Below are 56,086 nucleotides of genomic sequence, written 5' to 3' on the forward strand. Positions count from 1 at the left end.
TCAAAACCCGGGGGCCCGGCCCCCGGGGGGGGGGGGCCCAGGGCGGCGGGCTGGGGCGGGGGGCACGAGCACGCGCCGGACGGTGGTGAGGTCAGACGGTGGTGAAGGCCACGGCGACGTCGTGGCCGCCGAAGCCGAAGGAGTTGTTGATCGCGGCGATCTGGCCGCCGGGCAGGTCGCGGGGCTCGCCGCGCACGATGTCGACCTCGACGCCGTCGTCCAGGTCGTCCAGGTTGATCGTCCCGGGCGCGCGCCGCTCGTGCAGCGCCAGGACGGTGAAGACGGACTCGATGCCGCCGGCGCCGCCCAACAGGTGCCCGGTCATCGACTTGGTGCCGCTGACCAGCGGGTGGTCGCCGATGACCTCCTTGATCGCGATCGTCTCCACCACGTCGCCGGCGGGCGTGGAGGTGGCGTGCGCGTTCACGTGCTTGATGTCGGCGCCGGTGAGACCGGAGTTCTCCAGGACGCGGCGCATGGCCAGCATGACCCCGGCTCCGCTCGGCTCGGGCTGGGCGATGTGGTGGGCGTCGGCGGAGTACCCCACTCCGGCGGCGACCGCGTAGATCGTGGCGCCGCGGGCGCGGGCGTGCTCCTCGGACTCCAGCACGACGATGCCGGCGCCCTCGCCCAGGACGAAGCCGTCACGGCCCTTGTCCCACGGCCGCGAGGCGCGCTCGGGCTCGTCGTTGCGGGTGGACATGGCGCGCATGGCGGCGAAGGAGCCGATGTTCAGCGGGTGGATGGCCGCCTCGGTGCCACCGGCCACGACCACGTCGGCCCGGCCGGAGCGGATCATCTCGATGGCGTACCCGATGGACTCGGCGCCGGTGGCGCAGGCGCTCACGGTGGCGTGGACGCCGGCGCGGGCGCCGACCTCGATGCCGATCCAGCCCGCCGCGCCGTTCGGCATCAGCATGGGCACGGTGAACGGTGAGAGCCGCGTCCAGCCCTTCTCCTTGAAGGTGTCGTAGGCGGCGAGGATCGTGGTGATGCCCCCGATGCCGCTGCCCACGACGACGCCGAGGCGCTCGGGGTCGACCTTCTCGATCGCGGCGTGCGCCCACGCCTCGCGGGCCGCGACCAGCGCGAACTGCTCGGCCCGGTCCAGCCGTCGCGACTCGGGCCGGGGCAGCACCTCGGTCGGGTCGACGGCCGCGAAGGCGGCGAACTTCACCGGGACGGAGTCGACCCACTCCTCGGTGATGGTGCGGACCCCGGACCGACCGGCGAGGAGCGCCGACCAGGTCGAGGCGACGTCTCCACCGAGGGGCGTCGTCGCGCCGAGCCCGGTGACGACGACACGTGCCTGGTCTGTACTCACTGCTGCGCTCCTTGTGTGTCGCTGGTCTGAGGAAAGGCCCGGACGTCTCAGTTCTGGATGAAGTTGATGACGTCCTTGACGGTCTTCAGGTGCTTGAGCTGGTCGTCGGGGATCTCGACGCCGAACTCGTCCTGGGCGGCGACGGCGATCTCCACCATGGAGAGCGAGTCGATGTCGAGGTCGTCGACGAAGCTCTTCTCCGGGGTGACCTCGGCGGCCGGGATTCCGGTGATCTCGTTGACGATCTTGCCGATGCCGGCGAGGATCTCCTGCTCGGTCAGAGCCATGTCGGGTGTTCTCCTTGGATTCGTTTTCTCTGGTTTCCCGTACGGCGGAGCCGCGCGGAAGCTCTAGGGGATCTCGATGATCTGGCCCGCGTAGGTCAGGCCCGCGCCGAAGCCCAGCAGCAGGGCGAGCCCGCCCGAGGGGACCTCGCCCTGTTCGATCATCCGGGACAGGGCGAGCGGGATCGAGGCGGCCGAGGTGTTGCCGGCCAGCACGATGTCCTTGGCGATGACGGCGTTGTCGGCGCCGAGCTTGCGGGCGATGGCCTCGATGATGCGCAGGTTGGCCTGGTGGGGCACGAACGCGGCCAGGTCGGCCGGGTCCACCCCGGCGCGGTCGCAGATCTCCCTGGCCACCGGGTGCAGCGCGGTGGTCGCCCAGCGGAACACGGTCTGTCCCTCCTGGTGCAGGAAGGAGTCCCGGTCCTTGACGATGATCGCGTCGAACTTGTCGCCCGCGCTGCCCCAGACCACGGGGCTGATCCCGGGCGTCTCGGAGGGGCCGACGACCGCGGCGCCGGCGCCGTCGGCGAAGATCACCGCGGTGGCCCGGTCGGTCCAGTCGATCCACTGCGAGAGCTTCTCGGTGCCGACCACGAGCACGTGGGTGGCCGAGCCCGCGCGGATCGCGTCGTCGGCGACCGCGAGGGCGTAGCAGAAGCCCGAGCAGGCGGTGTTGACGTCGAACGCGCCCGGGGCCTGGATGCCCAGCCGGGTGGCGACCCGGCCGGCCGCGTTGGGGATCTGCGTCTCTAGCGTGCAGGTGGCGACGATCACCAGGTCGATGTCGGCGGCCGACAGGCCGCTGGCGGCCAGGGCCTTGCCCCCCGCCTGCACGGCCAGGTCGATCTCGGACTCGCTGTCCGGGGCGATCCGGCGCTCCTTGATGCCGACGCGGCTCTGGATCCAGGCGTCGTCGGTCTCCATGGTCGCCGACAGGTCGTCGTTGGTGACCACCTGGGAGGGCTGGTAGTGGCCGAACGCCAGGATTCTCGCACCCGGTGAGCCCTGAGAGACCTTCATGCGTCGATCACCGCTCCTCATTCGACCCGAGGGCGGCTCGCGCGGCCTCCAGGTCGTCGGGGGTCTTCAGGGCGACGGCCGTCACCCCGCGCAGAGCACGCTTGGCCAGGCCGGTCAACGTGCCGCCGGGAACAAGCTCGATCATGGTGGTGGCGCCCAGACCGGCCATGGTGGCCATGCAGGCGTCCCAGCGCACCGGGCTGGCGACCTGGGCGACCAGGCGCTCCAGGAACTCGGTGCCGCTCGCGACCGCCTCGCCGTCGCGGTTGGACAGCAGCGTCACGGTGGGGTCGGCGGGGCCGGTGGGGCCGATCTCGGCGGCGGCCTCGCGCAGCCGGTCGACCGCGGAGGCCATGTGCTCGGTGTGGAAGGCGCCGGCGACCGCGAGCGGGATCACCCGGACCCGGGCGGGCGGCTCGGCCTTGAACGCGGCCAGCTGCTCCAGCGTGCCGCCGATCACGATCTGCCCGGCGCCGTTGACGTTGGCGGCGGTGAGGCCCTTCTCGGCGACGGCCGCGAGGACCTCCTCCTCGACCCCGCCCAGGACGGCCGACATGCCGGTCTCGGTGACGGAGGCGGCCTTGGCCATGGCCAGGCCGCGTTCGCGGACCAGGAGCAGCGCCTGCTCGGGGGTGAGCACCCCGGCCAGCGCGGCGGCGGTGAACTCGCCCACGCTGTGCCCGGCGACGATGTGGGGCGAGGCCCCGAGGACCTCGGCGACGGCCAGGCCGGCGGCCACGAGCAGTGGCTGGGCGACGGCGGTGTCACGGATCTCGTCCGCGTCCGCGATGGTCCCGCAGGCGATCAGGTCAAGGCCGATCAGATCCGACCAGGCGGTCAGCCGATCGGCCACGCCGGGCAGGTCGAGCCATGGACCGAGGAATCCTGGGGTCTGGGCGCCTTGGCCCGGAGCGACGATGACGAGCACGAAATCCAGCCTGCCCTGTAGGAGTTCACTACCCGGATGGGGATCCAGACGAAGTTCGTCCCCAGTTTTTTGTAGGTTAACTACAACGGGAGTTTCATGGAGATTAAGTAAAGGACATTAGATAACAGTTGTTTCGGACAGTCGACCCAGGATCAGCCCGACTTGAAGGGTGAACGCGGACCTGCCCTCGGTCGGCTGATACCCGGTCATTTCGGTGATCTTACGCAGACGGTAGCGCACCGTGTTCGGATGGACGAACAGCAGCCGGGCCGTCGCCTCCAGCGAGGTGCCCTGTTCCAGGTAGGTGGCCAGGGTGTCCAGCAGCGGCGTGCCGATCAGCGGCAGGTAGACGTTCTCGACGAGCTGTGCCCTGGCGTCGCCGTCGCCGTCGATGGCCCGCTCGGCCAGCAGGTCCTCGGCGTGCACGGGACGGGGGGCGTCCGGCCACCCCGCCGCCGCCCGGAGCCCGGCCATCGCGGCCCGCGCCGACCTGGCGGCCGAGTGCAGGTCGGCCACCTCGGGCCCGATCACGACCGGGCCGGGGCCGAAGCGCGGCACCACGTGCCTGGCCGCCGCGGCGACGCTGTCCGCCCCGCCGACGATCACGATCAGCCGGTCGCCCTGCACGCCGGCCAGCATGTCCAGCCCCGACCTGCGGCCCCGCTCGCGCAGCGCGTCGATCACCGCCTGCGGGTCGTCGCCGGGCGTCTGGCCCGCCAGCACCACGACGGGCGCGGAGGTCCAGCCGAGCGCCGCGGCCCAGGAGTGCAGGCCGTCGTCGACCTCCCCCCTGACCAGGGCGTCCACGATCAGCGCCTCCAGCCGGGCGTCCCAGGCGCCGCGGGCCTCGGCCTCCCGGGCGTAGACCTGTGCGGCGGCGAACGCCACGTCGCGGGTGTAGCGCAGCATCGCCTGCTGGAGCTGGTCCTCCCCGCCGGGCGCGGCCAGCTCACCGGACCGCGCCTCGACCACCTCGACCACGACCCGCACGATGTCGACGGTCTGCTGCAGCGAGATGGACCGCTTCAGCTCCCGGGGCGCGGTGCCGAAGAACTCGATGCTGGGGGTGGGGCGGCCCTCACCGGCGTGCTGGAACCACTCCACGAACGCGGCGATGCCGGCCTGGGCGACCAGCCCGACCCAGGACCGGTCCTCGGCCGACAGCGCGCGGAACCACATCAGCCGGTCGTCCATCCGGGACATGGCGGCCGTGCCCAGCGTGCCCATGGCCCGCTCCAGCCGCCGCGTGGTGTCCTGCCGGACCCGGTCGGATTCGGGATCCCTCCCCGGCCCCGCCGTGACGCCGCCCTGTCCTGCCGCCTGTCCGCTCCGCTCCCTCACGTCACCAAGGGTGCCAGGTCGCGCGGGATGCGTCGGCCACGGATCCGTACAACGCGCGGCCCCCGATCTTGTGGGACCGCACCGGCGTCCCCGTCACGTGGGACGGCGCGTCCCTCCGGCCGCGGCGCCGACCATGGCACCGGCCGTGGCATCCACTGTGGCATCCACTGTGGCATCCGCTGTGGCACCGCCCGCGGCACCGGCCGCCGCTCCCGCGCGGCGGGAGCGGCGGGGACCGTGCTCAGACGACCGCGACGGCGGTGATCAGGCCGATGGCCAGGTGGGTGACCGCCAGCAGCCGGGCGCCGGGCTGCAGCTCCGGCTCGGAGACCAGCTGCCGTACGGAGATCCCCGCCACCTTGTCGAAGACGATCATCCCCACCGTCTGCATGGCGATGCCGAGCAGGCCGAAGACCGCGGTGGCGAGCAGGCCCTCGTGCAGGGCGCCGCCGGAGGACCAGATGGAGGCCGCGACGATCAGCCCGACCGCGGCCAGCCCCGAGCTGGTGAGCAGGGTGGCGTTGGGGTTGCGGGCGTCCTTGATCAGGTGACTGAGCTTGCCCGGGATGGCCAGGTCGATCACGTAGAAGCCGATGACCAGCAGGATCACTCCCAGGACGGCGTAGGCGGCGATCGCGAGCGCGCCGCGCCCGAGGTTCTCGGCGAGCGAGAGCGTCTCGGCGCCGGCGGGGGATGGGGACATCAGGGCCGACGCGATGGTGGGACTCATTATGCCGTTTCTCTTTTCGGGACTCAGAGCTCGATGCGGTGCGGGACGAATGACGACGTGTCGTCGGTGATGAACCCCGAGGTCTCGCGGATGCCGAGACCCGCGGCCTCGTCGTGGACGACCCAGGCTCCCAGGACCGGGCGCCAGCCGTCGAAGACGGGCAGGGCCTGGAACTCCTGGTGGACGTGACCCTCGGCGCCGTAGCCGCCCCCGGTCTCCAGGTGCTCGGCCGGGGTGACGATCCGCATGTTCGCGCCCTCCCGGCCCAGCAACGGCTTGGAGATGTACGAGGACATGCCGTGCGGGTCGCCGAGGTAGGCGGGCAGCAGGTTCGGGTGCCCCGGGTACAGCTCCCAGAGCACCGCGAGCAGCGCCTTGTTCGACAGCAGCATCTTCCACAGCGGCTCGATCCAGGTCATCGAGACCTGCTGGCGCACCGCCTGCATGCCGAACGGGTCGGCGACCGCCCACTCCCACGGGTACAGCTTGCACAGGGTGCGGATCACCCTGCGTTCCATGTCGACGAAGCGCAGGTTGAGGCCGTCCCAGCCGATGTCCTCCATGGCCACCGCGACGGTGGCCAGCCCGGCCTGGTCGGCGGTCTCCTGCAGGTAGGCCAGGGTCATCGCCTCCTCGCCGGAGGTGTCCATGCTGGTCCAGGCGAAGTGCGCGGGCCCGGTGGGCATGCCGGTCGCGATCTGCTGCCACCGGGCGATGAGACGCTCGTGGATGGAGTTCCACTGGTCGTCGTCGGGGTAGCGGTCGCGCAGCCAGAACCACTGCACCACCGAGCTCTCCAGCAGGCTGGTGGGGGTGTCGGCGTTGTACTCCAGCAGCTTGGCCGGGCCGGTGCCGTCGTAGCGCAGGTCGAACCGGCCGAACAGGTGCGGGTCGTTGCGCTCCCAGGAGGCCGCGATCTCCGGCGCCACCCATTCGGGGATGGCGAACTCGGCGTAGCGGCCCTTGGCGACGACGTGCTCCACGGCGTGCAGGCACATGCGGTGCAGTTCCTCGACCTGGTTCTCCAGGTCGAGGACCTCGTCCATGGTGAAGACGTACTGGACGGCCTCGTCCCAGTACGGGCGGTCCAGGCCCTCGGGATGGGCCGAGCGGTGGTAGGCCAGGCCGTGACTCTCGATGATGCTCTCCCAGCCGTCACGGGGGAGCGAGGTCTCGCGTCTCATCTGCTGCTCATCTGCGCGGGTTCAGCTCCCGCTTGAGCCGCGGCCGCCGAAACCGCCCCGCTGGATCACTGATCCCTTGGGCGTGCTGATCCTGACGTCCGCGGGACGGACCGTGGTGCCCTGCCGGATGCGCACGCCGCTCCTGACGCCGCCGTAGTACCAGCCGTAGGCGCCCCGGGAGCCGTAGTAGGCGCGGTTGCCGTCGTCGCAGTAGTCCTCGTCGACGACCGCGTACGTGCCGTCGGGCAGGCGGCTGTTCATGTCGACGCACTCGGCGCCGACCTCCTCGTAGTCGTTCTGCGCCGAGCAGTAGCCGATCAGCAGCAACGAGACGACACCGATGCCGGTGAGGGTCACCACCTTGGACGCCATGCCCTTGGAGGACTTGGCGGGTGGTCTGGGCGGAGGATTGCCCCCGGCGGCCAAAGGGTGTTTCGGTGGTCCGGACATCGAGCTCCAATGAGATGTGTCGCCATAGGCTATCGATGGGGTTTTGTCTGTTCAACAGCACTATCCATCTTTGATGGTATGCACCGTCGTGACGGCGTGCGCCGCGATGATCGCCGATCTTCGGGCGAGCGCGTGAGCGCTTCGGCGGGCGCGTCCCGGAGCGGCCGGGTGAACCGGGCCCCGGGCGGTCTCGCGAGCGGGCCTCAGGCGGGCCCGCGGGCGGGACCGGAGCGGTCCCCGAGCGTGAGGAGAACCTCGCGCAGCAGGTCGGCCAGGGCCCGCGCGGTCTCGTCCGGAACCCCCGCGAGCAACTCGGCGTGCGCCTCGCCGGTGGCCAGGGCCAGCTCCTCGGCCCGCCGCACGCCCTGACCGGTCAGCCGTACCCACGAGCTCCGGCCGTCGTCGGGGTCGGGCTCGCGCTCGACCAGCCCGGCCGCGGTGAGCCTCTGCAGGATGTTGCTCGTGCCCCCGGTGGTGAGGGAGGAGCGCGAGGCGAGCCTGCTGGGCTTCAGCCGGTAGGGGGCCCCGGCCCGGCGCAGCGTGGCCAGCACGTCGAACTCCGCGTAGGTCAGGCCGTACTCGCCGAGCACGGCCTGGGTGACCTCCTCGACCAGGGACTTCAGCCGGGCGGTGCGCTTGACGATCTCCAGTTGCACGGTGGCGGCCTCGGGCAGCTCCGCCCGCCAGCCGTCCATCACCTCGTCGACGCGGTCGCGTCGCGCCGCCTGCCGTGCGCACATGGGGTTGAGGGTACCTCCTCACGCTGATAGCTTTCCAAAAAGCTTTTTTGATTGCTTTACGAACGGAGAGATTCCCGTGCGCATGCTCATCACCGGTGCGACCGTGATCGACACCGAGCCGCGGCCGCGCGTCCTGGAGGGCGCCGGCGTGCTGGTGGAGGAGGGGGTGATCACCGCGGTCGGGCGGGGCCTGCGCGCGGAGGGCGCCGAGGTCCTCGACGCGGCCGGCGGGATCCTGCTGCCCGGCTTCGTCGACACCCACCGGCACGTGTGGCAGAGCGTGCTGCGCTCGGTCGCGGCCGACGCCACGCTCGGCGGCTACCTCGACCTCGTGCTGGGCAGGCTCGGCCCCGCGTTCCGTGCCGAGGACGTGTACGCGGCGAACCTGTGGGGCGCGCTGGAGGCGCTCGACGCGGGCGTCACCACGCTGTACGACTGGTCGCACATCCAGCTCACCCCGGCCCACACCGACGCCGCCCTCGACGCCCTGCGCGAGGCCGGGATCCGCGCCGTGTTCGGCTACGCGCCCCCCTCGCCCGCGGACGGCGCGCGCCGTGAGGACGAGGTGCGCCGGATCGCCTCCCTCGCCGGTGGTTCCGGCCCGGTCACCCCCGCCCTGGCCGCGTGGGGACCCGTCTACGGTTCCGCCGCCGCCGCGGAGGCCGACTGGCGGCTGGCCCGTGAGCTGGGCCTGCCGATCAGCCTGCACGCGACCGGCTCCGGCGCGGTCGAGTGGCTGCACGCCAACGGCCTGCTCGGGCCCGACGTCATGTTCGTGCACGGCAACGGCTTCTCCGACGAGGCGGTGAGGCTCCTGGCCGCGAGCGGCTGCGCCGCCTCGGTCGCGCCGGTCGTGGAGGCGCAGATGGGGCACGGGTACCCCGAGTCCGGCAGGTTCCGCGACGCCGGGGTCCGGGTCGGGCTGGGCGTGGACACCGTGACCGACGCGCCGGGAGACATGTTCGCCGTGATGCGGGCCGCGTTCGCCGCCGAGCGCCTGCGCGGCGGGGCGTCGTCCACCGCCGACATGCTGAGGATGGCCACGCTCGGGGGAGCCGAGGCCCTCGGCATGGCGGACCGGATCGGATCGCTGCGGCCGGGCCGGCAGGCCGACCTGGTGATCCTGCGAACGGGCTCCCCGGCCATGGCGCCGGTCCACGACCCGATCGGCGCGGTGGTGACCTCTGCCGGCCCCGGCGACGTGGACACCGTGATCGTCGGGGGCCGCGTCGTCAAGGGCGGCGGCCGCCTGCTGCACCCCGGCCTGTCGCGGGCCCTCGACCTGGTCTCCCGCTCGGCCGCCCGCCTCGCCCGCACCGCCGGGCTCACGACGGCGGCGGCCGGCTGACCGGCCGCTTCCCGGCGGGCCCCGGGGGTGCCGGAGCCCGGACCCGCCGCCGTGCCGGGCGGCCGCCGTGCACCGGTGGGGATCCGCCTCGGTCGTCCGCGTGTGTAATGATCTGGCAAAGCGCGCTGAACGAGGGGTCCGCGGTGCCGGAGATCAGACCGTTGCGGCCGGGGGATCCGCCGCGACTGGGGGAGTACTCGCTCAAGGGCAGGCTGGGGGAGGGCGGGCAGGGGGTCGTCTACCTGGGGGAGTCCGACGGCGGCGAGCGCGCCGCCGTCAAGCTGCTGCACGTGCGCTTCACCGGTGAGGCGCAGGCGCGGTCACGGTTCGCCCGGGAGCTGGCGGCGGCCCGCAGGGTGGACGCCTTCTGCACCGCCAGGGTGCTCGACGCCGACCTCGACGGCGAGACCCCCTACATCGCGAGCGAGCTGATCGAGGGCCCCTCGCTGCGCGAGGTCGTCGAGCGCGACGGGCCGCTGTCGGGGGAGGCGCTCGACCGGCTCGCCGTCGGCACCGCCACCGCGCTGGCCGCGATCCACCACGCCGGCATCGCGCACCGCGACCTCAAGCCCGACAACGTCCTGCTCGCCGCCGACGGCCCCAGGGTCGTCGACTTCGGCATCGCGAAGATCATCGACGAGAGCGGGACGATCACCACCCGCGCGGTCGGCACCCCCGCCTACATGGCGCCCGAGCAGATCGCCGGGGAGCGGGTGGGCTTCCCCGCCGACGTGTTCGCCTGGGGCTCGACCATCGCCTTCACCGCCACCGGCAGGGCCCCCTTCGGGAGCGAGACGATCGTGGCGACCCTCAACCGGGTCATCAACCACGAGGCCGACCTGAGCGGCCTGCCCGGCGGGCTGCGCGAGATCGTCGCCGCCTGCCTGAACAAGGAACAGCGTCTGCGGCCCACCTCCGACGCCCTGCTGAGGCGCCTGCTCGGCCACCCGCCCGGTGAGGGGGAGGCCTCGGAGGAGGAACCGGCCGAGGGGGCGCAGACCGCCACGGCCGACCTGACGGGGCAGGGAGGCCGGGCGGGCGCGGGGACTGCGGGGAGGGCCGGGCCGGCGGGCACGCGACGGCGCCGTACCGTGATCGCCGGCGTCGCCGGGGGGCTCGCGGTCCTCGCGGTGACGGGCGCCCTGCTGGCCGCCAGGTCCGGCGCCCTCACGGCGGGGGCCACGCCCCCGCCGGCCGCGGCGCGGACGCCTGCGGCGCGGACGCCGGCACGGACCCCCGGGACCCCGGGGGTCTCGGCCCCCTCGCGCCTGCTCGACCGGATCGAGGCCACCGGCACGCTCCGGGTGGGCTACCGCGCGGGACTGCCGGGGATCTCGCTGGGCGACCCGCCCCGGGGTTTCGAGATCGACGTGGCCGGACGCGTGGCCGAGGGCCTGGGGGTGCCGTCCGGCGGCCTGAGGTTCGTGGACGTGGGCCTGGGCAGGCAGGAGGCGATCGAGAGGGGGAAGGTCGACCTCGTGATCTCCGGCTTCTCGATCGGGAGCGCCGACCGCGAACGGATCGCCTTCGCCGGGCCGTACTACGTCGCCCACCGCGACGTGCTGGTCCGGGCCAGTTCGAGGATCGACCGGCTGGGGGACCTGCGGGGCAAGAGGCTCTGCCTGCCGCAGGGCCAGACCACCGGCCAGCTGATCCGTGACCGGGGCATCGGGTTCGTCCGCGTCGATGCGGACGACTCCTCACGGTGCGCCTCCCAGGTGGCCGACGGCAGCGCCGACGCCATGCCCGGGGAGGACCTGCTGATCGCCGGCTTCGGGGCCCGCCTCCAGGGCACCGAGCTGGAGATCGCCGGGCTCAGGCTCACCACCGAGCGCTACGGCGTGGCGATGCGGCGCGGCGACCCGGTGGCCTGCCGGAGGATCAACGAGGTGATCGCCTCCATGTACCAGGACGGGAGCATGGAAGGCCTGCTGAGAAGACACCTGGGCAGGGTCGGCTTCCGCTTCGAGACCGCGCGGCCCCGCCTGGAGACCTGCTAGACGCCCACGGCCTTCGAAGGCCCCCGCGGACCCGCGGCCGGGACGGGCGCGAGAGCCCGTACCGGCCACGGGGGGTGGGCGAGGGCTCAGGAACCGACGCAGGTGACGCCCTTCACCGGGACCTTCCCGCCGATCAGGTAGTCCTCGGTCACCTTCTTGACGCACGCGTCGCCGGACAGGTAGGCGCCGTGCCCCTCGCCCCTGTAGGTGACCAGCACGCCGGTGCGCAGCTGGTCCGTGAGCTTCGGCGCCCACTCGTAGGGGGTGGCCGGGTCGCCGGTGCCGCCGATCACCAGGATCGGCGCGGAGCCCGAGGCGTCGACCCGCCGGGCCGCGTCGCTCCCGGGGACCGGCCACATCGAGCAGATCAGCCCCATGCCGGAACCGCCGAACAGCGGCGAGATCCTCAGCGTCTCGGTCTCGATCGCGGCGATCTGGCCCGCGGTGGGCCGCTCGGCGGTGTCGACGCAGCTGATCGCCGGGAAGCTGCTCATCAGGGTGGTGTAGTTCCCGTCCGGCAGGCGGCCGTTGTAGCTGTCGGCCATCGCCAGCAGGATCCGCCCGTCCCCCTTGGTCGCCTCGCTCAGCGCCTGGTCCAGCAGCGGCCAGGTCAGTTCCGAGTACAGCGCCGCGGCGACGCCGACACCCGCCAGCCCCTGCGTGAGCCGCCGGTCGCCGACCTTGAGCGGCCTGTCGTTCAGCTCGTCCATCAGCGCGGTGACGTTCTTGCCGGCGATGGTCGCGTCGGCGCCGATCTCGCACTCGCCGACCCGCTTCACGCAGTCCCGCAGGAAGGACTCGTAGGCGTGCTGGAAGCCCTTCGTCTGGACCCGGGAGCGCTCGGCCATCGACACCTTCGGGTCCAGCGGGGCGTCCAGCACGAACCGGCCCACGTTGCCGGGGAAGCGGGTCGCGTACACCGCGCCGAGCTGCGTCCCGTAGGAGATGCCGAAGTAGTGCAGCTTCCGCTCGCCCAGGGCCACGCGCAGGCGGTCCATGTCGGCGGCGGCGTTCACGGTGCCGACGTGGGGCAGGACCTTGCCCGAGGTCCGCCCGCAGGCCGCGGTGAACATCCCGGTGATCCGCTGCATCTCGGCGCGCTCGGCGGCGTTCGCGGGCAGCGTGTCCATCGAGGTGTAGGCGTCCATCACCGCCCTGTCGCCGCACCGGACGCCGGAACTGCGGTCGACCCCGCGCGGGTCGAAGCTGACCAGGTCGTAGCGCTTGTTCAGGTCGGCGAAGGCCTTGGCGGCCTGGGCCAGGGTGTCGACGCCCGAGGCGCCGGGACCGCCGAAGTTGAACACCAGCGAGCCGATCCGCGCCCCCGGCCCCCGGGCCTTGATGCGGATGACCGCGATGTCGAGGGCCTCACCGGCCGGGGCCGCGTAGTCGAGCGGGACCCGGAGAGCGCCGCACTGCTGGGCGGGGTCGGGCCTGGCGGGGGTCTGCTCGCCGGGCCGCTTGATGTCGGTGCACGGGCCCCAGGTGATCGCCCCGGCGGGCACGGGCGTGGACGCCGGCGAGGGCGCTGAGGGGGAGGAGGGGCTGGACGAGGCCGGGCCGACGGCCGGTCCCGAGCCCGCCGGTGCCGCGCCGTCCCCGCCCCCCTCACCGCTGCAGGCGGCGAGCGCGGTGGACAGGACGGCGATCGTCACGGCCGTCCTGAGGATTCTTGCCATGGAAGAGCTCCCCTGGAGTCGTCTGCCGGGGGAAGCGATTCCACCCTAACCGGGCGGGCTCCCCAGGAAAAGGAGAACCCGCCCGGACAGGATCACACACCCATGGACTGGGTGTCGTTGCTCTCCGCGCCTCCGGCCTCGGTGACGCCGTTCTTCAGGTGGTACATGGCGATGGCGTCGCCCAGCACCTCCGGGTCGAGCTCGCCCCGCCCGACGAGCTGGGTGAGCACGGCCAGCGTGATCGACGCGGCGTCCACGTGGAAGTGGCGGCGCAGCGCCGAGCGGGTGTCCGACAGGCCGAAGCCGTCGGTGCCGAGCGAGGTCCAGTCGCCGGGCACCCACTGGGCGATCTGGTCCTGGACCGCGCGCATGTAGTCGCTGACGCCCACGAACGGCCCCTGGGCCGCCGAGAGCGCCTGGGTGACGTACGGCACCCGCTTCTCGGCGTCGGGGTTGAGCAGGTTGTGCTCCTCGGCGGCGAGCGCGTCGCGGCGCAGCTCCGCCCAGGAGGTCGCCGACCACACCTCGGCCGCCACGCCCCAGTCCTCGGCCAGCATCCGCTGGGCCTCCATGGCCCACGGACCGGCCACGCCCGAGGACAGGATGTTGGCCTTCGGCGCCGAGCCAGAGACGGCCGGAGCCGGGGCGAACCGGTACAGACCCTTGAGCAGCCCCTGCACGTCCAGGCCCTCGGGCTCGGCGGGCTGGGGGTAGGGCTCGTTGTAGACGGTCATGTAGTAGAAGATGTTCTCCGGCTCCTCGCCGTACATCCTCCGCAGGCCGTCCTTGACGATGTGGGCCACCTCGAACCCCCAGGAGGGGTCGTAGGAGACCGCGGCCGGGTTCGTCGAGGCGATCAGCGGGGTGTGACCGTCCTCGTGCTGCAGGCCCTCGCCGTTCAGCGTGGTGCGCCCGGCCGTCGCGCCGAGCAGGAAGCCCCGGCCCATCTGGTCGGCCATCTGCCACATCTGGTCGCCGGTGCGCTGCCAGCCGAACATCGAGTAGAAGATGTAGATCGGAATCATCTGCTCGCCGTGCGTGGCGTACGACGAGCCCACCGCGATCGCCGAGGCCATCGACCCGGCCTCGCTGATGCCCTCGTGCAGGATCTGACCCTCGGTCGACTCCTTGTACGACAGCAGCAGCTCGCGGTCGACCGCGTCGTAGGTCTGCCCGTGCGGCGAGTAGATCTTCGCCGTCGGGAAGATCGCGTCGAGGCCGAAGGTGCGCGCCTCGTCCGGGATGATCGGCACGAACCGGTGGCCGAGCTCCTTGTCGCGCATGAGGTCCTTGAGCAGGCGGACGAACGCCATCGTGGTGGCGACGTTCTGCTTGCCCGACCCCTTCTTCAGCTGCGCGTACGCGGCGTCGCCGGGCAGCGTGACCGGCTTGGCGCGCACCACCCGCTTGGGCAGGAAGCCGCCCAGCGCGGCGCGGCGCTCCTTCATGTACTGGATCTCGGGGTCGTTCTCGCCCGGGTGGAAGTAGGGCGGGAGGTCGGCCTCGAGCGCGGAGTCGGGGATCGGCAGGTAGAGCCGGTCGCGGAACTCCTTCAGGTCGGCCTTGGACATCTTCTTCATCTGGTGCGTCGCGTTGCGCGCCTCGAAGTCCTTGCCCAGCGTCCAGCCCTTGATGGTCTGGGCGAGGATGACCGTCGGCTGGCCGACGTGCTCGCGGGCCGCCTTGTAGGCCGCGTACACCTTGCGGTAGTCGTGGCCGCCGCGCGAGAGCTTGCGGATCTCCTCGTCGGACAGGTGCTCGACCATCTTGCGCAGGCGCGGGTCGTCGCCGAAGAAGTTCTCCCGGATGTAGGAGCCGTCCTCGACCGAGTAGGTCTGGAACTGCCCGTCCGGGACCGTGTTCATCTTGTTGACGAGCACGCCGTCGACGTCGGCCGCCAGCAGCGTGTCCCAGTCGCGACCCCACACGACCTTGATGACGTTCCATCCGGCGCCCCGGAAGTACGACTCCAGCTCCTGGATGATCTTTCCGTTGCCCCGCACCGGCCCGTCCAGGCGCTGCAGGTTGCAGTTGATCACGAAGGTGAGGTTGTCGAGCTCCTCGCGGGCGGCCACGCCGATCGCGCCGAGCGACTCGGGCTCGTCCATCTCGCCGTCGCCGAGGTAGCACCAGACGTGGCTGCGGCTGGTGTCCTTGATCTTCCGGTTCAGCAGGTACCGGTTGAACCGGGCCTGGTAGATCGCCCCGATCGGGCCGAGACCCATGGAGACCGTGGGGAACTCCCAGAAGTCGGGCATCAGGCGCGGGTGCGGGTAGGAGGGCAGGCCCTTGAACCCGTGGGAGAGCTCCTGGCGGAAGGCGTCGAGCTGGCCCTCGTTGAGGCGGCCCTCCAGGAAGGCGCGGGCGTAGATGCCCGGCGCCGCGTGCCCCTGGAAGAAGACCTGGTCCCCGGACTCGCCGTGGTCCTTGCCCCGGAAGAAGTGGTTGAAGCCCACCTCGTAGAGCGAGGCCGCCGAGGCGTAGGTGGCGATGTGCCCGCCCACGTTGGTGCGGGCGTTGGCCCGGGTCACCATGACGGCCGCGTTCCAGCGCGTGTAGGCGCGGATCCGGCGCTCGACGTACTCGTCGCCGGGGAACCAGGGCTCGCGCTCCGGCGGGATGGTGTTGATGTAGTCGGTGCTGCGCAGGCCGGGCACGCCGACCTGGTGCTCACGGGCCCGTTCCAGCAGCCGGAGCATCAGATAACGGGCTCGGGTCCGACCTTCCGCCTTGATGACGTTGTCGAGCGACTCGAGCCACTCCTGGGTCTCACTGGGATCGACATCAGGGAGCTGGCTGGGTAGGCCGTCACTGATGATCGAGAAACGCTGGCGTCCGGAAGCCACTGGGTCTCGCCTTCCGAGGATGGACTTTTGTCTGGTGTGGGTCGTCTTCCATCCTGGTCGCTTACCCCGGAAAGTGCATCTCTACTTGCCGGTAACCAGGAGATCCCTGCTGGCAGGGGAAGGAAAGTGGCCTAGACCACCGATGGTAGGACGAATTGCCACCAAAGGGTACATGGAGGTTCCTCCTTTTTCACAGGTCCCCTCCCAGGGAATCTGTCCTGTCCGGCCGGGCCCTCGCGTGGCGGTCTCCCGGACGACGGCCCGGGCCCTCTCACGACGGCCCTCCGGACGGTGGGGCGGACCTCCTCACGGCGGCCTCCTCACGGCGGACCTCCTCACGGCGGCCTCCTGGACGGCGGGACGAGTCCCGGGGGACCGGCCGATCGACCGGCCGGGCGCCAAGTCCTCGCCTCGTTCTTTCCTTATATATGTAACGAACGACTCTCGTCCGTGGTGCCCGCCCTGACCGGGTTCCCGGCCGAGGGCGGGGCCGGGAGCGGGCAGTACGTCACCGTACGAGGAGATATGGCCGGCCGGACGCGGGGGTGGAGAGGCCTCCGGCGCGCCCGTGCCGGGGCGCGACCGTCATCGCAGCTCAGGATGGATCGTAGGATCGGTATGTGAGATCTCAGACGATCGAGGTGGTAACGGGTTCCCGGGAACGGGTGCACGACATCACCTCCGAGTGCGAGAGCTTCGTCCGGTCATGCGGGGGCGACGGGCTGCTGAACGTCTTCGTGCCCCACGCGACCGCCGGCGTCGCCCTGCTGGAGCTGGGCTCCGGCAGCGACGACGACCTGCTCGCGGCCCTGGGGGTCCTGCTCCCGGCCGACGACAGGTACAGGCATGCGCACGGATCCAGGGGGCATGGACGGTCGCATGTCATGCCGGCCCTCATTCCGCCGTACGCCACCGTCCCTGTGCTGTCGGGACGGCTCGCGCTGGGAACCTGGCAGTCCATCGCGGTGGTGGACCTCAACGTCGACAACCCGGAACGCCAGGTCCGTTTGTCATTTTTGTCGGACTGATTCATACGTAGCCCAGTCGTTGCCGTGGCGACCGTTGACGACTGAGGGTCACAGCGTGTGGACTGTGCCGAAGCACTCTGAGCACCGTGTGAATGCGGGGCCATCCAAGCAGGAGGGACAAACGTGAGCGCGACCGCGGGTCAGGCGCAAGGCGAACGCGGCCTGGCCGAACGGCTCGGCCTCAAGCCGGGTCAGGTGGTGCAGGAGGTCGGATGGGATGAGGACGCCGACGACGATCTGCGCAACTCCATCGAGGAACTGACCGGCAACGAGCTGGTCGACGAAGACTTCGAGGACGTCGTCGACATCGTGCTGCTCTGGTGGCGTGACGGTGACGGCGATCTTTTCGACTCCCTGAGCGGCGTGGTGACCAACCTCACCGACGGAGGCCAGATCTGGCTGCTCACTCCCAAGGCCGGCCGGGACGGGCACGTGGAGCCGAGCGACATCGGGGAAGACGCCACCACTGCGGGTCTCTCGCAGACCAGCAGCATCAGTGCCGCCCCCGATTGGTCGGGGACGCGTCTGGCGACGCCCAAGGCGCGTCGCTAGGGTTCCGCCCTGCCGTACGGCTCGCACGGAGCCGTACGGCAGGATGATGACGCGCGTCTCACACCGCCATCGGACGAAAGGACCCCGCCATGGCCGTCGAGGTGGGGGCCCGGGCTCCGGACTTCGAGCTGCGCGACCAGCACGGCACCCCGTTCAGGCTCTCCGCCCAGCGGGGCCGCAGGGTTGTGCTGATCTTCTATCCCCTCGCGTTCAGCGGGGTCTGCGGCAACGAGCTCGACGCCGTCAGGGACGAGTTCCTCCCCGCCCTGCCCGATGACGTCACGGTGGCCACCGTCTCGGTCGACTCGATCTTCGCCCAGCGCGCCTGGGCCGACCGGCAGGGTTACGTCTTCCCGCTTCTCTCCGATTTCTGGCCACATGGACATGCCGCTCGGGCATACGGTGTCTTCGACGAGGAGAACGGCTTCGCGGGGCGCGGGACCTTCGTCATCGACGGCGAGGGCGTGGTCCGCTGGCGTGTCGTGAACCCGGTCCCGAAGGCCCGCGACGTCGCCGAGTACCTCAAGGCGCTCGCCGGACTTCCCTAAGCGGTGATCCGGCCGTCCACGAGGCGCCCGCCGGTCCGACCTCTCGGAGGCGATCATGCCCTGCTTCTCCTGCGGGGCCAGGCAGACCGACCCCGTACGCGGCGCCAGCCCATGGACGCGCGGGGTACGCGACGAGACGCAGGTGCTCGTCTGCCCGGACTGCAGGCGCACCCACGACGTCGACCTCGACACGTGCTCCTCGTGCGGCTCGGCCGCGCTGATCTGCCGGCTCGGCGAGGTCGAGTGCCGCTCCTGCGGGGCCGTACGGCTCGCCCGCGGCGGCACCGGCGCCGGCCGGCCGGTCGCCTCCTGCTCACCCGGCCTGGCCGACGAGGTCGAGGCCGCCCTGGCCCGGGTCCTGCGCCGGGTCCCCTGAGAGGGCGCTGTTTTCTCCGGTCCGCCGGGGTCGTGCCCTCGTCCGCGCCTCCTGAGGGGGTGCTGTTCTGTTCGATCCGCCGGGGTCGCCCTCTTCCGCGTTTCCCGAGGACCTTGGCCGCTCCTCGATCCGCCGGGGTCGCGCTCTTGTCCGCGTTCTCCGAGACGTCGCTGTTCTTCTTCGATCTGCCGAGGTCGCGCCCTCTTCCGCGTTCCCCGAGGATCTTCCTTCCTTCTCGATCCGCCGGGATCGCACCTTCGTGAGGCCGACGAGCCCGGCAGGTCCGGGAAAAGGACATCCGGCCCCCGGTGGCCCGCCGGCGGTGCGCTAGGGTCGGGGCTCGATCCCGCCCCTTCGACCCGCTGGATGGGTGCATGAGCTCCTTCGTCGTTGCCCTGGACGTCGGTGGGACGTCGATGAAGGGCGGCATCGTCACCCGCTCCGGCGAGATCCTCCGTACCGGCCGCCGCGCCACCCCACGCGACCGGGGTCCGGCCGCCGTCATCGCGGAGATCCGCTCCTTCGTCTCCGACCTCGCCGCCTCCGGTGGCGGCACCCCCGCCGGGGTGGGCCTCGCCGTTCCCGGCCTGGTGAACGCCGGCACGGCCCTCTACTCCGCCAACATCGGCTGGCACGACGTACCCGCCACCGACCTCGTACCGCTGGACGTCCCCGTCCTGCTCGGCCACGACGTACGTACCGGCGGCCTCGCCGAGAGCGTCCTGGGCGCCGGCCGTGAGCTCACGGACTTCCTGTTCCTGCCCATCGGCACCGGCATCGCGGGAGCCACGATCCTGCGCGGCGAGCCGTACGGCGGGACCGCGGGCTGGGCCGGCGAGATCGGTCACATCCCGGTCCTGCCGGAGGGGGAGCGGTGCGCGTGCGGCCAGATCGGCTGTTTGGAGACCTACGCCTCCGCCTCGGCCGTGGCCCGCCGCTACTCCGCCCGCCTGGCCGGGGCACCACCCCGCCCGGAGGGCGTCACGCCCGCCGCCCCCTCAACCGTTCCGGAGGCGGTCGCGGCCACCGGTCCCGCCCGCGCCGCCGCCGAGCAGGTCGCGGCCACCGGTCCGGCCCCCGTCACCGCCGAGCAGGTCGCGGCCCTGACCGCCGCCGGGGATCCGCTCGCCACCGAGATCTGGGGCGACGCGGTCGAGGCCCTCTCGCTGGCCCTGGCCACCTACACGCTCCTGCTGGACCCTTCGGCCATCGTCCTGGGCGGTGGCCTCGCCGAGGCGGGCCCGCTCCTGTCCGTCCCGCTGGCCGAACGGCTCGGCGCCCGCCTGGCCTTCAGGGACGCCCCGCCCCTGCGCCGGGCCGCCCTCGGGATGTCCGCCGGAATGCTCGGCGCCGCCCTCCTGGGCTGGCGCGCGGCCGGCGTCACCGACGCGGGCGATACATGGTCCGTCGATGTGCTGAAGTCCCCTCCGGTGGCGTAAGGTGTTGTCCCACCTGTCCGGTGGGATCCCCGGGGCGCTTAGCTCAGCGGTAGAGCGCTCGCCTTACAAGCGAGATGTCACTGGTTCGAACCCAGTAGTGCCCACCAGTAAGCAGTGCCCACCAGGCAAAACGTCCCTCCTCTCGCCTTGGACGCAGAGTAAGAGTGACCACTGGGTGACTGACCCTTGAAGGCCTCGCCTAACACCTCTGTGCCTGTAGAACACGGCGAAGGCGCAGTCGTGAGGATCCTGGTCGGTCGGTATGGAGGGGTCCTCCGATCCCATCCCCGCCTGGGGGCAATCGGCCGCTCGGGCGACTTCGGCAAGATTCCTTCCCTGGGCCACCCGTGATTCCTGCCTCAAGATCTCCGTATCAAGAGGCGAGGGGAGGTTTTGTGACGCCGACAATACGCTGAGTTGCCAAAGTGTCGACGACGCGCGAACGGTGACCCCCTGGCGACGGGATGCCGCCACCTGTCCGACGTGGGGTTCGCGGGCCGCCCCGTCGATGCGCCCGACCTCACCCCCGCGGGATGGATCGGGAGCCGCGGGCTCGATGAGGCGGGTCGATGCCCCAGCTGATGACGCGTCGCGGATGGATACGGATGATCGCGCCGAACGTACGGGCGGCACTGTCGGAAGGGGTGTCGATGGCTTCCGCGGTACCGCGGATCTCCAGGCATCGAATGCTGTCCATGCCGCCCGGCATGTCGTCGACGACGACGGCGGCCTGTGGTCTCGCCCGCACGTTACGGTACTTACGGCTGGCGGCCATGTTGTGACCGCCGATGTCGATCGTGTCGGTCAGCGGATTGTAGTAACAGGAGACCGGATTGACCTGCGGGCCGTCGTCCGGTGCGATCGTGGCCAGGCGGCCGAGTCGCTGGGAGGAGAGGTAGGCGATCTCACCCTCGGTGAAGACGCCGGTGTCGATTCCGCTCACGTCGTCACCAGCACGATTTTCCCGCGGGCATGACCGGTCTCGATCTCGCGATGCGCAAGGGACGCTTCCTCCAGGCCGAACCGCTTCCATATCGGCACCGTCAGGTCGCCTTTCTCGTAACGAGCGACGAGATCGGCGAGCCGGGCGGCTGAGCGGTCGGTCCCGACCCTGCGTACCCCACAGCGTTGCTCGGCCTGCCAGTCGACCAGGGTGACGGCACGCTCGGCCGTGCCGAGCAGTTGCACGGAGATGTCGTTGGCCTCGCCGCCGACGCAGTCCAGCGCCGCGGTGATGCCCTCCGGCGCCAGCCGCCGGACCCGATCGGCGAGTCCCGGTCCGTATGTCACCGGTGTGGCGCCGAGGTCCTCCAGGTAGGCGTGATTGTGCCGGCTCGCGGTGCCGATCACCGTAGCCCCACGTGCGACCGCGAGCTGTGTCGCGAACGAGCCGACGCCACCGGCCGCCGCGTGTATCAGCAGGCGGTCGCCGGCGGTGACGTTCAGCGCGTCGAGCGCGGTGTCGGCCGTCTGCCCGCTGGCCGACAGCACTCCGGCCTCCGGCCACGGCATCGCGGACGGCTTGCGTACGGCGTTGGCCGCCGGTGCCACGGCGGTGTCGGCGTAGCCGACGGAGTCGACGAAGGCGATGATCGGCTCGCCCGCCGTGAACCCGGTGACACCGGCCCCGACCATGTCGACGACACCCGCCACCTCGTTGCCGAGGCGCGCCGGGAACACGGCGGGGTTGTACCGGGCGAAAGCGCCACGCCGGTAGCCGGCGTCGAACGGCTGTACACCGGCCGCCTTCACCCGGACCCGGATCTCTCCTTCCCCGGGGTGCGGGTCGTCCGTTTCGATCACCCGCAGTACCTCCGGTTCGCCGTACTCGGCGAACACCACGATCCTCGCCATGTCCTGCCTCTCCATGTGATCCAGGTGGTCGAAGAAGTATCAATCGTTTGATTGATGTTTGTCAATCAAACGATTAACTGCTGTACTGTGACGGTGACCGCGCACGAAGGATCCGACGAACAGCCACGCGCGTCCCGCCGGCACCGCACTCCAGGAGAGCGTGACCGGATGGCCGAGCGAACACGGCAGAAGATCCTCGACGCGGCCATGGTCGAGTTCGGGGCCAAGGGCTACTCCGGTGCCCGAACCGCAGGCATCGCGGCCCGGGCCGGTGTCAACCAGCAGTTGATCGCCTACTACTTCGGCGGGAAGCAGGGCCTGCTCGACGAACTCAGACGGCGCTGGTCCGCCCGCCAGGAGACACTGGTGCCTCCGGGGGCCACCTTCGCCGAGTCGCTACAGGCATATCTCGACGTGACCCTCGATCACCTGGACTGGGCACGCCTGGTCGTATGGCAGGCCCTCGGCGACGACCCCGGCCAAGGTGCCGAGGAGTCCGATCACACACGGGGGCGGCGAATCGAGGACGGTGTGCGCCGCATCCGTGATCGTCAGCGCGCGGGCGAGCTCACCGACTCGGTCAGCGCCGAGTTCATCGTGCTGCTCGCGCACATGGCCGCCTTCGCCCCGGTCGCCATGCCGCAGATGGTGCAGAGCATTCTGGGCGTCGCCCCTGGCTCCGCGGAGTATCGCCGACTATGCCGGGACCAGCTCGCCACCCTGCTCGGCCCGGGCGAGGCCGTTCACGACACCCCGCCGGGATGATCGGCGCGTCTGACGACGGCGCGGCCTGCGCCGCGCCGTGCCGACGGATCGGCACCGTCATGACGCGGGGCCCGTCATGACGCGGGGCCCGTCATGACGCGGGCGGGCCTCCCGGCGTGGGAGACGGCTCGACGACGCCGGGAGGAGAGGGGCGGTGGCGTCACCCGGTGACGGCCACCGCGTGCCGAACGGGTGTCACGGGCGGCCGGCGCAGATGAGGACGGGAGACGACGGCGTACCGCCGGCCAGGAAGCCGAAGGTGGTCGTGCCGGACGCCGGGATCGAGCCGTTGTAGGCGGCGTTCGTCACCGTCACCGTGGAGCCGTCGACGGCCGGCGTGCCGTTCCACACCTGGCTGACCGTCTGGCCGTTGCCCGGCGTCCATCTGACGGTCCATCCTCTGAGCGCCGAGCCGCCCGCCGTCACCGTGACCTCGCCCTGATAGCCACCCGGCCACGAGTTCGTGGTGCGGTAGCTCGCGGTGCAGCCGCCCGCGGACGGGGAGGGTGACGGGGTCACCGAAGGCGAGGGCGAGGGTGACGGGGTCACCGAAGGCGAGGGCGAGGGTGAGGGGGTGATCGAAGGCGAGGGTGACGGGTCGCCCGGCGGGACGTACGGGCACTTGTTGCGGTACATCGAGATACCGGTGGAGTCCATCAGCGGGCACAGGAACCGGGTGTACCGGGTGTCATTGTCGACGAAGATCTTCAGCCACGGGATCAGCGTCCGCATCTCGGTCGTGTTCGCCCTCGTCGCGAACAGGTGGTCCACGCCGGTTATCTCCACCCAGGCGTTCTGGGCCGTGGCCGGGAGAGTGCCGTACAACCCGTTGAGGTAGGACTGCGTGACCACCGTGTCCCTCTGCCCGGAGATGAACATCGTGGGCACCCGGTTGTCGGCCAGGCTCAGGTTTCCCGTGGGCGATCCCGGTGCGAGCCCGACGGCGGCCTTCAGCGAGGGCCGCCGGAGTGCCGCGGTGAGGGCACCGGCGCCACCCGCGGAGTGGCCGACCACCGACAGCCGGCCGGGGTCGACGCGGTCGCGTACCGGACTCCGCTGGGTGAGATAGTCCAGCGCTGCGAGCAGCTGGGTCGCCCGGGGGTCGGCGCCGTCGGTGCGGCTGTTGGTCTCGATCCCGATGACGACGAAGCCGAAGGACGCGAGCCAGGGGCCCATCCAGGCCTCCTCGTCGGCGAACCGGGCGGAGTAGCCGGGCACGATCGCGACCGCGCCGAAGGTCCCCTGAGCGGTGTCCGTCGGATAGTAGATCACCCCGCCGCCGAACCCGTTCCCGGACGGCACGCCGACCTGCGCGGTGGCGAAGCTCCCCCTGGTGGCGGACACGCTGGTCAGGGTGGGATCGGGACCTCGCTGGTAAGGGTTGTCGGCGGCCGACGCCGGCCGGGTCGCGACGGTCACCGCGAGCAGCCCGAGGACGACGACCACCGCGGCCATCGCGCGCCGCGTCCACCCGTCCTGAGGCCCGGACCCTGATCGGACGCTCCGGGCGGCACGAGGCGCCGGGGTCTCACTCACACGTCGTCGCACTGTGGTGTTCCTTCCCTTCGGGTGAACCCCTCGTCGGGATCGGCACCTGACGGCCGTCACCGAGTGGTCTTCGGCGCGACGGCTCCGCACCGCACCGGTCGCCTCCTCGTCCCGGCGCCGGAACGCGTGCCACGAGGGCGTCGTGATCAGGTGGCCCCCGCGTCACCGTCCGGAGGTGAGAACCGCTCCGGGGACTCAGTGTGAGAACGTCTCCGAAACTTGTCAAGATTCCTGTAAAACTTTCGGCGGCCCGCTTGGGCATATACGCGTCCTGTGGTGTGTCGGTACAGGACGGTCACGATGAAAGCATCTGAAACTTTCATCACCGCCGTGGAGCCAGCCGGGTGTGGAGCACTGCCCGCCGAAGGCGCGCGTGGTGACCGGGGTTTCGTGAAGCGCGGACCGCGCCTTCCCCCTGCGGGGCCGACGTGATGTTCCCCGGATCGCGTGAGAAGGGGCCGAGCCCGGCGGTCCACGGCCGGATCACCTGCAAGGGCCGATCCGGAATGCGGTCGTCCCGGTTCGGCGGACGTGTCAGGGCCCGCGGTCACGCGACGGCATGACCGTCCTCGGGACGCGCCGGACGCCGAGTCGCTCGTTCGACGGTGATCGCCGTTAGCGGTGAGGGCGGCCCTGCCTTGCCGAGGTCCCCCCGTGGCGGCCGCGCGGTCGAGCGCGGCGGCAGACGCGGTGACGACCCGTGCGTGCACCGCTTTCCTCGCGGCGCGGCATCCGTCGGCGCACCTGCCCGCGGGTCACCGGGGCCGTTTGCCCTTCCTCTTGGGGGCGGCCGGTACGGCCCGGCGGCCGGAGTCGCTCTGCGCGGGTTTCTGTGCCTGCCGCCGCGCCGGTTTCTTCGCAGGGGCGTCGGGGGTACGGCCCCGCGAGCTGTTCACCGTCCGGCCGCGGACGATACCGATGAAATCCTCCACCAGGTCGGTGGTCGCGTCCGTCGGCCAGGTCAGCGCGACCTGAGACTGAGGCGCGTCCGTCACCGGCCGGTAGGTGAGGTCCCTGCGGTGGTGGAGACGCGCCAGCGACAGCGGAACCAGGAGGACCCCGGTACCGGTCGCCACCAGCTCGACCGCGTCCGCCGTCGTGGCCGGGCGGGTGAACGCGGACAACCCGGGCCGGACCGTCCACTCGATGGTGTCGTCCAGAGGATGGAACACCTCGTCGTCGGCAAGATCGGCGATCGACACCTCGTCGGCGGCGGTCACCGCGTGGTCCTTGGGAACCATGACCACCGTGCTCTCCACGTAGAGAGGGATCACGCTGAGCCCGTCCCGATCGACCGGCAGCCTGACCAGTCCGGCGTCGGCGCCGCCGTCGCGCAGGAGCCCCACCGCCTCGGCGGCGGGAACCGCGACCAGGGTGGCCGGCACACCGGGCATTCTCTCGGTCCAGACGTTGACCCATTTCGCGGGTGTCACTCCGGGCACGTAAGCCAGCCGGAAGGTCCTGCCGGTCTCTCCATCAGTCACTTCCTCAGGGTACCGATGTCAGGGGAACCCGTTCCGGCTGGCTATTCTTGACGCCATGACCTCGTCCAAACCGAAGACCATCCAGACGATGAAGGCCACGACCGCGGCCAAGAAGCTGGGTGTCCCCTTCTCTGCCACTCCCGCCGAGTTCCAGACGAGTGTCATCTCCAGGGACGAGCTGAACGCGCTGCAGTCGACGCCACCCGACTGGCTCGCCGACCTGCGCCGCAACGGCCCGCACACCAAGCAGGTCATCGCCGCGAAGCTCAAGATCTCCATCGCCGGCCTGCTCAGAGGCGGGATCACCGAGCCGCTCACCACCGCTGAGATCGACGCGCTGAAAGAGGAGAACCCGGCGTGGCTGGAGCGCGAGCGGTCCCTCCAGGCCGAACTCCGCAAGGAAGCACCCCGCCCCAAGCAGAACTAGACGACTGAGATCCCGCGGGGCTCCGGCCCCGGGCGCACCTTCAGGCTGCCGCCACCGCCTCGCCGAGTGATCTCCGGGTGACAGGCCCCGGACGCGTGCGGACGGCCGAGCATCCGGGCGGAACGTTCACCGAGGCGAGATGCCGGTTCGTCCGGGGTGTCGCTTTCCCGGCGTGCCTTGTGAGCGGGATGTCACCGGTTCGAACCCGGTCGTGCCCACCGGTTCACAACCCTCCGTACAGGAAGGTGCCGGAGCGGGAGAAGGTCGTGACGATCTCTCCGGGTGCCGGGGCGTGCCGCTGCGTCCGCCCGGCCCCGGACGGCACCGGCTGAACCACGTGAGGAGAACGTACGTCTTCCGGGCATGAGACTACGAATGACCTTGATCGTGATGTTGTTGTCCCTGGCAGCGGCCTGTGGAGGAGTGGAACCGGACATGTCGGCGACCCAGGCTGACGACGAACCGGCGAAGCCGGTCGCCCTGTGGGGGGCCGAGGGCGGGTTCGTGACCCCGACCACGAACGTGCTGCGCCCGCCGAGGGTGGTGGTGTACGACGACGGCCTGTTGATCGTTGACGCGAACAGGCGGTTGAGGCTCACCGGTGCCGAGGTGGACGAGACGGTCGCGTCGATGGAGACGTATCTGGCCGGGCGGCCGCCGACCGCAGAGCCCCGGCCGGGCGCGCCGATGGTGACGGACGTGCCGACCACCGTCCTCGCGGTACGCGGGAAGGACGGCACGATGCTGGAGGTGCGGGTCCCGGCCCTGGAACAGGTCGCGGACTTCTACCCGAAGGAACTCTCGGACGCGAGGAAGCTGATGGACGGCCTGGCGACCCGGGCCGCCGCCACGGGCACCGACTATGTCGCCGACCGCGTCCGAATGGCCGCCGAAGGAACCCCGTCGGCGGAGGGCAGGCCTGAGCCGTGGCCCGCGGGGGTCCCGGAGCCTACGGGCACGGTGGACCCGGTATGGCAGAAGGACATCGAGGGGGCGGCGGTGAGTGCGATCACCAAGGCGCTGCCCGCCGGGCAGGAGCACGGCCGGTCACTCTTCACGACCGGCTCGGGGGCGCTCTTCGTGCTCTCCTGGCGGTACCTGCTGCCCGGCGAATGACAGGGGAGTGACGACGGGGCTCGCGACGTGCGGGGCGAGGTTCCCCAGGTGCGGTCCCGTGTTCCCTGACATCTCGATCACGGCGGAGAACGACGACATGGTCGTTAGAGTGATGCGGCATGACGTCCGACTCCAGCACACCGATCGATCTCGCGTCGTTGCCGAAGGCGGAGTTCGCCTTTCCCGGCCCGCTGCGCGACCGGCTCGTCGCCGCGATCCTCGACGGCCGCAAGATCGCTACGACCAGTCTGGTCGTCGAGTACGAGCGCGAAGGGGCGCCGCTGCCCGAGAGCGGTGAGCGGTCCGTGGTGGTGGACTCCGCGGACCGGCCCGTGGCGGTCATCGAGGTGACGAGTGTTCGGGTGGTGCCACTGGGGGAGGTGGACACGGCCCACGCGGTGGACGAGGGTGAGGGACACGCGACCGTCGCGCAGTGGCGTGCGGCTCATGAGAGGTTCTGGCACGGCCCGGAGATGCGCTCGGCGCTGGGCGATGCCACCTTCGCCGTGGACGACACCACCCCGGTGGTCCTGGAACGCTTCCGTTTCGTCGCCGACCTCCGCCGCACGACATGACGGTTCCCGCGAACAGGCGGGACTCGCGGGGCACGTCACCGCATCTCATCGAGTGTGTCGGCCGGGACAGGTTTCCGTCCCGCTCGCGCTCCCGCTCGGATCGCGTTGCGGCCGAGATGCCAGCGGCTCAAGGACACACCGTCCGGGCGGCGACTCCGGGGGCGTAGAACTCCCATTCGTCGGCGGTCATGAAACTGCCGGCGACGGCACAGACCGCTCCGGGAAGATCGGCCGGAAAACCGACATCCCACAGTCGTACGGTGTTGTCGCCGCTCGCGGTGGCCAGGGTGTGTCCGTCGGGGCTGAAGGCCGCCGAGAAGACGAAGCTGGTGTGGCCGGTGAGAGGGACGCCGACGGGCTTGCGCGTCCGCGCATCCCACAGTCGCACGGTGCCGTCCTTGCTCGCGGTGGCCAGGGTGTGGCCGTCCGGGCTGAAGACCACCGACTCGACGGTGTCGGTGTGGCCGGTGAGGGGGGCGCCGACGGGCTTGCGCGTCCGCGCATCCCATAACCGCATGGTGCTGTCGCCGCTCGCGGTGGCCAGGGTGTGTCCGTCGGGGCTGAAGGCCGCCGAGAAGACGAAGCTGGTGTGCCCGGTGAGTGGGGCACCGACGGGCGCGCGGGTTCGTGTGTCCCACAGTCGCACGGTGCCGTCGATGCTCGCGGTGGCCAGGGTGTGTCCATCCGGGGCGAAGGCCAGCGAATTGACGGCGCCGGTGTGGCCGGTGAGTGGGGCACCGACAGGCGCGCGGGTTTGTGTATCCCACAGCCTCACGGTGTGCTCGCCGCTCGCGATGGCCAGGATGCGTCCGTCCGGGCTGAAGGCCACCGAATTGACGGAGCTGGTGCCGGCGAGGGGAGCACCGAGGGGCTCGCGGGTTTGTGTGTCCCATAGCCGTACGGTGTGGTCGCCGCTCGCGGTGGCCAGAGTGCGTCCGTCCGGGCTGAAGGCCACCGAATAGATGAAATCGGTGTGGCCGGTGAGAGGAATACCGACGGGTTCCCGCGTCCGCACATCCCACAGCCTCACTGTGCTGTCCTTGCTCGCGGTGGCCAGGGTGCGTCCGTCGGGGCTGAAGGTCAGCGACTCGACGGCGCTGGTGTGGCCGGTGAGGGGGATGCCGATGCGTTTGCGGGTTTGTGTGTCCCATAATCGTACGGTGTGGTCGCCGCTTGTGGTGGCCAGGGTGCGTCCGTCCGGGCTGAAGGCCACCGAGGAGACGGCGCCGGTGTGGCCGGTGAGGGGGACGCCGTCGGGTTCGCGCGTCTGTGCATCCCACAGCCACACGGTGCGGTCGCCGCTCGCGGTGGCCAGGGTGCGTCCGTCGGGGCTGAAGGCCACCGATTCGACGGCGTTGACATGGCCGGTAAGGGGAGTGCCGATGGGTCTGCGCGTCCGCACGTCCCACAGTCGCGCGGTGCCGTCGGCGCTCGCGGTGGCCAGGGTGTGGCCGTCCGGGCTGAAGGTCACCGACTCGACGGAGTCGGTGTGGCCGGTGAGGACCGCGCGGTCGGGTCTGCCGAGTACGGTGAGCATGGCGAGGCGGGCCTCCGGTGTCTGTTCGACGCGCCATGCGGTGACCGCCAGCAACGCCGACAGCCGAGGGTCGCCGGCGGTGAGTTCGCTCTGCGCCGCGAGCTGGCGGGACAGGGCCAGATCCCGTTGCTCGTCGGCGTTCCGCTGGGCCCGCACCGCGAGCGCCGTGGCCGTCAAGGACACCACCAGCAACACCGCCAGCACCCCGGTGAACAGCTGGCGGCGCCTCGTGACACGAGCCTGTGCGACGGTGCCGGCGTCCAGCAGGTCACGTTCCAGGCGGTTGAGCCGCAGGTGCCGGTGCCCGGCGGCCGCCCACACCAGCGCCTCCTGCAGGTGCCGCCCGCTCAACCCGTCGGACGGTCTGCGCCCGTGTTCGGCCCAGGTGCGGGCGGTCTGGCGAACGCGCTGGTGCACCACCAGGCCGTCGTGGGCCTCCCGCACCCAGTCGCGCAGGCGTGGCCAGGCCCGCAGCGTCGCCGGTCGCGTCAGGACGACCCGCCCGTCGGCGCAGGACACGATCTGGCCGAAGGCCGCCAGCACGCGCCGCACCGCCTGCTCCTCCTCGGGGGACGCGCGATCCAGCACCTCCTCCAGCGACGCCGTACGCGGGCTGAGGTCCCCGCCGTCGGTGAGCGCGACCAGCCGCAGGAACACCTCCGGCACCATGCCACGCTCCTCGGGCGTCAGGCGGGCGTAGGCGTCCTCGGCGACCGTGCCCAGGGCCGGATCGATCGACTCTCCCCGCCCGAGAAGTCCGGCCTGGGCGCTGGCGGCGGTCATCAGGTCGCCGAAGGCGGCCGAGCCGCCGACCAGTGCGGCCAGCAGCTCCGTGGCCGCGGGGCGGTCCGCGGGGTCCTTGGCCAGGGCCGCCTCCACCAGCGGCCGCAGGCTCGACGGCAGCGCGTTCAGGTCCGGCTCGTGGTTCAGAACCTGGTAGTAGATGGAGGGAACCGAGTCCCCGGGGAAGGCGGGTGTTCCGGTGGCGGCGAACACGATGATCGCCCCCCAGGCGAACACGTCGGCCGCGGTACCGGCGCGCTTGCCGTGGAAGACCTCCGGTGCCATGTAACGCGGGGTGCCGATGGGCGGGCCGGTGGGCGTCAGGGACATCTCGGCGGTACGGGCGATGCCGAAGTCGATCAGCCGGGGGCCGTCGGACCCCAGCAGGACGTTGTCGGGCTTGAGGTCGCGGTGGACCACACCGGCGCGGTGGATCGCCGCCAGCGCGGTGGCGATCCCGATCGCCAGCCGGTGCAGCTCGTCGTCCCCGAAACGGCGGCCGTCCTTCACCGCGTGTTCCAGGCTGGGGCCGTCGATGAACTCGCTGACGATGTAGGGACGCGGTCCGTCCAGGCGCGCGTCCAGGATTCTGGCGGTGCAGAACGAGGCGATTCGCCGGGCGGCGTCCACCTCCTTGGCCATGCGGTTCAGATGGGTGTCGTGTGCGGTGTGCAACACCTTGATCGCCACACGCGTGCCGTCGTCGTCGTGGTAGGCGTCGTAGACCACGCCCTGACCGCCCGCGCCCAGGCGTCCGGCCAGCCAGTACCCGTCCAGCCGGTGCGGATCGCCGGACTTGAGCGGTAGGGACATGAGCGGCCCTTTCTCCATGGATCAATTGCCGTTCATCGTGTGTGACGCTTCACGCCGCCGTTAAGTTACTGCACATTTGCCGTACGGCAGCGGAATACGGTGACCCCGCCTCATACAGCCGCGCGCCGGTGGAACTCGGCCGGGTGAAACGCTCCCGTCATGCCGACGTGACCACTCGTTCGTCTCCGGTCGCGAGAAGGGCCATTTCTGCGCCGGAGCGAAGGCGATTCACCTCCCTGTTCGTTCCCGCGAAAGCGGGCGGGGAGTTCCTCACGTCGTCCGAGTCGGCGTTCGCCGGTGTGCTCACGAGATGTCCCGGGGGTGCCGGGCCTGAACGGCGCCGGAGCGTCCCGAGGGGCCGTCCCGCCGAGGCGGCCGCGTCCGGCGCGTGGGCCTCACGATCCGCGGTACGGGTGATTTCCGATGGACGTGACCGAATCGCCGCGACAGGATACAAGAACGTGATCTTGTACGGCCGGAAGGCGGTGGGGCGTCACCGGCACGAGGGGCCGATGCGCATGCCGGGCGGGGGCGTCGAATCCCCAGGAAGGAGAAGAGGAATGTCCGAGGAACCTGTGCGGTACACCTCCCCCGAGGAGGACAGCGCCCGGTGGGACGGGTTCCCGTTCCGGCGGGGCGACATCGTGATCAGCACGCGCTCGAAGAGCGGCACGACGTGGATGCAGATGATCTGCGCGCTCCTGGTCTTCCGGACCCCCGTGCCGCCGGGCCCCCTGGTGGAGATCTCGCCGTGGCTGGACCACCTCATCGTCCCGAAGGACGAGGTGTACGCCCGTCTCGAGGCCCAGCGGCATCGCAGGTTCGTCAAGACGCACACACCGCTCGACGGGATCCCGGTCGACGAGCGGGCCACCTACATCGTGGTGGCCCGTCATCCGCTCGACATGGCCGTGTCCCTCTACCACCAGTCGGGCAACCTCGACCGTGAGCGCATCCGCGTGCTCACGAACGGCCCGGAGCCGTCCGGGCCACCCCGGCCGAGGCCGCCGTTGCGTGAATGGCTGCTCCGCTGGGTGGACAGGGACGTCTCCCCCATGGAGGAGATGGACTCCCTGCCGGGGGTGATGGCGCACCTGTCGGATGCCTGGGCACGTCGTACCCGGCAGCCGAACGTCGTCCTGGTGCACTACGACGACCTGCTGGGCGACCTGGACGGCGAGATGCGCGGGCTCGCCCGGTCGCTGGGCGTCACGGTGCCGGAAGAGGAGTGGCCGGCGCTGGTCGAGGCCGCGACCTTCGCCAGCATGCGCTCCCGTGCCGGTGAGCTCGCACCCGACCACGCCGGTGTCCTCAAGGACGCCGCCGCGTTCTTCCGCCGCGGCACGTCCGGGGCGGGCCGCGAATCCCTCAGCGGTGACGAGTTGCGCCGCTACCATGAGCGGGCGGCCCGGCTGGCTCCGCCGGATCTCCTGGACTGGCTGCACCGCCCCTGACACCGCCGCCGACGGGGGCCGGGGCGGCCGGGGGCCGGGGGCCGGGGGCCGGGGGCCGAAAGAATCTTGACGCGGCCCGTAGTGGAGAGCCCTTCCCGTTCGTCATCCGGGTGACGAAGGAGAGGGGAACGCTCATGGACCCGATCACCGCGCGCCGAGAAAAGATCACCACGGCCACCGCCAGGACCACCGCCGATTCCGCGACAGGAGCGACACGATGAAGTATCTGATGCTGGTGTGCACCGACCCGGCGTACACGCCCGGCCAGGACGACGGCGCGCCGGACGTCCAGGACTGGGTGACGGAGATGGACGGCAAGGGGATCCGGCTGATGGGCAACCGCACCCGGCCGGCCGGTGACGCGACCACGGTTCGCGTCCGCGACCGCCGGGTGCTGCTGACCGACGGCCCGTACGCGGAGACCAAGGACCAGATCGCCGGCTTCGACGTCCTGGAGTGCGCCGACCTCGACGAGGCCATCGACGTCGCGTCCAGGCACCCGATGGCCTGGAACGGGATGATCGAGCTGCGGCCGTTCTGGCCCGACGACGAGGAGTAGCGGTCACGGCGGACGACGCGGCCAAGGCGGACGACGCGGCCAAGGCGGATGACGCGGATGACGCGGGCGACATGAATGACATGAATGACATGAATGACATGAATGACATGAATGACATGAATGACGCGGACGACGGATCGGCGACGCGGGCGACGGATCATCTGAAGGACCGGATCGCCGGGATCTACGCCGACGGCTGGAGCCGGATCGTGGCCACCATGATCCGGTTCACCGGCGGCGACTGGGACCTGGCCGAGGAGTGCGCGCAGGACGCGTTCGCGCGGGCACTCCAGCGGTGGCCGGAGTCGGGCGTACCGGATCAGCCGCTGGCGTGGCTGACCACCACGGCGCGCAACCGCGCCATCGACCGGATGCGCCGCGCGTCGACCGAGACGGCGAAGCTGCGGAAGGCGGCCGCTGTGGACCTGGAACCACCGCCCTACCCGAGCGACGGCGAGATCCCCGACGAGCGCCTGGAGCTCATGTTCACCTGCTGCCATCCGTCGCTGAGCCTCGACGCCCAGGTGGCGCTGACCCTGCGGAGCCTGGCGGGCATGAGCACCGGCGAGATCGCGCGGGCGTTCCTGGTGCCGGAACGCACCATGGGCCAGCGCCTCTTCCGGGCCAGGCAGAAGATCGCGCACGCGGGCATCCCGTTCCGGGTACCGCCCGCGCACCTGCTGCCGGACCGCCTTCCCGCGGTGCTCCACGTGCTCTACCTGCTGTTCAACGAGGGGTACGGGGACCCGGAGAAGGACCGGCTGTGCCGGGAGGGCATCCGCCTCGCCCGGGTGCTGACGGCGTTGATGCCCGACGAGCCCGAGGCGCAGGGCATGCTCGCGCTGATGCTGCTGCACGACGCCCGGCGGGCGGCGCGCACGGACGCGGCCGGTGACGTGGTCACCCTGGCCGAGCAGGACCGTTCGCTGTGGGACCGGGAGCGGATCGCGGAGGGCGCCGCGATCTGCGAGCGGGCGCTGCGCCGGCGCCGGGCCGGGCCGTTCCAGCTCCAGGCGGCCGTCGCGGCGTGCCACGCCACCGCGCCGGCCGCGGACCTGACGGACTGGCCGCAGATCGTCGGCCTGTACACGCACCTCGCGCGCATCGCGCCGAGCCCGGTCGTCGATCTGAACCGCGCCGTGGCGGTCGGCATGGCCGAAGGCTCCGGGGCGGCGCTGGCCCTGGTGGAGGAGATCGTCGCGGACGGGCGGCTGGAGGGCTACCACCTGCTGCACGCCACCCGGGCCGACCTGCTGCGACGCCTCGGCCGCACGCGGGAGGCGGCCGACGCCTACCGCGTGGCGCTCGACCTCGCGCCCACCGACGCCGAACGCCGTTTCCTGCACGAGCGGCTACGGTCCGGTTGACGGTGTGACGGTGTGACGGTGTGACGGTGTGACGGTGTGACGGTGTGACGGTGTGACGGTGTGACGGTGTGCGCGTCCCGCGAGCGGGGGCGCGGACGGTCCGTGGCCGGTCCGCGGACGGCCGCCCGGCGACAGGTGCCGGGCGGCCGTACGAGGTCGGACGGGGCCGGAAGGGCCGGAAGGATCAGACGGGGTTGAGGTACCAGATCTGGTTGCCGGCGACGATGCCGAGACCGGAGTCGGTGTTACCGGTGATGGTCTGCTGGTCGAGGGTGGTGCCGCTGCCGGGCGGCAGGTCGAGCACCTTGCTGCTGTGGCGGTTGACCAGGTAGAACGTCCCGTCGGCGACGCGTTTGAGGGTCCACTGCTGGCTGTTGGCGCTGCCGCAGGTCGCCTGCCTGATCTGGATGCCGTTGGACGTGCTCGCCGTGACGAGGTCCAGGCACTTGGAGCTGTTGACGTTCACCAGCTTCCAGTACGAGCCGGTGGCCTGGAGCTGCCAGCGCTGGCTGGTGGCGGTGGTCGGCGCGCTGTGCGTGACCAGCGCGCCGGACGCCGTCGAACCGCCCACGGGCTCGGCGTTGTCGCGGCTGCCGAGGCCCTGCAGGTAGTAGACGCTGTTGTTGGTCGGTGTGATGCCCGTGACCTGGTTGAACACCCACTGCTGGTTGGTCGCGCCGGTGTAGGTCTCCTGGGTGACCGGCGCCGGGTACGCGCTGCCCGCGGTCAGCGCCAGCCCGGACAGCCAGTCGAAGATCGCGTACGTGTTCGTGCCGGTCTGCAGGTAGGCGAAGCGCATGCCGTCCTGACCGGCGCAGACGTACTGCAGGAGCGGTGTGCCGGGCGTGGTGCCGCTGTAGGCGCTGTCGGCGCACAGCCGGCTTCCGACGTTGATGAACTGCAGGCCGGTCGTGTAGCCCATCAGCCACTTCTGGCTGGGGGTGTCGACGCGGGTGCGCTGGCTCAGCTCGGTCAGCGTCCCGGTGGAGGCGCCGATGGGTTCGAGCGCGCCTCCCGTGGACGCGTTCGTGATGACGTAGGTGTTGCCGACCTTGGGATGGGGATCGCTGTCGGCGGTGCCGCCCGCGATGAGGTAGGCGCTGTTGGCGGTGTTCCAGTGGGTGGCCAGGTAGCTCCCGGCGGTGGGGGCGGCGTTGTAGTAGTCGTCCCGGTTGCAGTCGGGCAGCCGGTAGTCGTTCCACTGCAGGCAGCTCCAGGTGGGTGTGCCGCCGTAGCACATGAGGTCCCACTGGTCGAGGCAGTGCCAGCTGCCGTCGGAGTGGGGCGCGCTGATCTGCACGGCCCCGAAGGTGTGTCCCAGTTCGTGGGCGATGGCGTTCGCGCCGAAACAGCCCGGGACGGCGTCCACGCGGGCGTAGGCGCGGCCGTTGTTGAGGTTGCCGGAACCGGTCGTCAGGTCGTCGCCCTGGATCTGGCCCACGCCGCAGACCGCCGTGCCCTCGGTGAGCATCAGGTAGTGCCGGTCGTTGCTGGTGTAGCCGAGGGCCTGCACGGCGCTGATGCTGGCGTTGAAGTCGACCAGCGAACCGGCGGGGACGACCAGGTTGCGCACGACGGCGGCGCAGCCACCGGACACGGCAGTGGTGACGTACCGGATGTGCCTGCTGCGGTTGGAGGTGGCCGCGCCGTCGTTGAACGCGTCGTCGGCGTTGGCCAGCCAGGCGCGGAACATGGGCAGGAACTGCGTGTAGCGGTTCGGCATGGTCGCCTCGCGCACGTACAGCACCTCGACCCGCTTGCCGCTGACGCCGTCGCCGTCGCAGGCGACCAGCTGCGGGCTGGCCGCCGCCGTGGCCTCGCTCGACGCGATGGCCTTGGGACCGACGCGTTCGCCGATCTTGGCTCCGGGGAAGACGTCGGACACGACGTGGGGGCGGTCCTTGTCGGGGGGTGGTTCGGCGGCGGACGCCGCCGAGGGAGAGGCGACCAGGCCTGCCGCGATGAGGAACCACGCGGCGAGCAGGGAGAGGTTTCGCCTGAGCTGCATTCCGATGAACTCCGATCGGTACGGATACGTCCTCCATGGACGACTCATCGGCAATGATCACATTATAAAGATGCGAGTAAGGCGTTCTGTAACATTTGTCACAGAACGTTGACGAGATGATTCTTTAGCGATCTGTCAACAGTTATTACTCATCGTCATGAAACTTGTAAAGGCAAATAGTTACCTTTTCGGATATTGCCGTGCGGTTCCGGTCGGACCTCCGTCGCCGCGCCGTGCCGGATTTATCGCGGTGGGCCTGGCGTGATGGAGGTGCCCCGGAGGGGCTGCGGAAGGAAGGCGCGGGTGGGAGGCGTCGAACGCGATCGTCCACCCTGTGAGACGGGCGCGTTTCGGCCTTTTCCGCCCGGCGGCGCGATACCGATATTCGGAAGAGCGCGAACCGCGTTTTCGTTCGTGTCCGATCGCCGGGAATCTGTTTATTGAGGGTCGGTACCCGGTTTTCGGGCATCGTGACGCCGATCGAATGCCGGACGAGGACGCCCCGGCGGCGGGCGCGGCCGTTCCCGTCGGCGCAGGGCCGTCCCCGACGTGCCCGGCGCTACCATCGACGGATGATCGAGCCGCCGTCGGGAAGGCGCCGGACGGCGCGGTGGGTGCGGCGGCTGCTCGCCGTCGCGGTGAGCCTCTGCGCGCTGGCAGGAGCGGTGCGGCTGGTCGTGCCCGCCACCGCAGGGACGACCGGCGAGCCGCCAGGGGTGCGGCGGCAGCTGACGTTCCTGCGCGCGGCGCTGGACGGCGGCGCCGGGGACGAGGCGCAGCGGCTGTTCCCCGAGGGGTACTTCTTCCTGCACGTCCTGTACGGCCTGGCCTGGGTGGAGCTGGGAGCACGCGACCCGGCCGGCGAGCGGCCGACGGCGCTGCGGGAGGCGCGCTGGGCGCTGGAGCGGCTGGAGTCGCCCTCCGGCCGCGCCCCGTTCAGCGCGGACCTCACCCCGCCGTACGGCGTCTTCCACCGTGGCTGGAGCAACTGGCTTCGCGGCGGGGTGCTGAGCCTGCAACCGGCCGGGCGGCGCGACCCGGCCGAGGCGCGCCGGTTCGCCGACGACTCCGCCGCGCTCGCCGGGGCGTTCGACGCCTCGGCGTCACCGTACCTGCAGGCCTACCCGGGCCAGGCGTGGCCGGTCGACTCGACCGTGGCGATGGCGTCGCTGCGGCTGCACGACACGCTGCTGCCGCCCCGGTTCGCCGGCACGGCCGAGCGGTGGCTGACCGGGGTGCGGGGACGGCTCGACCCGCGTACCGGGCTGATCCCGCACCGGGCCGACCCCGGCACCGGCGAGCCGGCCGAGGTGGCCAGGGGGACCTCGCAGAGCATCGTCCACCGGTTCCTGCCCGACATCGACCCGGCCTTCGCCGCCGGGCAGTACCTGCGCTTCCGGGATCGGTACGTCACCTTCCCGCTGGGCCTGGGACCCGCCGTCCGGGAGTACCCCGAGGGCATGGACGGCCCGGCCGACGTCGACTCCGGCCCGCTCCCGCTGGGGGTGAGCCTGTCGGCGACCGTGGTCACCCTCGGCGCGGCACAGATCCACGGCGACGCGCCGCTCGCCGGGGCGCTGGCCGGGTACGGCGAGCTGGCCGGTCTGCCGGTCGGCACCCCGTGGACCAAGCGCTACGCCTTCGGCCTGCTCCCGGTCGGCGACGCGTTCCTGGCCTGGTCGAAGACGGCGCGGCCGTGGGTGGTACCGCCGCCGGGCCCGCCCCCGGCGAGCGTCTCGTGGTGGTGGCGGGTGCCGCTGCTGTCCATCCTCGCCGCGGTCGGCATCGCGCCGTGGCTGCCCGCACTGGTACGCCGCCACCGACGCCACCGGTCCGACCAGGCCGACCGGTCCGAGCGGTCCGACCGGTCCGAGCGGTCCGAGCGGTCCGACCGGTCCGAGCGGTCCGAGCGGGGCACCTAAGGACCGTCGCCACCGGATCGGTCCGCGCGCCTGGGAACCGGTGTCACCGGGCGGGGCCGGCCTGTCTTGGGAGGCCGGTGTCGCCGGACCGGCAGGCGCCCGGAGATCGAGGTCACCGGGCCCGGCGAGGTCAGGGGGCCGGCTCCGTCCGGCCCTCGCGGGCCGCCAGCGCGAGCACCTCGGCGACCGACCACTGGTCGTAGGCGTGCTCGCCGTACCTGCACGCGATCACCCGGCCGCCGGGGGCGATCAGGAAGTCGGCGGGCAGGCCGAGCCGCCCGCCGTGCACCCGGCGCGCCGGCAGGCGCTCCCTCCCGCGGGCGACCGTCCACAGGCCGCGCGCGACGGCCAGGACGACCGCCCCCCACACCCGGGGGTCGAGCAGCGCGCGGGGAGCCGACTCCACGCCGAACTCCGCGTACAGCCTCTTGCCCGGGTCGGCGAGAACGGCGAACGGCAGGCCGGTGACGTGCCCGGACAGCTCCTCCGCCGGGGAGTGGAAGACCACCACCTCGCGGATGCCCGCCGCCTCGATCGCGGCGTTCCCGGTGACGAAGGAGCGCAGGTGCAGGTTGCAGATCGGGCAGCCGGCGAAGCGCCGGAACTGCAGGTGGACCAGGCGCGTGGGATCCGGCAGGGGGACCGTGGAGCCGGGGGAGCCGGGGGAGCCGGGGGAGCCGGCGGGGTCGGTGACGGCGGGCAGTTCACGGAAGGGGACGACGGAGCCGGGCTGGAGACGCATGGGGACTCCCGGTGTAGGTGTACGGCATACGCCTACCATTGTAGGCGTATGTCGTACACTTTCAGCCGTCATGCCACGACCACGTTCGCTCACCCGGGACCGGATCGCCGGCGCGGCCCTCGCCGTCATCGACCGCGACGGCCTCGCGGCGCTGTCGATGCGCGCGGTCGCGGCGGAGCTCGGGATGAGCACGATGGCGCTCTACCGCTACGTCGACGACCGGCAGGAGCTGGAGGGCCTCGTGGTCGAGCTGGTGCTCGGCGGCGTCGACCTCTCGCCGCCGCCCGGGACGTCGTGGCGTGAACGGGTCGCGGTACTGGTCGGCAGGGTGCGCGACCACGTGGGTGCCCATCCGGGCGTCGTACCGCTGACGATGACCCACCGGCACCGCTCCGCGGGGATACTCCGCTGGTCGGAGGCGGTGCTCGGCGTCCTCGCCGAGGCGGGCGTGGACGGCCCCGCCCGGGTCGTCGCGCTTCGCGGGCTGCTGAGCTACGTGGTCGGCGCGATCCAGCTCGACCACCTGGCCTCGCTCTCGGGCCCCGGCACGGCCGCCCTGGCGGGACTGCCCCGCGAGGAGTTCCCGTACATGGCCGAGACCGCGGCCCACGCGCGGCTCGTCGACGCCGACGAGGAGTTCCGCGGCGGCCTGGACCTCGTGCTGCGCGGGATACGCGGGAGCCGCGAGACCTGACCGGCGCCGTGCCCGGGGACCGCGCGCCTGGTGCCCGGGACCCGGGGCGTGGTGCCCCGGAGCGGTGGGTGTCTCAGAGGAGCAGGCGTACCGCGGCGAGCACGGTCAGGCCCAGTGTGATCCGTTCGAAGAGGGTCCGGTCGATGCGGCTGATGACGGCGCGGCCCGCGGCGGCTCCGGCCAGGACGACCGGGGCGCCCAGCGCGGCGAAGACGAGGGTGGAGGGGGTGATCAGCCCCAGGGCGACGCTGAACGGCACCTTGAAGGCGTTGACCGTCAGGAAGAACCAGGCGCCGGTGCCCAGGAGGCCCAGCACGGGCAGGCCCGCCGCCAGCAGGTAGATCGACATGATGGGTCCGGCGGCGTTGGCCGTCATGGTGGCGAAACCGGCGAGCACCCCCGCGAGCGCGGCCACCGTGCGGTGGTGGACGAGCGTGTCCTCCGGTGCCCGCCGCCGGTTCCACAGGTGCACGACGACGATCACCAGCAGGATCGTCCCGAGCAGCCGCCTCATCTGCGCGTCGTCGACCTGGCGCACCACGCCGGCACCGATCACCACCCCCACGGCGACCCACGGGAAGAGCCTGACCAGCCGGGGCCAGTCGGCGTGGCGCCGGTAGGAGGCCACGGCGGCCAGGTCGCCGACGAGCAGCAGCGGCAGCAGCATGCCGGTGGACTCCCTGGTCGGCAGCACCAGCGCGAACAGGGCGATCCCGACCGTCCCGGCGCCGGACACACCGGTCTTGGAGAAGCCCACCAGGAACAGGGCGACGGCCAGCACGACCCACTGGAGGACGTCCAGGGAGGGCATCAGCCGTACCGGAGGAAGGGGAAGGAGGTAAGCGTGGCGGGAGAGGTCACAAAAGACGGTACATGACGTGCAGGCCCACGAATCCCTCGGCCGGGTGCTCGAAGCCCTCCGGCAGGGTGGCCATCACCTCGAACCCCAGCGAGGTCCACAGCGCCACCGCCCGGGTGTTGGTCTCCACGACCGCGTTGAACTGCATCGCCCGGTAGCCCTGGTCACGTGCCCAGTCCAGCGCGTGCTCGCCGAGGGCCCGCCCGACGCCGCGCCCGGAGTGGCGGGGGTCGACCATGAAGCTCGCGCTGGAGATGTGCGACGCGCCCCCCATGTGGTTGGGGTTCATCTTGGCGCTGCCCAGCACGGTCCCGGCCGCGTCGACGGCGACGACCGTCCGCCCCGGAGGGCTCAGCAGCCACATCGCGCGGGCCCGCTCCTCGCCGGTGTCGCGATCCCAGGTGAAGGTCTCACCCGCCGCGACGATCTCGCTCAGGAAGGGCCAGATCGCCGGCCAGTCGTCGTCGGTGGCAGTCCTGATCAGCATGGGGGCCAGCATCGCGGCCCAGATCGGCGGACCGCAATCCCTTTTCTGGCGGACCGTCCAGCGGCGGGACCGTCCGGCGGCGGGACCGTCCGATGGCGGGCCGGAGCCGGGGCCGGACGCCGGGGAGGGGAGTCACGCATCAAGAACAGGTGTTCACACGCCGGGGAGGAGTGCTCACGCGCCACTCCCGCCTGCCGGGCGGGGACGGAGGGCCGCCAGGCGGGCGTCGGCCTGGTCGGGGGCGTACAGGTGCTCGACCACCATCGCGGCGGCCCCGGCGAGCGCGGCCCGCTCACCGAGGGCGGAGGTGACGATCTCCAGGTCGCGGGTCACCCGGGGCAGCGCCCGCTGGTACAGCAGCTCGCGCACCCCGGTGACGAAGTGCGTCTCGGCCAGATCCCCGGCGATCATCAGGACGCCCGGGTTGAGCAGGGTGACGACGGTGACGAGCACCTCGCCGCAGCGCCGCCCGGCCTCGCGGGCCAGGCTCCCGGCGTCCGGGCAGCCCGCGTCCAGACGAGCGCGGACGTCCGCGCCGGATCCGGCCGGGACACCGAGGGCGCTGAGCCGCCCGGCCAGGGCGCGGCCCCCGGCGATCGCGGCCAGGCAGCCGTACGAGCCGCACACGCAGCGCACGTCCGGCCGGTCGTGCAGGCGGACGTGGCCCAGGTCCCCGGCGGCGCCGTCGACGCCCCGGAGGATCCGGCCCTCCACGACGACACCGGCGCCGATCCCGTCGGAGACCTTGACCAGCACGAACACCGGGCAGTCCGGGAACGACGCGCGCTGCTCGCCCAGGCCCGCCAGGTTGGCGTCGTTGTCGGCCAGCACCGGGACGGCGGCGTCCACGCCGGCGCGCAGGTGCAGACGGTGGCGCATCCGCTCCGGGATCAGGTGGCCGTCCCAGCCGGGCATGACCGGCGGGCGCACCACCGTGCCCGAGGAGGTGTCCACCGGCCCCGGCAGCGACAGGCCCACCCCGCAGACCGCCCCGGGAACGGTCCCGGTCTCCTCCAGCAGGCCGGCGAACCGGACGGCCAGCCGGTCCAGGACGCGTTCGGGGCCGTCCTCGATCCGCTGGTCCCAGGAGTCCCCGGCCAGCACGCCGCCGCCCAGGTCCAGGACGGCGGCGCGGGCGCGGGTGGTGTCCAGGTCGGCGGCGAGGACCACCGCGTGCCGGTCGTCGAACTCCAGCAGGACGGAGGGACGCCCCCCGGTGGAGTGGCTGCCCGGGACGGCGCGCAGCCAGCCGGCGGCGAAGAGCAGGTCCAGCCGCTGGCCGACCGTCGACCGGGACAGGCCGGTCACGCGCTGGAGCTCCCCCCGGGTCCGCGCCCGCCCGGTGCGGATCAGCTCCAGGAGATGGCCCGCGCTGCTCCGGGGGGTTGCCATCCGCTACGTCTCTCCCGGCCTCAGCCCTTGTCCGCCCCGCTGGTGAGACCCTCGGTGAGGAGCCGTTCGGCGGCGTAGAAAAGCGCTACCACGGGGATGGTGAGGACCACCGACCCGGCCATGAGCACCGTCTTGGGCACCTCGATGCCGTTGGCGAGCTGCTGCAGGCCCAGCGAGACCGTCCAGCTGTCGGGGACGGCGGCCAGGAAGAGCAGGGCGAACAGGAACTCGTTCCAGGCGATCATGAAGACGTACAGGCCGGTCGCCATGAGGGAGGGGGCGGCGAGCGGCAGCACGATCCGGCGCACGGTCTGCAGCCGCGAGCAGCCGTCCAGCGCGGCGGCCTCCTCGACGCTCTTGGGGATGGTGACGAAGTAGTTCCTCAGCATGTAGATGGACACCGGCACGGTCTGCGCGATGTAGACGATGACCAGCCCGAACAGGCTGCCCTGCAGGCCCATCTTCGCGAACATCACGAACAGCGGGACCGCCAGCAGGGTGGCCGGGAACAGGTAGACGGCCAGGAACACCGCGCTGACCTGGCGCCCGCCGAAGAACCGCATCCGGCTGACCGCGTAGGCGCCGGGGATCGACGCCAGCAGGGTCAGCGCCACGGTCGCCACGGCCACGAGCGCGGAGTTGCCGAGCATCCTCAGGAACCCCTGGCCGCCGTCCTCCACCGACTGCAGCACGTTCTGGTACGTGCTGAACGTGAGCTCGGACAGGTTCACCCAGATGCGGCCCGGGTCGAGCAGCAGCTCGTCGATCGGCTTCACCGAGAGCACGAGCATGTAGTAGAAGGGGAACAGGGTGACGACCGCGAGGACGGCGATCACGATCCAGCGCAGGACGCCGAAGATCCTCTGCTCGGTCTGCGCGCGGCTCATGACGCCTCCTCCTGAACCTTCTTGGCGAAGAACGTGAAGTAGATCCCGAGCAGCCCGGCGAGGATGACCGCCAGGACCAGGGCCTGGGCCGCCGCGGCCCCCACGTCGTAGCGGGCGGTGAGGAAGTCGTAGACCCGCACCGCGACGACGTCGGTGCCCGAGCCGCCGCCGGTCAGCAGGTAGACGTCGTCGAACTTGTTGAACGTCATGATGAAGCGCAACACCGACAGCAGCGCGATCACCGGCATGAGCTGGGGCAGCAGGATGTGGCGGAAGCGCTGGGTGTGCGTGGCGCCGTCCACGGTCGCGGCCTCCTCCAGCCCGGCGGGCACGGCCTGCAGCCGGGCCAGCAGGAACAGGAAGGCGAACGGGAAGTAGCGCCAGATCTCGAAGGCGATGACGGTCAGCAGGGCGAGCGGGACCTCGAAGTGCCAGCCGAGGATGGAGACCTCGTGCGAGCGGGTCGACAGGAAGGCCAGCGGCTCGTCCCAGCCGAACAGGTTCGCGCCCCACTCGTTGACGATGCCGAACTGCGGGCTGAGGGCGATCTCCCAGACGAACGTGACCGCCACCACGGGCGCGACGTAGGGCAGCAGCATCGAGCCGCGGAACAGGGCCCGGCCGCGGAAGGGCCGCCGCAGGGCCAGGGCGGCGACCAGCCCGACCAGGATCGATCCCGCGGTGCTGCCCACGGTGTAGACCAGGGTGGTCCACAGCGAGGTCCAGAAACCGGGCGAGGTGAAGACCTCGGCGAAGTTGTCCAGGGTCCAGTTGGACAGCAGTCCCATGCCCTGGATGTCGACCAGCCGCGCGCGCTGGAAGGCGAGCAGCACGGTCCAGGCGATGGGCAGGACGACCACGACCGCGACCACCAGGACGGTGGGGGAGACGAAGGCCATTCCGGCCCGGTTCTCCCGCTGGGCCAGGGTGAGGACCCGGCGCGGCCCGGGTCGGGGAACGGGGTCCGGTGCGGGGGACGGGCGCTGCTCGGCGTCGTGCACGGTGCTCATCACGGCTTCCTAGGGGGACAGGGCCGGGGACGGCTCACTGGAGGGACTTCTGCAGGGCCCTGACTTCCTCGGCGGCCTCCGTGGCGGCCTCGCCGGGGGAGATCTGGCCGGAGGTCATGGCGCCGACCGCCTTGGGGATGGGCAGCTCGCCGATGGTCGCGCCGACCAGCGCGCCCTGGCCCTCGGTGATGCCCCACCGCTTCATGTCGCTGACGCCCGCGGCGAGCGCGTCGAGGAGCTCGGCAGGGAAGACCGACTCCATGGGCTTCTTGGTGTCGACGCCGATGTCGCTGGCCCGCCAGGCCTTGCGGTACCTCTCCGGCTCCTCGGCGGTGCCGTTGCGGACCGGGATCTTGCCCTCGGCGGCCATGCCGAACCAGTCCTCGTACCCTCCGCTCATCATGTACGAGACGAACTTCTCCGCGGCCGCGGTCTCGGCGGTCCGGGTGACCACCCAGGAGGAGATCTCCCCGAACTGCGCGGGCTGAGCGCCGGCCGAGCCCTTCAGGGCGGTGACGATCCCGCTGTTGGCGGACAGGAACTGCGCGTCGGCGCCGCACTGCTCGCAGCTGGGCAGGGCGTCGGCGCGCAGGCCGGCCAGCTCGTCCAGCAGGAACGTGGACCAGACGATCATCGCCGAGCGGCCCGCGAAGTAGGTGGCGCGGGTGGAGTCCACGCTCTGGGTGCCGGGCGCGCCGTAGTCGGCGGCGAGCTGGTCGTAGGCGGTGAAGGCCTGCACACACTGCGGGGTGTCCAGGCCGATACGGCCGTCGGCGCCGACGAGGCGGCAGTCGTTGGCGAGCGCCAGGTCCTCGAAGCTCTGCTGGGTGAAGACGTCGCTCGGGTCGGTGGCGAGCGACATCCCGGTGGTCGTACCGGAGTGCAGGGCCTTGGCCGCTGTGAGCATGGCGTCGTAGGAGTCGGGGACGGCGAGCCCGGCCTTGTCGAACAGGTCCTTGCGGTAGACGAGGATCTGCATCCAGGCGTCGCTGGGGACGCTGAGCCGGTTCGCCTTGTCGCCGGTCAGCTCCAGCGCGTTGCGGTTGAAGGTCCCCGCGCCGAGCCCCTCGACGATCCGGCCCGCGGCGGCGGTGTCGAGCAGGCCGTTGGTGTACATCTGCCAGACCGGGGCGAGCGGGACGCTGCCGATGACGTCGGGCAGGGTCCCCGCGGCGGCGGCGGACATGATCAGCTGGGGGAGCTGGCCCTCGTCGATCCCGACCAGCTCGACCTGGACACCGGTCTCCTGCTGGAACGCCGCGACGATCTTCTTGGTCACCTCCATGCGCGGGGTGAGGTTCTCCAGGCTCCAGACCGTGATCCGGTTGTCCGGAGCGCTTTCGTCCTGGGCGCCGCAGCCGGACAGCAGCCCCGCCGCCAGCGTGACGGCCACGCAGGCCGCCACCGCCCTCGTCCTTCCCGGCCACCCTCGCATGGATCTTCCTAACTGCCGCCGCGTGTCATGTACGCGTTGCATCAGAACACCACTTCTGTCTGGTAACAAGACCTAACCTTGGTATTTTCTCGGCATATGTCAGCATGATTTGCTTTACTTTTCTCCAAAAGTGGTCTTAAAGTTCCCCGTGATACGCGTTTGCCCGGATTGCCCGGTGGTGTGCGTTCGTCCAGAGTTCCCCGTGGTGCGCTTTCGTCCGGTCCACCGGCCTCAGCCATGTGAAAGTCGGCAACGCCGAGTACGTCGAATTCGCTTAATACGCCCCCTCTCCTTGCCCGTGCTCGGGCTCCCCGTCCACGACAGGTCACCCGCACGTCCGGCCCCGCCGACCCGGCGTCTCAGCGGGTACCGAACGACCGCCCGCCGGGGTGTTCACCCCTGCCCGGCGCGCCTGGAACCCCCTGCCCACCCACCCGGAACCCCCCGGATCCGGTTCTTCGGTGTCGCCGGAGGCGGGCCCCCTACCCGGCCGCAGGCCGGAGATGCCCAAGATCGGCGGGATATACGAAATCTTCTTCGGCTCGCCCGGTCCCGTCCTCCTCGCACCCCGCTGCGAGATGACATCGCATGGTCCCGAGGGGAACGCCTGGTCGTGACCCCTCACCGGCCGAGGAAGGGGCTCGCCGGACCGTTGTGCGACACGTAAAGGGTTCCACGGCATGAGGAGCGCACGGCTCCCGCCGGCGGTCCCGGCGGTGGGTGACGCCGTCCTCGTCCGTCGGTGTGATCGCGGATGCGCAGGCCGGATGCCGCCGCTCGTCGCGGATGCCCTGAGCGGGCACGGCCTGTTCCCGTTCGCGCTACAGGAACGGGAACCTGTGATCCGGCCTCCGCCTGCCTGGCAGCCGTGTTCCGGAAGGGTTCAGTCTCGCTCTCCCCTGTGATTGGGGGGCGCCGTCCGAGCGCGCGGCTCACCGGTTACGAGAGCCTCGAAACCAGCGGCGGAGGAACGGCTCCTTGCTCGACGACGGCCTGTTCACCCCTATGGTGCTCTTCTCCGACGTCCTCTCATCGCCTGCGACCGGGACGGACGACCACTGTCAGATCGAACGTCCCGGCCAACGAATCGCACCCGGAGGCGTGGTACCCGGCGAATCAAAGAAGTGAAAGGTCAGGTCAGAGAGTCGAACTTGCAGGTCTTACGCCGCCGATGAAGGACTTCCATTCGGTGGGGGTGAAGAGCAGCTTGGGACCGTTGGGATTCTTGCTATCGCGAACGGCGACAACTCCGGGCAGGTTGGCGGCTACCTCGATGCACTGGCCACCATTCCCGCCAGAGCGCGATGACTTGCGCCATACCGCAGCGCTCAGGTCCATTCCTGCCTCACATCCTCGATCATCCTGAGGGACATGTGCTCAGGATAGGCCCAGAGTCGGATCATCTCATAGCGCTTCCAAATTGCGGTCACAGATTTACGATCAGTCGTGACATGTCCTGCGTCTGATGAGTCCAAGTGGACGGCGTCTGGCTGTTCATTGGGAAGCTCTGCGATCATGAATGCGCCCATCAGGCCGGTAAGGCATTCCGGGCTGACAATTTGGACGGATACGGTCGTCCTTTGGGTGATCTCCAGTAAATGTCCGAGTTGTTCGTACATCACCTTGGCTTCGCCGACCTTACGGCGTAGCACGCCTGCATCGATAAGTATGAGGAGCGAGAAGGGAGTGTCCCGATCAAGGATTTGCTGCCGCTGTATCCGGTTTTGGACTCTTGTCTCAATCTCCTCCGAGGTCGTCTGAGGCTCCTGGCTGAAGATGTGTCGAGCATAGGCCTCTGTCTGGAGAAGGCCAGGGATGAGGAGGGGGTCCCAGGAGCGCAGGACGAGGGCGGTCGGTTCGATCTCCTCGACCCAGCTCTGGAACCAGATCGGGCCGCCCGGCTGGGCGAGAATGCGTTCCCGAAGACGGGTGAAGGCGTTGCCACCAGCCGTCTTGAACAGCCGGTCCAGCCTCTCGGCGTCGGACTTCGACGGTGTGCGGCTGGCGCCCTCCAGGCGACTGACCTGCGTCTGCGTACACCCCAGCCGGGCAGCCACGGAGGATTGCGAGAGCTGTGCGGCCTCCCGCAGCCGACGCATCTCGGCACCGAACCGCGCGCGGGGAGAGCCGGGATCGAGAGGCGTCACCTCATCCATGGCATTTCCTTCTGAATTGGAAAAAGTAAACATTTCTTTCGATCGGCATCGTGGAATCCGTGGTCATACCGGCGGCTGTCATGGGCCGCCCTGACCTGGATTGCCGAACCTGTCGCCGACCAACCGCCGGGAAGGCGTTCTAGGCGCAGGAATTCTCGTCATGGCAGTGCGATAAAGAAAGAAACACATAACCTGCTCAGGCGGACAGGAGGACTCGCGTATGAATGCGGCATCGCTGTTTTGCGCCTCGACCATGAACAACGGCCGTTCCGCCCATGAGTATCGGAGTAACGGATGTCGCTGTTCGAAAAACGCGTCGGCGTGATAGAAACAGCCGCCAAGACCGTGTTCTGGATGTGTTTCGTCGTCGGGTTCGTCGTCGGGTTCGTGCTGCTCCTCTCCGGCCACATGACCGTGCCCATGGCCGTCGCGATCGGTCTCATGGGTGTCTCCCGCGTCGTCCTGCACGAGGTCCGAAGGACCTGGACGCGCTGGGACGAGGAGGCCGCCGAGGAAGCGGAAATACGTCGTCAGCAGCGGCTCCTGAAGCGCGAACGTGAACTGCGTCTCCGGATTCGGCGTCTCCAGCGCCCGGACCGCTGAGCACCTGCCACCCCGGACGGACACCGGTCCTTGACCCGCACCACACGGCCCGTCCCGGCGGAGTGAGCGTACGGCCAGGCGTGGAGGACACGATCGCGGTCATGGGCGAGAACCCCGGCGCGTCGGACCAAGCCCTCTCGATTCGTGGTCGAATCGATTCCTGCGGGTTTTCAGTGAAGGTACGTGCACGTCACGGAAGGAACGCGTCCACGTCGTCGTCGCCGTGTCCGGGTGGTGATCGGGCGGGCGACGGAAAATGTCGGGGCATCCTGGTAGAAGTTGGCCATGGCTGTGAGTGTCGGTGAGTTCCTGGAGATGCTGAACACGCTCCCCGAGGTCGTGCAGAGCGACGGCGGCGAGTGGGTCTCCCTGAAGGTGCACGACAAGGGTTTCGGCTACCTGTGGGAGAAGACCGAGACGGTCGGGCTCAAGGCGACGATCCAGGAGCAGGTCGCGCTGGTCGCGGAGCGGCCCGAGGTGTTCGAGGTCCAGTTCACGGCGGGCCAGTTCGGCTGGGTCGTCGTGCACCTGAAGAGGATCGACGCGGACGAACTGCTGGAGCTCGTCACCGAGGCCTGGTGCCTGACGGCGCCCAAGCGACTGGTCGACGCCCACGAGGCCGGTTCTCCCCTGCTTCGCTGACGGACCGGACGACGGCTTCGTGACGGACGGGCCGGATCGTGGCTCCGCGCCATACCGGGGCGCGCGGTGCTCCTTCCGGCCACCATCTCGCCGGGCACCCGCACGGGTGCCCGGCGAGATGGCGATTTCGCCGTGCCAGGACCCGGAGCAGCCGGGCCGCGCGACGGCGACTTCCACGGCCGGGACCTTCCTCTCCTGGTCCGGGCCCGTCGCGGTTGCGCGGCCGGACGGGTCCCGGACTTCAGGCGCGGAAGAGGTGCTCCGCCCAGGTCGGCGGCGCCAGGACGGCCTTCCTGGGCGGCCGGAATCGGATCGCCGCCGCGTACGACCGAAAGGCCGCGCCGAGGCGGGCGTCCGGCCGCTAGCCGCCGAGGATCAGCCCGCTCAGGGCGGTGACCGCCTCGACCAGCCCGGTCACCGCCGCCACGCGCGCGGTCAGCCGGTTGAGGGTCTCGGACAGGACGGCCCGGTCCGGTGTCGCGGAGTGGACCTGAGCCTCGATCGTGTCGGTGTCGCGCAGGATCGTGTCGGCGTCGCCGAGCACGTCGTCGTGCCGCCGCACCAGTTCCCGGATCGACGCGAGCAGTTCGTCGGCCTGATCGCGGTCCGTGCCGATGATCGGCGCGCCGATGTTCTGCACGGCTCGCGACCCCGTACCCACCGCCATCGGCCCGTTGACGGTGCCGCCGCTGATGTTGATGCCCTGGTTGGGAACGTTCACGTGCCGTCTCCTTGTCGATGCTGGGTGGCCGACGCGCCGTCCCCCATGGCGATCGGCGCGTTGAAGGTGCCGCCGCTGATGTTGATGCCCTGGTTGATCAGGGATGTGGCCTGCTGCCGGTAGCCGCTGGTCTCGACACCGAGCGCGTCCAGGTAGTCGACGACGGCCTCGGTCAGGCGCTGCTCGATGATCCTGGAGTACTTGACGGCGTCGAGCCGCTGCATGAACCGGTCGTTGCGGTGCGCGGCGCCGAGTTCCCGCACGCTGAGCCGGGTGCCGAACGGATAGAGCAGGAAGCTCGCGGGATTGGTCGAGGCGCGGTTGCGCCGCGTGGCCTGGTAGATCGACCGGACCAGCCGGACGGGAGCGAACATCACGTCGGCCACCAGCTTCAGCCCGGCGTGCTTGAACGCCGCCGCGACCAGCGCGGTGTCGCCGAGGGAGAAGAGGCGGTCGATCTGGAAGTCGTCCCTCACCGGCGGGAGCACGGTCACCACGCACTGGGTGTAGAGCATCCGTCCCTCCACGGCCAGGTGGATGAAGGCCGAGACGACCACCTCCTGGTCCTCGGCGGGCGCGAGCTGGAGGTCGCCGTCGCGGATCTCCGGGGCCTCGGCGGTCACCGTGACCCGCTGGTAGTGCCGGATCCCGCCCTGGGGGTTCCTGATGACCGTGTCCACCGTCTCCTGGTCCGCGCTGAAGCGCGGCAGCCCGGTGCCGGGGTCGATGAGCGGGTGGCCCTGCTCCTTCCAGCTGCGAGGGCCGGTGGCGTTCGGCCACTCGGTGCGGGTGAAGACTCCGCGGGCGGCGAGCTGGTCGCTGATGTGCAGCCGTTCGACGCGCTCGCCGGGGAACTCGACGGCGTCGCGCATCTCCAGCAACCGTGTTCTCACGAACGCGTGCAGGCCGACCGGGTCGAGGTCGGCGCGGGGGCGTGTTCCCCGGCTCGGATGGCCCTTCTCCCCTTTGAGCCTGTCCAGTTCCACCACGATCGACCACGACCGGTGTACGTCACCCGCGCCGATGAAGGGGTACTCGTTCCCGTAGAGCGTGATGTTGCCCCACTGCGCCCGGTCGACGTAGGCCAGCCGGTCGGCGTACTGGGGTGCGTCTTCGATCCTGCCGACGGTGGCACCGGGTTTGAGCATGACGCGCAGCGTGAAGTGCCACGCCACCCAGTACCCCAGGGCGACGGCGAAGGCGCAGAGGAGCAACAGCAGGGACAGCCAGGAATCGCCGGCCATCGATGCGACCGCGTCGTCGAGGCTGGAAGCGGAATCGTAGTAGGACAGGAGGAACCGGAAGACCGCCGCGGCGGCGACCACCAGGGCCAGCGGCACGGAGATGAGGATGTAGAGGACGAGCACGGACAGCACGCGCCGCCCCAGTGGCAGCGCACGGATCCGGGGGAGGGTGAACAGGGCCGCCAGCAGTGACAGGCTCAGCACGAGGCCGCCGAAGAACGAGGACAGCAGGTAGGCGGCCACCAGCAGGGCGGAGACGACCATGTTGCGGACCATCAGCAGGCGTTCCGCCCGAAGGCAGTGCAACACCACCGGAAGCAGGTCGAACCCACCGTGCGAGGGCGGGACCGCCCGGTAGGGATCGTCGAGAACCTCGCGCAGCACGCGGTCGCGGAAGTGGTCGTCGAGATAGGCGCCCGCGCACAGGTAGCGGGTGGAGTTCTTCATGGGGGGTGGGGAACGACGGGGCTGGCCGGCCGGGTCGTTCGGGACATCGGGGGGATGCATGGGCTCTCCGGGAGAACGAGCGGTTCCGTGCCGGAAGAAGGACACGAGCCTCACACGGTAGCCGGATGCATTGCGTGTTTCCGGAAAAAGGCGTGTAAGGAGAAAAGTCGCCCGCAGACTCTTCCGAGCGTTATTCGGTAAGGCCTCGAATTCCCGATAGAAACCATTTGTCGGCGTGTGTGACAGTCTCCTTATCTAAGGTTTTCGCCTTTAACATACTTTACAGCTTATTGTGTATTTTGACATGAAATAGGCATTGTGTCGTCTTTTCGGTACGTGCCTTCGCGTGAGCGGCGTCGGGGCTCGAGGGTGCGGTGGCTCGCGGGGACGTGGCGGGTCCGGCCGGGCCGGCCGGACCCCGGCCTCCGTCAGTTGTTGATCCCCCCGGCGGGACCGCGGCCGGGAGTGATGCCGTCGCCGATGGCGCCGGTGCCCGTGCCGGTTCCCGTACCGCTCCCGGGTCCTGTGCCGCGACGGCCACCGCCGCCGCCACTGCCGCCGTCCTGGCCGCGCTTGGCGCGGCACTTGGCGGGGTTCTTCTTCCTGCTGCACGGCTTCTGGGCGGAGGCCGATGTGGAGGAGCCGGCCACGGCCACGGTGCCCGCGACGGTGGGCGTGGCCGGCAGGGTGACGGGTGCGACGAGGGCGGAGGCCGTCATCATCCCGGCCGCGAGAACGTTGCTGAGTCTGGTCATGGCGGACCACCCCATGTCGAATCGGTGGTGCCCCGGGCCGCTGGCCCGGGCCGACGGAGCGCCGTACGGCATCGAGGGTGACGCGAGCACGGCGCGGGACCTGTCTCCACGGTAGGCGCGAGGGCCCGCCGGAGTCGGCCATCGGACCCCAAAGCCTCGGGGGAGGGGGATGACCGGCCGGTAGCGGAGAGGGACGGCCGGTGACGCTCGGCCACCGGTTCTTGTCGCGGTCTCGCCCGCCGACGGGACCGCGCCGGGGGGTGGCCCGCAAAGTCTCCGTAGATCACGGGGGCGTGCACCCGGCCGGAGAGATCTCCACCTGCGGCGACCCCCTCCATTTCCGCACGTCCTGCCGCGGGCACGTCCTCTTCCCTCGCGCTTTCCGGGAGGACCGGTGCCCTGACCCGCCCTGACCCGTTCTGGCCCGCCCTCACCTGGCAGGTCGTGAAGTGATGTTGACGGACGGGCTCTTCGCTCCTATGGTTCATTACAAGAGTAATGAACCAGCTAAGCGGGTGTTCATGTTCGATGATCAGAGCCCGATCTATCGGCAGATCGCCGATCGCATCAAGACCGAGGTGCTGAACGGCGCGTTGGGCGGCGACGACCAGGTCATGTCGACCAACCGGTACGCCGCCTTCTACCGGATCAATCCCGCCACGGCGGCCAAGGCGTTCCAGCAGCTGGTCGACGAGGGCGTTCTCTACAAGAAACGAGGCATCGGCATGTTCGTCAGTCCGGACGCCCGGGAGGCGCTCAGGACTCAGCGGCGGGAGAGCTTCTTCGCCGAGGTGGTCGCACCGATGGTGGCCGAGGCGAAGGTGATCGGCATCCCCCTCACCGACATCGTCAAGAAGATCAACGAGCTCGAGGAGCACGCATGAACATCGTGGCCGACGGCCTGCGAGTGAACTACGGAACCGTCAGGGCCGTCGACGACGTCACCTTCTCCCTCGACGGCGGCAAGATCTACGGGCTCCTGGGGCGCAACGGGTCGGGCAAGACCAGCCTGCTGTCGGTGCTGGCCGCCTTCCGCAAGGAGTCGGGCGGCACGGTGCGGATCGGTGGCCGCCCGGTGTTCGAGAACGCGGACGTCACCCGTGACATCTGCCTGATCCGTGACGCGGGCGAGACGGTCGACATCGGCACCGCCGCGGACGCACTCGACTTCGCCCAGTGGCTCCGCCCGAACTGGGACGAGAAGTACGCCCGCACGCTGATGGACACGTTCAGGCTGAAGCGGAGCGCGAACGTCAAGGCCATGTCCAAGGGGCAGCGGTCGGCGCTGGGAGTGGTGGTGGGGCTGGCCGCGCGTGCGCCGCTGACCATGTTCGACGAGTCCTACATCGGGATGGACGCCCCCTCCCGCTACGCCTTCTACGACGCCCTGCTCGCCGACTACATGGAGCACCCGCGCACGATCATCCTCTCCACCCACCTGATCGAGGAGGTCGGCTCGCTGTTCGAGGAGGTCCTGATCATCAAGCAGGGCAGGCTGCTGCTGCACGAGAAGAGCGAGACCATGCTCGCGCGCGGCACCTCGGTCACCGGGCCGGTCGCCCGGGTCGACGCCTTCACCGCCGGTCTCACGGTGCTGAACACCAGCACCCTGGGCCCGACCAAGGTCGCCATGGTCTACGGGGATCTCGACGCCGCCTCGCGCGCGAACGCCCGCGAGTCCGGGCTGGAGCTCGGCCCGATCGCCATGCAGGACCTGTTCGTCCACCTCACCGACCCCGGCCCCGACCCCGCCACCCCCGCCACCCCCGTCCCCGCCGAGCCCGCCGGAGAGGTCCGATGAGATTCCCGAGCCGCCTTCTGGGCGCCCCCCTGATCTACACCGCCTTCATGTGGGCGGGGTTCTACGTGCTGGTCGCCCTGATCACGATCGGCGTGGCGATGTTCGGAACGCTCAGGATCAGCGGGTGGGAGGTCGCCACGCAGATCCCCCGCTGGCTCGCCCTGTTCGTCGGCGTCTCCCTGATCAAGGAGTTCCTCCCGCTCTACATCGCGCACGGGCAGACCCGCAGGCAGTTCGGCGCGCAGGCCGCGGTGACCGTCGCGCTGTACGCGCCCGCGTTCTCCGCCCTGATCACCCTGGGGTACCTGCTGGAGGCGCTCCTGTACAACCTGCTCGGCCGGCCGCAGACGCTGACGGGCGTTCACCTGTTCTCCTCGCCGACGCAGGTGCCGCTGGTCTTCGCCGAGTACCTCGTCCAGGGCCTGGCCTGGATGTCCGCCGGAGTGCTTATGGCGGCGGCCTTCTACCGCTGGCAGGCCGCCGGGGCGATCTCCCTGCCGTTCGGCATCGCGCTGATCGTGCTGGGGGAGTCGGCCATCGGCGGCAACCTGAGGCTGCCGTTCCTCACCTCCGCGCTGGACTTCGACCTCGCGGTGAGCGTCCCGACGGCCCTGGGCGCCGGCCTGGTCTGTCTCCTGCTCGGCCTGGCACTGACCTGGCCGCTCATCCGTGACGTCCCGCTCCGCAACAGGGTCTCCTGAGCGCGGGCCGCTGCCCGGCGGGCCTCGGCACGCACTTCCGCTGCGGCCGGTCGCTCCGGGAGCGCGAGACAGGCGCGCTCCCGGACGTGCTCGCGGCACGCGGAAATTATTCAGGCCCGCCTCGTAATGATGGGTTCGCTCCGTACATAAGGAGGTTGTCCGTATTTCGCAGTGACAGGGGAAACCGCCCGTGGATGACGAACGGCCAGCCAGGTTCGAGGCCGTCTACCGGCAGACGTACGGCCGGATCACCGCGTACGCCGCGCGCCGCTGTGACTCGCCGCAGGACGCCGCGGACGTGGTGGCGGAGACCTTCACCGTCGCCTGGCGGCGGATGGACGAGCTGCCACCGGGGGAGGAGGCCACGCTGTGGCTGTACGGGGTGGCGCGCAGGGTGCTGGCCAACCACCGTCGCAGCGAGGCCCGCCACAGGGCCCGCAACGTCGGACTCGACGCCAGGATGGCCGGCCTCTACGAGGACTCCCCGGACAGCGGGGGCGAACTCATGGAGATCGCCCAGATCTTCCGGGCCCTGCCCGACGACGACCGCGAGCTGCTGTCGCTGGTCGCCTGGGAGGGCCTGGAACGCCAGGAGATCGCCACGGTGCTGGGCCTGTCGCGCAACGCCGTACGCGTCAAGCTCCACCGCGCCCGCAGGCGCTTCTCCCGCGCGCTCACCGAGGCGGGTGTTCGTTTCACGCCGGAGAGCCGGCTGATCCAGAAGGAGAGGTCGCTGTGAGCGACACCGGCGAGATCGACGCGACGACGAGGGCGCTGGCCCGGGTCGAGCCCGGAAAGCCGGGAGGCGACCCGTCCGACGCGGAGGCGCGGGCGTTGCTGGCCGCGATCGTCGCGCAGGAGCCGGGCACGGCGCCGGGGACCCGCGGGCGTGCCCTCCGGCGGACCGCCCTGGGACTGGCGGCCTCGGTCGTGCTCGCCGCGGGCGCGGTGGTGGGCCCGAGCCTGCTGGGGAACGGTTCCGCAGGGTCGAGTTCCTGGGCCGTCACCAGGGCCGCCGACGGGACGGTGACCATTCAGGTCCGCGACTTCCATGACGCTCCGGGGCTGGAGAGGCGGCTGCGCGACCTCGACGTCCCCGCCGTCGTGGACTACGTTCCCTGGGGGCGGAGGTGCCGCGAACCGCGCGGCACGCACGTGAGGGACATTCCTCCCGGTCTGTACGGCGTGCCGGAGAACATTCCCGGTGGTGGACGGGGCTGGCAGATGCGGATCGACACCACGCTGTTCAAGGCGGGGCAGACCTTCGTCTGGACCATCAGCGCCCCTCCGGCCGGAGAGGGAAGCAGCACCAGCACCTACCTCATGGAGGGGCCGGTGGCGCCCTGCGACCCCGTTCCCGAGCCCGAGCAGAACACCAGGGCGGAGTTCCGGACGGCGACCCTGAAGGGCCGCTCGCTGGAGGGGTTCCGCGTGGACGAGAAGACCGTCGGCGAGGTCCTGCCGGAACTCAGGAGGCG

Annotated in this window: 52 protein-coding genes and 1 tRNA gene (1 of these 53 only partly in view); 24 read left to right on the top strand and 29 right to left on the bottom strand. The window is 70.7% G+C overall.

What is annotated here, in order from left to right:
* Positions 1-91: 91 nt before the first annotated feature.
* The 9 genes from fabF to ACLQ2R_RS13605 form a co-directional block, all read right to left on the bottom strand.
* Positions 92-1,324 (bottom strand): beta-ketoacyl-ACP synthase II, encoded by a 1,233-nt coding sequence (gene fabF / locus ACLQ2R_RS13565; protein WP_386245861.1) that lies wholly within the window; start codon positions 1,322-1,324, stop codon positions 92-94.
* Positions 1,325-1,371: 47 nt separating this feature from the next.
* A complete protein-coding gene (locus ACLQ2R_RS13570; protein ID WP_362806380.1) occupies positions 1,372-1,611 on the bottom strand; it encodes an acyl carrier protein in 240 nt (79 codons plus the stop codon).
* 63 nt (positions 1,612-1,674) lie between these two features.
* Entirely contained in the window at positions 1,675-2,631 is a 957-nt protein-coding gene (locus ACLQ2R_RS13575) for a beta-ketoacyl-ACP synthase III (protein ID WP_425959825.1), read from the bottom strand.
* A gap of 7 nt (positions 2,632-2,638) precedes the next feature.
* Positions 2,639-3,559, bottom strand: coding sequence for an ACP S-malonyltransferase (locus ACLQ2R_RS13580; RefSeq protein WP_425959826.1), 921 nt, complete (start codon positions 3,557-3,559; stop codon positions 2,639-2,641).
* A gap of 117 nt (positions 3,560-3,676) precedes the next feature.
* Positions 3,677-4,900 carry a PucR family transcriptional regulator gene (locus tag ACLQ2R_RS13585; protein ID WP_425959827.1) on the bottom strand — a complete coding sequence of 408 codons (1,224 nt, stop codon included), beginning with the start codon at positions 4,898-4,900 and terminating at the stop codon, positions 3,677-3,679.
* A 241-nt stretch (positions 4,901-5,141) separates the two neighbouring features.
* A complete protein-coding gene (locus ACLQ2R_RS13590) occupies positions 5,142-5,603 on the bottom strand; it encodes a DUF350 domain-containing protein (protein ID WP_425959828.1) in 462 nt (153 codons plus the stop codon).
* Positions 5,604-5,653: 50 nt separating this feature from the next.
* Positions 5,654-6,814 (bottom strand): glutathionylspermidine synthase family protein, encoded by a 1,161-nt coding sequence (locus ACLQ2R_RS13595; RefSeq protein ID WP_425959829.1) that lies wholly within the window; start codon positions 6,812-6,814, stop codon positions 5,654-5,656.
* 21 nt (positions 6,815-6,835) lie between these two features.
* Entirely contained in the window at positions 6,836-7,264 is a 429-nt protein-coding gene (locus ACLQ2R_RS13600; RefSeq protein ID WP_425959830.1) for a hypothetical protein, read from the bottom strand.
* Positions 7,265-7,467: 203 nt separating this feature from the next.
* Positions 7,468-8,004 (bottom strand): MarR family winged helix-turn-helix transcriptional regulator, encoded by a 537-nt coding sequence (locus ACLQ2R_RS13605; RefSeq protein ID WP_425959831.1) that lies wholly within the window; start codon positions 8,002-8,004, stop codon positions 7,468-7,470.
* An 82-nt stretch (positions 8,005-8,086) separates the two neighbouring features.
* Here ACLQ2R_RS13605 and ACLQ2R_RS13610 point away from each other — a divergent pair, with 82 nt between their 5' ends.
* Entirely contained in the window at positions 8,087-9,352 is a 1,266-nt protein-coding gene (locus tag ACLQ2R_RS13610; protein ID WP_425960045.1) for an amidohydrolase family protein, read from the top strand.
* 143 nt (positions 9,353-9,495) lie between these two features.
* Complete coding sequence (locus ACLQ2R_RS13615) at positions 9,496-11,352, top strand: serine/threonine-protein kinase (RefSeq protein WP_425959832.1); 1,857 nt, start codon at positions 9,496-9,498, stop codon at positions 11,350-11,352.
* A gap of 86 nt (positions 11,353-11,438) precedes the next feature.
* Here the strand turns inward: ACLQ2R_RS13615 and ACLQ2R_RS13620 are convergent, their stop codons facing one another.
* Both ACLQ2R_RS13620 and aceE read right to left on the bottom strand, forming a co-directional pair.
* A complete protein-coding gene (locus ACLQ2R_RS13620) occupies positions 11,439-13,031 on the bottom strand; it encodes an alpha/beta hydrolase (RefSeq protein ID WP_425959833.1) in 1,593 nt (530 codons plus the stop codon).
* Between the two features lie 92 nt (positions 13,032-13,123).
* Positions 13,124-15,877 (bottom strand): pyruvate dehydrogenase (acetyl-transferring), homodimeric type, encoded by a 2,754-nt coding sequence (gene aceE / locus ACLQ2R_RS13625; RefSeq protein WP_425959834.1) that lies wholly within the window; start codon positions 15,875-15,877, stop codon positions 13,124-13,126.
* A gap of 620 nt (positions 15,878-16,497) precedes the next feature.
* On the opposite strand from aceE, the gene ACLQ2R_RS13630 reads away from it, so the two are divergent.
* From ACLQ2R_RS13630 to ACLQ2R_RS13655, 6 genes are all read left to right on the top strand, one after another.
* On the top strand, positions 16,498-16,905 hold the full coding sequence (locus ACLQ2R_RS13630; protein ID WP_425959835.1) for a secondary thiamine-phosphate synthase enzyme YjbQ: 408 nt from the start codon (positions 16,498-16,500) through the stop codon (positions 16,903-16,905).
* Between the two features lie 123 nt (positions 16,906-17,028).
* Positions 17,029-17,457, top strand: coding sequence for a DUF3052 domain-containing protein (locus ACLQ2R_RS13635; protein WP_425959836.1), 429 nt, complete (start codon positions 17,029-17,031; stop codon positions 17,455-17,457).
* A gap of 89 nt (positions 17,458-17,546) precedes the next feature.
* A complete protein-coding gene (locus ACLQ2R_RS13640) occupies positions 17,547-18,005 on the top strand; it encodes a peroxiredoxin (protein WP_425959837.1) in 459 nt (152 codons plus the stop codon).
* A gap of 55 nt (positions 18,006-18,060) precedes the next feature.
* Positions 18,061-18,381, top strand: a complete 321-nt coding sequence (locus tag ACLQ2R_RS13645; RefSeq protein ID WP_425959838.1) for a hypothetical protein — start codon at positions 18,061-18,063, stop codon at positions 18,379-18,381.
* A gap of 374 nt (positions 18,382-18,755) precedes the next feature.
* Positions 18,756-19,820, top strand: coding sequence for an ROK family protein (locus ACLQ2R_RS13650; protein WP_425959839.1), 1,065 nt, complete (start codon positions 18,756-18,758; stop codon positions 19,818-19,820).
* Between the two features lie 32 nt (positions 19,821-19,852).
* Positions 19,853-19,927: transfer RNA gene (locus ACLQ2R_RS13655), tRNA-Val, on the top strand.
* A 413-nt stretch (positions 19,928-20,340) separates the two neighbouring features.
* Here ACLQ2R_RS13655 and ACLQ2R_RS13660 read toward each other — a convergent pair.
* Complete coding sequence (locus tag ACLQ2R_RS13660) at positions 20,341-20,763, bottom strand: PPOX class F420-dependent oxidoreductase (protein WP_425959840.1); 423 nt, start codon at positions 20,761-20,763, stop codon at positions 20,341-20,343.
* Complete coding sequence (locus ACLQ2R_RS13665) at positions 20,760-21,674, bottom strand: NADP-dependent oxidoreductase (protein WP_425959841.1); 915 nt, start codon at positions 21,672-21,674, stop codon at positions 20,760-20,762. Before ACLQ2R_RS13665 ends, ACLQ2R_RS13660 begins: the two co-directional genes overlap by 4 nt.
* Before the next feature lie 168 nt (positions 21,675-21,842).
* Between ACLQ2R_RS13665 and ACLQ2R_RS13670 the strand changes: the two genes are divergently transcribed.
* Positions 21,843-22,439 (top strand): TetR/AcrR family transcriptional regulator, encoded by a 597-nt coding sequence (locus tag ACLQ2R_RS13670; RefSeq protein ID WP_425959842.1) that lies wholly within the window; start codon positions 21,843-21,845, stop codon positions 22,437-22,439.
* Positions 22,440-22,634: 195 nt separating this feature from the next.
* Here the strand turns inward: ACLQ2R_RS13670 and ACLQ2R_RS13675 are convergent, their stop codons facing one another.
* Complete coding sequence (locus ACLQ2R_RS13675) at positions 22,635-23,894, bottom strand: cellulose binding domain-containing protein (protein ID WP_425959843.1); 1,260 nt, start codon at positions 23,892-23,894, stop codon at positions 22,635-22,637.
* A gap of 848 nt (positions 23,895-24,742) precedes the next feature.
* Positions 24,743-25,471 carry a LysR family substrate-binding domain-containing protein gene (locus tag ACLQ2R_RS13680; RefSeq protein WP_425959844.1) on the bottom strand — a complete coding sequence of 243 codons (729 nt, stop codon included), beginning with the start codon at positions 25,469-25,471 and terminating at the stop codon, positions 24,743-24,745.
* A gap of 55 nt (positions 25,472-25,526) precedes the next feature.
* On the opposite strand from ACLQ2R_RS13680, the gene ACLQ2R_RS13685 reads away from it, so the two are divergent.
* The 3 genes from ACLQ2R_RS13685 (at position 25,527) to ACLQ2R_RS13695 (ending at position 27,589) form a co-directional block, all read left to right on the top strand.
* A complete protein-coding gene (locus ACLQ2R_RS13685) occupies positions 25,527-25,898 on the top strand; it encodes a DUF5997 family protein (RefSeq protein ID WP_425959845.1) in 372 nt (123 codons plus the stop codon).
* Positions 25,899-26,333: 435 nt separating this feature from the next.
* Entirely contained in the window at positions 26,334-27,014 is a 681-nt protein-coding gene (locus ACLQ2R_RS13690) for a hypothetical protein (protein ID WP_425959846.1), read from the top strand.
* Positions 27,015-27,133: 119 nt separating this feature from the next.
* Complete coding sequence (locus tag ACLQ2R_RS13695; protein ID WP_425959847.1) at positions 27,134-27,589, top strand: ASCH domain-containing protein; 456 nt, start codon at positions 27,134-27,136, stop codon at positions 27,587-27,589.
* A gap of 127 nt (positions 27,590-27,716) precedes the next feature.
* Here the strand turns inward: ACLQ2R_RS13695 and ACLQ2R_RS13700 are convergent, their stop codons facing one another.
* Positions 27,717-30,722 (bottom strand): WD40 repeat domain-containing serine/threonine protein kinase, encoded by a 3,006-nt coding sequence (locus ACLQ2R_RS13700; protein WP_425959848.1) that lies wholly within the window; start codon positions 30,720-30,722, stop codon positions 27,717-27,719.
* Between the two features lie 560 nt (positions 30,723-31,282).
* Between ACLQ2R_RS13700 and ACLQ2R_RS13705 the strand changes: the two genes are divergently transcribed.
* The 3 genes from ACLQ2R_RS13705 to ACLQ2R_RS13715 all read left to right on the top strand — a co-directional run bounded on the left by ACLQ2R_RS13705 (position 31,283) and on the right by ACLQ2R_RS13715 (position 34,102).
* Positions 31,283-32,176 carry a sulfotransferase domain-containing protein gene (locus ACLQ2R_RS13705; protein WP_425959849.1) on the top strand — a complete coding sequence of 298 codons (894 nt, stop codon included), beginning with the start codon at positions 31,283-31,285 and terminating at the stop codon, positions 32,174-32,176.
* Positions 32,177-32,393: 217 nt separating this feature from the next.
* Positions 32,394-32,735, top strand: a complete 342-nt coding sequence (locus ACLQ2R_RS13710; RefSeq protein WP_425959850.1) for a YciI family protein — start codon at positions 32,394-32,396, stop codon at positions 32,733-32,735.
* Positions 32,736-32,842: 107 nt separating this feature from the next.
* The gene (locus ACLQ2R_RS13715; protein WP_425959851.1) at positions 32,843-34,102 is read left to right on the top strand and encodes an RNA polymerase sigma factor; all 1,260 of its coding nucleotides are present in this window, start codon (positions 32,843-32,845) and stop codon (positions 34,100-34,102) included.
* A gap of 184 nt (positions 34,103-34,286) precedes the next feature.
* Here ACLQ2R_RS13715 and ACLQ2R_RS13720 read toward each other — a convergent pair whose 3' ends face one another.
* Positions 34,287-36,110, bottom strand: coding sequence for an RICIN domain-containing protein (locus ACLQ2R_RS13720; RefSeq protein WP_425959852.1), 1,824 nt, complete (start codon positions 36,108-36,110; stop codon positions 34,287-34,289).
* A 572-nt stretch (positions 36,111-36,682) separates the two neighbouring features.
* Between ACLQ2R_RS13720 and ACLQ2R_RS13725 the strand changes: the two genes are divergently transcribed.
* On the top strand, positions 36,683-38,032 hold the full coding sequence (locus ACLQ2R_RS13725) for a hypothetical protein (RefSeq protein ID WP_425959853.1): 1,350 nt from the start codon (positions 36,683-36,685) through the stop codon (positions 38,030-38,032).
* 130 nt (positions 38,033-38,162) lie between these two features.
* On the opposite strand, the gene ACLQ2R_RS13730 is transcribed toward ACLQ2R_RS13725, so the two are convergent.
* A complete protein-coding gene (locus ACLQ2R_RS13730; protein WP_425959854.1) occupies positions 38,163-38,774 on the bottom strand; it encodes a peroxiredoxin-like family protein in 612 nt (203 codons plus the stop codon).
* Positions 38,775-38,844: 70 nt separating this feature from the next.
* Between ACLQ2R_RS13730 and ACLQ2R_RS13735 the strand changes: the two genes are divergently transcribed.
* Positions 38,845-39,468, top strand: coding sequence for a TetR/AcrR family transcriptional regulator (locus ACLQ2R_RS13735; protein WP_425959855.1), 624 nt, complete (start codon positions 38,845-38,847; stop codon positions 39,466-39,468).
* Positions 39,469-39,541: 73 nt separating this feature from the next.
* On the opposite strand, the gene ACLQ2R_RS13740 is transcribed toward ACLQ2R_RS13735, so the two are convergent.
* The 8 genes from ACLQ2R_RS13740 to ACLQ2R_RS13775 all read right to left on the bottom strand — a co-directional run bounded on the left by ACLQ2R_RS13740 (position 39,542) and on the right by ACLQ2R_RS13775 (position 47,694).
* Entirely contained in the window at positions 39,542-40,279 is a 738-nt protein-coding gene (locus ACLQ2R_RS13740) for a sulfite exporter TauE/SafE family protein (RefSeq protein WP_425959856.1), read from the bottom strand.
* A 46-nt stretch (positions 40,280-40,325) separates the two neighbouring features.
* Entirely contained in the window at positions 40,326-40,814 is a 489-nt protein-coding gene (locus ACLQ2R_RS13745) for a GNAT family N-acetyltransferase (protein WP_425959857.1), read from the bottom strand.
* A gap of 174 nt (positions 40,815-40,988) precedes the next feature.
* Complete coding sequence (locus ACLQ2R_RS13750; RefSeq protein WP_425959858.1) at positions 40,989-42,206, bottom strand: ROK family protein; 1,218 nt, start codon at positions 42,204-42,206, stop codon at positions 40,989-40,991.
* 20 nt (positions 42,207-42,226) lie between these two features.
* A complete protein-coding gene (locus tag ACLQ2R_RS13755; protein ID WP_425959859.1) occupies positions 42,227-43,093 on the bottom strand; it encodes a carbohydrate ABC transporter permease in 867 nt (288 codons plus the stop codon).
* Positions 43,090-44,103: a carbohydrate ABC transporter permease gene (locus ACLQ2R_RS13760; RefSeq protein ID WP_425959860.1), complete on the bottom strand. Its 1,014-nt coding sequence runs from the start codon at positions 44,101-44,103 to the stop codon at positions 43,090-43,092. The genes ACLQ2R_RS13755 and ACLQ2R_RS13760 overlap by 4 nt, the downstream gene beginning before the upstream one ends.
* A gap of 34 nt (positions 44,104-44,137) precedes the next feature.
* Positions 44,138-45,538 (bottom strand): ABC transporter substrate-binding protein, encoded by a 1,401-nt coding sequence (locus ACLQ2R_RS13765; RefSeq protein WP_425959861.1) that lies wholly within the window; start codon positions 45,536-45,538, stop codon positions 44,138-44,140.
* A 1,137-nt stretch (positions 45,539-46,675) separates the two neighbouring features.
* On the bottom strand, positions 46,676-46,876 hold the full coding sequence (locus tag ACLQ2R_RS13770; RefSeq protein ID WP_425959862.1) for a DUF397 domain-containing protein: 201 nt from the start codon (positions 46,874-46,876) through the stop codon (positions 46,676-46,678).
* Positions 46,867-47,694: a helix-turn-helix domain-containing protein gene (locus ACLQ2R_RS13775; protein WP_425959863.1), complete on the bottom strand. Its 828-nt coding sequence runs from the start codon at positions 47,692-47,694 to the stop codon at positions 46,867-46,869. Before ACLQ2R_RS13775 ends, ACLQ2R_RS13770 begins: the two co-directional genes overlap by 10 nt.
* A gap of 294 nt (positions 47,695-47,988) precedes the next feature.
* On the opposite strand from ACLQ2R_RS13775, the gene ACLQ2R_RS13780 reads away from it, so the two are divergent.
* Both ACLQ2R_RS13780 and ACLQ2R_RS13785 read left to right on the top strand, forming a co-directional pair.
* Positions 47,989-48,297: a hypothetical protein gene (locus tag ACLQ2R_RS13780; RefSeq protein ID WP_425959864.1), complete on the top strand. Its 309-nt coding sequence runs from the start codon at positions 47,989-47,991 to the stop codon at positions 48,295-48,297.
* Positions 48,298-48,582: 285 nt separating this feature from the next.
* Positions 48,583-48,939, top strand: a complete 357-nt coding sequence (locus ACLQ2R_RS13785; protein WP_425959865.1) for an MmcQ/YjbR family DNA-binding protein — start codon at positions 48,583-48,585, stop codon at positions 48,937-48,939.
* A gap of 361 nt (positions 48,940-49,300) precedes the next feature.
* Here the strand turns inward: ACLQ2R_RS13785 and ACLQ2R_RS13790 are convergent, their stop codons facing one another.
* The 3 genes from ACLQ2R_RS13790 to ACLQ2R_RS13800 all read right to left on the bottom strand — a co-directional run bounded on the left by ACLQ2R_RS13790 (position 49,301) and on the right by ACLQ2R_RS13800 (position 52,106).
* Positions 49,301-49,660 carry a hypothetical protein gene (locus ACLQ2R_RS13790; protein WP_425959866.1) on the bottom strand — a complete coding sequence of 120 codons (360 nt, stop codon included), beginning with the start codon at positions 49,658-49,660 and terminating at the stop codon, positions 49,301-49,303.
* On the bottom strand, positions 49,657-51,351 hold the full coding sequence (locus ACLQ2R_RS13795; protein ID WP_425959867.1) for a hypothetical protein: 1,695 nt from the start codon (positions 51,349-51,351) through the stop codon (positions 49,657-49,659). Before ACLQ2R_RS13795 ends, ACLQ2R_RS13790 begins: the two co-directional genes overlap by 4 nt.
* Before the next feature lie 428 nt (positions 51,352-51,779).
* Positions 51,780-52,106 (bottom strand): hypothetical protein, encoded by a 327-nt coding sequence (locus ACLQ2R_RS13800; protein ID WP_425959868.1) that lies wholly within the window; start codon positions 52,104-52,106, stop codon positions 51,780-51,782.
* A gap of 521 nt (positions 52,107-52,627) precedes the next feature.
* Between ACLQ2R_RS13800 and ACLQ2R_RS13805 the strand changes: the two genes are divergently transcribed.
* From ACLQ2R_RS13805 to ACLQ2R_RS13825, 5 genes are all read left to right on the top strand, one after another.
* Positions 52,628-52,990, top strand: a complete 363-nt coding sequence (locus ACLQ2R_RS13805; RefSeq protein ID WP_425959869.1) for a GntR family transcriptional regulator — start codon at positions 52,628-52,630, stop codon at positions 52,988-52,990.
* The gene (locus ACLQ2R_RS13810; RefSeq protein WP_425959870.1) at positions 52,987-53,907 is read left to right on the top strand and encodes an ATP-binding cassette domain-containing protein; all 921 of its coding nucleotides are present in this window, start codon (positions 52,987-52,989) and stop codon (positions 53,905-53,907) included. The genes ACLQ2R_RS13805 and ACLQ2R_RS13810 overlap by 4 nt, the downstream gene beginning before the upstream one ends.
* On the top strand, positions 53,904-54,608 hold the full coding sequence (locus ACLQ2R_RS13815) for a hypothetical protein (RefSeq protein WP_425959871.1): 705 nt from the start codon (positions 53,904-53,906) through the stop codon (positions 54,606-54,608). Before ACLQ2R_RS13810 ends, ACLQ2R_RS13815 begins: the two co-directional genes overlap by 4 nt.
* A 190-nt stretch (positions 54,609-54,798) precedes the next feature.
* Complete coding sequence (locus tag ACLQ2R_RS13820) at positions 54,799-55,347, top strand: RNA polymerase sigma factor (RefSeq protein ID WP_425959872.1); 549 nt, start codon at positions 54,799-54,801, stop codon at positions 55,345-55,347.
* Positions 55,344-56,086, top strand: partial view of a hypothetical protein gene (locus ACLQ2R_RS13825; RefSeq protein ID WP_425959873.1) — the 5' portion only. The gene runs 247 nt beyond the window's last position; 743 of the gene's 990 nt are visible here — the first part of the coding sequence; it begins with the start codon at positions 55,344-55,346; its stop codon lies beyond the right edge, outside the window. Before ACLQ2R_RS13820 ends, ACLQ2R_RS13825 begins: the two co-directional genes overlap by 4 nt.

This window comes from Streptosporangium sp. DT93 (assembly GCF_049844535.1).
Lineage (GTDB): Bacteria > Actinomycetota > Actinomycetes > Streptosporangiales > Streptosporangiaceae > Streptosporangium.

Bases quoted from the DNA above. Each gene is read 5' to 3' on its own strand.
- ACLQ2R_RS13570 (WP_362806380.1), bottom strand. From the start codon at position 1,611: ATGGCTCTGACCGAGCAGGAGATCCTCGCCGGCATCGGCAAGATCGTC.
- ACLQ2R_RS13575 (WP_425959825.1), bottom strand. From the start codon at position 2,631: ATGAAGGTCTCTCAGGGCTCACCGGGTGCGAGAATCCTGGCGTTCGGC.
- ACLQ2R_RS13590 (WP_425959828.1), bottom strand. From the start codon at position 5,603: ATGTCCCCATCCCCCGCCGGCGCCGAGACGCTCTCGCTCGCCGAGAAC.
- ACLQ2R_RS13595 (WP_425959829.1), bottom strand. From the start codon at position 6,814: ATGAGACGCGAGACCTCGCTCCCCCGTGACGGCTGGGAGAGCATCATC.
- ACLQ2R_RS13600 (WP_425959830.1), bottom strand. From the start codon at position 7,264: ATGTCCGGACCACCGAAACACCCTTTGGCCGCCGGGGGCAATCCTCCG.
- ACLQ2R_RS13605 (WP_425959831.1), bottom strand. From the start codon at position 8,004: ATGTGCGCACGGCAGGCGGCGCGACGCGACCGCGTCGACGAGGTGATG.
- ACLQ2R_RS13610 (WP_425960045.1), top strand. From the start codon at position 8,087: ATGCTCATCACCGGTGCGACCGTGATCGACACCGAGCCGCGGCCGCGC.
- ACLQ2R_RS13620 (WP_425959833.1), bottom strand. From the start codon at position 13,031: ATGGCAAGAATCCTCAGGACGGCCGTGACGATCGCCGTCCTGTCCACC.
- ACLQ2R_RS13640 (WP_425959837.1), top strand. From the start codon at position 17,547: ATGGCCGTCGAGGTGGGGGCCCGGGCTCCGGACTTCGAGCTGCGCGAC.
- ACLQ2R_RS13645 (WP_425959838.1), top strand. From the start codon at position 18,061: ATGCCCTGCTTCTCCTGCGGGGCCAGGCAGACCGACCCCGTACGCGGC.
- ACLQ2R_RS13650 (WP_425959839.1), top strand. From the start codon at position 18,756: ATGAGCTCCTTCGTCGTTGCCCTGGACGTCGGTGGGACGTCGATGAAG.
- ACLQ2R_RS13665 (WP_425959841.1), bottom strand. From the start codon at position 21,674: ATGGCGAGGATCGTGGTGTTCGCCGAGTACGGCGAACCGGAGGTACTG.
- ACLQ2R_RS13670 (WP_425959842.1), top strand. From the start codon at position 21,843: ATGGCCGAGCGAACACGGCAGAAGATCCTCGACGCGGCCATGGTCGAG.
- ACLQ2R_RS13675 (WP_425959843.1), bottom strand. From the start codon at position 23,894: ATGGCCGCGGTGGTCGTCGTCCTCGGGCTGCTCGCGGTGACCGTCGCG.
- ACLQ2R_RS13685 (WP_425959845.1), top strand. From the start codon at position 25,527: ATGACCTCGTCCAAACCGAAGACCATCCAGACGATGAAGGCCACGACC.
- ACLQ2R_RS13690 (WP_425959846.1), top strand. From the start codon at position 26,334: ATGTCGGCGACCCAGGCTGACGACGAACCGGCGAAGCCGGTCGCCCTG.
- ACLQ2R_RS13695 (WP_425959847.1), top strand. From the start codon at position 27,134: ATGACGTCCGACTCCAGCACACCGATCGATCTCGCGTCGTTGCCGAAG.
- ACLQ2R_RS13700 (WP_425959848.1), bottom strand. From the start codon at position 30,722: ATGTCCCTACCGCTCAAGTCCGGCGATCCGCACCGGCTGGACGGGTAC.
- ACLQ2R_RS13705 (WP_425959849.1), top strand. From the start codon at position 31,283: ATGTCCGAGGAACCTGTGCGGTACACCTCCCCCGAGGAGGACAGCGCC.
- ACLQ2R_RS13710 (WP_425959850.1), top strand. From the start codon at position 32,394: ATGAAGTATCTGATGCTGGTGTGCACCGACCCGGCGTACACGCCCGGC.
- ACLQ2R_RS13715 (WP_425959851.1), top strand. From the start codon at position 32,843: ATGAATGACATGAATGACGCGGACGACGGATCGGCGACGCGGGCGACG.
- ACLQ2R_RS13720 (WP_425959852.1), bottom strand. From the start codon at position 36,110: ATGCAGCTCAGGCGAAACCTCTCCCTGCTCGCCGCGTGGTTCCTCATC.
- ACLQ2R_RS13725 (WP_425959853.1), top strand. From the start codon at position 36,683: ATGATCGAGCCGCCGTCGGGAAGGCGCCGGACGGCGCGGTGGGTGCGG.
- ACLQ2R_RS13730 (WP_425959854.1), bottom strand. From the start codon at position 38,774: ATGCGTCTCCAGCCCGGCTCCGTCGTCCCCTTCCGTGAACTGCCCGCC.
- ACLQ2R_RS13735 (WP_425959855.1), top strand. From the start codon at position 38,845: ATGCCACGACCACGTTCGCTCACCCGGGACCGGATCGCCGGCGCGGCC.
- ACLQ2R_RS13740 (WP_425959856.1), bottom strand. From the start codon at position 40,279: ATGCCCTCCCTGGACGTCCTCCAGTGGGTCGTGCTGGCCGTCGCCCTG.
- ACLQ2R_RS13745 (WP_425959857.1), bottom strand. From the start codon at position 40,814: ATGCTGATCAGGACTGCCACCGACGACGACTGGCCGGCGATCTGGCCC.
- ACLQ2R_RS13750 (WP_425959858.1), bottom strand. From the start codon at position 42,206: ATGGCAACCCCCCGGAGCAGCGCGGGCCATCTCCTGGAGCTGATCCGC.
- ACLQ2R_RS13755 (WP_425959859.1), bottom strand. From the start codon at position 43,093: ATGAGCCGCGCGCAGACCGAGCAGAGGATCTTCGGCGTCCTGCGCTGG.
- ACLQ2R_RS13760 (WP_425959860.1), bottom strand. From the start codon at position 44,103: ATGAGCACCGTGCACGACGCCGAGCAGCGCCCGTCCCCCGCACCGGAC.
- ACLQ2R_RS13765 (WP_425959861.1), bottom strand. From the start codon at position 45,538: ATGCGAGGGTGGCCGGGAAGGACGAGGGCGGTGGCGGCCTGCGTGGCC.
- ACLQ2R_RS13770 (WP_425959862.1), bottom strand. From the start codon at position 46,876: ATGGACCTGAGCGCTGCGGTATGGCGCAAGTCATCGCGCTCTGGCGGG.
- ACLQ2R_RS13775 (WP_425959863.1), bottom strand. From the start codon at position 47,694: ATGGATGAGGTGACGCCTCTCGATCCCGGCTCTCCCCGCGCGCGGTTC.
- ACLQ2R_RS13780 (WP_425959864.1), top strand. From the start codon at position 47,989: ATGTCGCTGTTCGAAAAACGCGTCGGCGTGATAGAAACAGCCGCCAAG.
- ACLQ2R_RS13785 (WP_425959865.1), top strand. From the start codon at position 48,583: ATGGCTGTGAGTGTCGGTGAGTTCCTGGAGATGCTGAACACGCTCCCC.
- ACLQ2R_RS13795 (WP_425959867.1), bottom strand. From the start codon at position 51,351: ATGAAGAACTCCACCCGCTACCTGTGCGCGGGCGCCTATCTCGACGAC.
- ACLQ2R_RS13800 (WP_425959868.1), bottom strand. From the start codon at position 52,106: ATGACCAGACTCAGCAACGTTCTCGCGGCCGGGATGATGACGGCCTCC.
- ACLQ2R_RS13805 (WP_425959869.1), top strand. From the start codon at position 52,628: ATGTTCGATGATCAGAGCCCGATCTATCGGCAGATCGCCGATCGCATC.
- ACLQ2R_RS13810 (WP_425959870.1), top strand. From the start codon at position 52,987: ATGAACATCGTGGCCGACGGCCTGCGAGTGAACTACGGAACCGTCAGG.
- ACLQ2R_RS13815 (WP_425959871.1), top strand. From the start codon at position 53,904: ATGAGATTCCCGAGCCGCCTTCTGGGCGCCCCCCTGATCTACACCGCC.